This is a genomic window from Shewanella gaetbuli, from assembly GCF_023284065.1.
Lineage (GTDB): Bacteria > Pseudomonadota > Gammaproteobacteria > Enterobacterales > Shewanellaceae > Shewanella > Shewanella gaetbuli.
Map to the genome: position 1 here is coordinate 461,372 of NZ_JAKIKP010000001.1, position 57,671 is coordinate 519,042.

A 57,671-nucleotide genomic window follows, 5' to 3' on the forward strand; every position below is an offset into this window, starting at 1 on the left:
CGTTAACACTGCCTGCCACTATTCCATTATGGATGGTAGCCTTAGGGATTACATTCGGTGTTGTTGTTGCAAAAGAAATCTTTGGTGGTACGGGGCGTAACTTCTTAAACCCTGCACTTGCCGGTCGTGCTTTCTTGTTCTTTGCTTATCCTTTAAGCATGTCAGGCGACACAACATGGGTTGTTGCTGATGGCTTCTCGGGGGCAACAGCGCTAAGTCAAGCGGCTCAAGGTACTTTTGATTACGCCAACAACGCCACTTGGATTGATGCCTTTATGGGCTTTATCCCTGGTTCTGTGGGTGAAGTCTCTACCTTCGCTATTTTATTAGGTGGTTTGGTCATCATTTATACTCGCATCGCTTCATGGCGTATTGTCGGCGGTGTGATGATTGGTATGGCGGCTGTAGCAACATTACTTAATGTTATTGGCAGTGATACTAACCCAATGTTTGACATGCCTTGGCACTGGCACTTAGTTCTAGGTGGGTTTGCATTCGGTATGATGTTTATGGCAACAGACCCAGTGTCGGCGTCATTTACTAACTCAGCTAAATGGGCTTACGGTATCTTAATTGGTGCAATGGTGGTGTTTATTCGTGTGATTAACCCTGCATTCCCAGAAGGTATGATGCTAGCAATTTTATTTGCTAACTTGTTCGCACCATTATTTGACCACTTTGTTGTTCAGGCAAATATCAAGCGGAGGATCGCACGTGGCTAGTAATAAAGATTCGTTTGGCAAAACGCTATTTGTCGTGATTGCTCTTTGCTTTGTTTGCTCAATGTTTGTTTCTACCGCAGCAGTATTATTGAAGCCAACTCAACAACAAAATAAGTTGTTAGATAAGCAAAAGTATATTCTAGAAGCGGCGGGTTTAGTTGATACTAAATCGGCAAAAGTTGACAAGAAAACGATTCTAGATACTTACAATAAGTATGTAGAAGCGCGTTTAGTTGACTTAAAAACCGGTGATTTTGTTGAAGGCGATGCTGACACATTTGATGTCGAAAAAGCAGCGCGTACACCTGAAACTTCATTCAAACCTAAAAATGATATCGCCTCTGTTAAGCGTGTAGCAAATACTGGTGTTATCTATTTAGTTAAAGATGATAACGCTGAACTTCAGACGGTAATTATTCCCGTTAAAGGTTATGGCCTGTGGTCAACAATGTTTGCATTCTTGGCTGTTGAAGCTGATATGAACACCATTAAAAGTTTAGTTTACTATGACTTTACCGGTTCTGGTGAAACTCCAGGCCTAGGTGGTGAAGTACAAAACCCACAATGGATTGCAAAATGGCAAGGTAAAAAACTTTATGATGACAATGGTGAGTTAGCCATTCAAGTGACTAAAGTACCGGCAATTGCTGAATCTGTTCATGGTGTAGATGCTTTGTCTGGCGCAACATTAACAAGTAATGGTGTTCAACACTCATTAACTTTCTGGTTAGGTGAAGAAGGTTTTGCACGCTTTATTGAAAAAGCACGCAATGGAGGACTGAGCTAATGGCAAATGCTAAAGAACTGAAACAGGTTCTAACTGGGCCTATCATCAACAACAACCCAATTGCGTTACAAATTTTGGGTGTATGTAGTGCACTAGCTGTAACCGCTAAAATGGAAACAGCCATTGTAATGACATTAGCACTGACTGTTGTGACTGCGTTTTCTAACTTATTTATTTCGTTATTGCGTAATCACATTCCTAGTAGTGTGCGTATTATTGTTCAAATGACTATTATTGCGTCATTAGTAATTGTGGTTGACCAAGTATTACAAGCATACGCTTATGATATTGCAAAGCAGTTGTCTGTTTTCGTTGGTCTGATTATTACTAACTGTATTGTAATGGGTCGAGCAGAAGCTTATGCAATGAAAACGCCTCCAATGATGAGCTTTATGGACGGTATTGGTAACGGTTTAGGCTACGGTGCGATTTTATTATCCGTTGGTTTCTTCCGTGAGCTACTAGGTAATGGCTCATTATTTGGTATCGAAATCCTCAGCAAAGTCTCAGATGGCGGTTGGTATCAGCCAAACGGTTTATTACTTCTTCCACCAAGTGCGTTCTTCTTAATTGGTGGTTTAATCTGGGTGATCCGTACCTATAAGCCAGATCAAGTAGAAGCAAAAGGGTAAGCGCAATGGAACATTACATTAGTTTATTAATACGTTCGATATTCATTGAGAATATGGCGTTAGCCTTCTTCTTAGGCATGTGTACCTTTTTGGCTGTCTCTAAGAAAGTAACAACGTCAATGGGCTTAGGTGTTGCAGTTATTGTGGTTTTGGCCATTTCTGTGCCTGCAAACCAAATCATCTATCAAGGTTTATTAGCACCGGGCGCATTAGCTTGGGCAGGTATTCCTGAAGCTGACTTGAGCTTTTTGAAATTCATTACCTTCATTGGTGTGATTGCAGCATTAGTACAAATTTTGGAAATGACTTTAGATAAGTACTTCCCGCCTTTGTACAATGCACTTGGTATTTTCTTACCATTAATTACGGTTAACTGTGCAATTTTTGGTGCAGTGTCGTTTATGGTAGAGCGTGACTACACACTAAGCGAGAGCGTGGTGTTTGGTATTGGCTCTGGTATCGGTTGGGCGTTAGCAATTGTATTGTTAGCGGGTATCCGTGAGAAAATGAAGTATTCTGATGTGCCAAATGGCTTACGTGGCTTAGGTATTACCTTTGTTACAGCTGGTCTTATGGCTCTAGGTTTCATGTCGTTTTCAGGTGTTTCTTTGTAAGAAACACGAAAACGAAGCATTAATTTGAACCTTTAAGGAATAAGTGAATGGGTATTCTTGAATCTACTCCAATAGATGTTTATCTAGGTGTGAGTATGTTTACCGCGATTGTACTAGTGTTAGTTTTAGTGATTCTTTTCGCTAAATCTAAACTGGTTGCAAGTGGTGATATCACTATTGGTATTAATGGTGATGCAGAAAAAGCAATTAAAACAGGTGCCGGTGGTAAACTGCTGGGTGCTTTAGCTGATAATGGTATCTTCGTATCAAGTGCATGTGGTGGCGGTGGCTCATGTGGTCAGTGTCGCGTACATGTTAAATCAGGCGGCGGAGATATTTTACCGACTGAACTTGACCACATCAGCAAAGGTGAAGCTCGCCAAGGTTGTCGTTTATCTTGCCAAGTCAACGTAAAAAGTGACATGGAAATTGAGTTAGACGAAGAAATCTTTGGTATCAAAAAGTGGGAATGTGAAGTTATCTCAAATGATAACAAAGCGACCTTCATTAAAGAGCTTAAGCTACAAATTCCTGATGGTGAGTCTGTACCATTCCGTGCGGGTGGTTATATCCAGATTGAAGCACCTGCGCATCATGTAAAATATGCAGACTTTGATGTACCTGAACAGTACCGAGGCGATTGGGAACACTTTGGTTTCTTTAATTTAGAATCTAAAGTTGATGAAGAAACCATTCGTGCATACTCGATGGCTAACTACCCTGAAGAGTTTGGTATCATCATGCTAAACGTGCGTATTGCTACGCCTCCTCCTCGTAACTTGAGCTTACCGTGTGGTAAAATGTCATCTTACATCTGGAGCTTAAAAGCGGGCGATAAAGTGACTATTTCTGGTCCATTTGGTGAGTTCTTCGCTAAAGACACAGACGCTGAAATGGTATTCATTGGTGGTGGTGCAGGTATGGCGCCTATGCGTTCTCATATCTTTGACCAGCTTAAGCGTTTAAACTCTAAGCGTAAAATGAGCTTCTGGTATGGTGCACGTTCTAAGCGTGAAATGTTCTATGTAGAAGATTTTGACGGTTTAGCGGCAGCTAATGATAACTTCCAATGGCATGTAGCTTTATCAGACCCTCAACCAGAGGATAACTGGGACGGTTATACCGGCTTTATTCATAACGTATTATATGAAAACTATTTACGTGACCATGAAGCACCAGAAGATTGTGAGTTCTACATGTGTGGACCTCCAATGATGAACGCAGCGGTAATTGGTATGTTAAAAGATTTAGGCGTTGAAGATGAAAACATCTTATTAGATGACTTCGGTGGTTAATATCTGAATAACTAAGGTGCCAATTGGCACCTTAGTTTTTTATTGCAGTAAGCCTTTGCTACTGCAATTTTTGTTTTGTGAAATAGAGAAATATGTCTAAATTTGTAAATTCATTAGTATTCGTTGTTGCCGCCTTTGTCTTAGTCGCGTGTTCACAACCCGAACCTACGATTCAATTAGCGGGCAAAACGATGGGCACGACATATCATATTACTGTGGTCAATAGTCCTACATTGCCACAAGCGAATTTGTTACAAACAGAAATCGATATGGCATTGGAGATCGTTAATAATCAAATGTCGACTTATCGTGCTAACTCTGAATTATCACAGTTTAACCAATTACAAATTAGACAAGGTACAGAAGTTTCCGCCGATACGATTTATGTCGTAAAAGAGGGCATGCGCTTATTTGATATGACCGGTGGTGCATTAGACATAACCCTAGGGCCTCTTGTTAATTTATGGGGGTTTGGGCCGGATAAAAGGCCGACTAAGATCCCATCTGACGCTGACATATTAGTGGCAAAAGCCAAAACCGGAATCAACGAGTTAACTATTGAAGGTAATCGATTGATTAAACACAATGCTGAGCTCTATGTTGACCTTTCATCGATTGCCAAAGGGTTTGGTGTTGATAAAGTCGCTGCATTATTAGATAAGTATGATGTTGAGGGCTACTTGGTAGAAATTGGTGGTGAAATCAGTACTAAAGGTTTGAAACATGACGGCACTCCATGGAGAGTCGCAGTAGAAAAACCGACAGAGGACGGCCAGCAAGTGCAACAGGTCATCGAACTTGATACAATGGCCTTAGCAACCTCGGGCGATTACCGTATTTATTATGAAGAAAATGGCGAGCGATTTTCTCATTTAATTGACCCAAGAAGCGGTTATCCCATTAAGCATAATTTAGCTTCTGCGACAGTTTTACATAAAAGTTCGATGACAGCTGATGGTTTAGCGACAGCAATGATGGTGCTAGGCACGCAAGCCTCGCTTGAATTCGCCAACAAACATAACCTGGCTGTTATGTTAATTGAAAAACAACAACAGGGTTATCAGGTCTTTTATAGTGATACCTTTAAACAATATTTAAACTGATTGAGCCATTGATTGGGAGTCTAGAATGAGTACATTTTTTGCAGCTTTTGTGGTGTTGTTAGTCTTCTTTCTATTAATGTCTATTGGCTACATTGTGAAGAAAAAAGCCGTAGAAGGTAGCTGTGGTGGTTTAGGGGTTTTAGGAATTGAAAAAGCCTGTGACTGCGACGACCCGTGCGATAAAAGAAAACGTCGTATGGCAGAAGAAGAACGCCGTCAGAAGTTGGAACAAAACCGTATCATATAACCTTTAGCTATAACGCGTTTGTTCTCTAAACGCTCGTAGTTTTTAAATAGCCTGCAATATAGCAGGCTATTTTTATCTTAAACTAGATTTAGTGCTAAATTTTATCTAAGCCACTGGCAAGTCGTTTAAAGCTTAGGTAAGCTGTTGGCCATTACCTATATGCATTCCTATCGTATTACTGGTTTAAAAGTAAATTATTCTAAACGATCATTATCGTGTTGATTATTTTCAACATGGGATGCTTTTGTTTTTATGGAGAGAGCTGAATATGAATAAAGTTCCAATGACAGTTATTGGTGCTGATCAATTAAGAAAAGAGCTAGAAATCTTAAAGTTTGATCGTCGACCTAAAATTACTGAAGCAATTGCTTCAGCTCGTGAACTGGGCGATTTAAAAGAAAATGCTGAATATCATGCTGCACGTGAAGAACAGGGCATTTGTGAAGCTCGTATTCGTGATATTGAAGGTAAGCTGTCTAACGCACAAATTATTGATGTGACCAAGATGGAAAATACCGGAAGAGTTATTTTTGGTACAACAGTCACCATTTTAAACCTTGATACCGATGCTGAAGTAACATATCGAATTGTTGGTGACGATGAAGCTGATATCAAACAAAACCTGATTTCAGTTAATTCACCTATTGCACGTGGTTTAATTGGTAAAAATGAAGGTGATGAAGTTGGCATTGCAACTCCAGGTGGCATTACTGATTACGAAATTGTCTCTGTAGAGTATATTTAATCTGATCGAATAAATAATTCAGAGCGTAAAAAAACCACTGTATCAACAGTGGTTTTTTATTTTAATCAGAATAGATAATAATTATTTTGCTTTTGGAAGCGCAATTTTCATTTCTTCTGATTGACGGAAAAGCACTAGAATATGGCCGATAGTTTGCACTTTCGTAGACTGAGTTTCACGTACAATGGCGTCAACGATGGCATTTTTAAGTTCTCTATCAGAAGAGGCTACTTTCACTTTGATCAATTCGTGATGATTAAGAGCGCTATCAATTTCAGCCAGAACACCTTCAGTCAATCCATTGGCACCAAGCAGCACAACTGGCTTTAAATTGTGCGCTAAGCCTTTTAGATGCTGTTTTTGTTTGGTTGTTAAGTTCATTTATACCAACTTTTGCTGAGTTACTGTTGAAAAACAGCTATTCTACCCTTATATAGTCTGTATGTAACTCTCAATCGTTGCGGAATTTCAATGGTAGCTAAAAAACGCACAGCAAGTTCGACTCGCTGGATGCAAGAACACTTTGATGATCACTATGTTAAATTAGCTCAAAAACGTGGGTTACGTTCGCGTGCAGCTTTTAAATTAGAAGAGATTCAACAAAAAGATCAATTGATTAAACCTGGTATGACTGTAGTAGACTTAGGAGCAGCCCCCGGTGGTTGGTCACAAGTTGCGGTTAAACTTGCAGGAGATAAAGGTAAAGTCATTGCCTGTGACATTTTACCAATGGATCCCATTGTAGGAGTTGATTTCTTACAAGGGGATTTTAGAGAAGATAATGTCCTTGATGCCTTATTGACCCGTGTAGGAGAAGATAAAGTTGATGTGGTACTATCTGATATGGCACCGAATATGAGCGGAACGGGTGTTGTTGACCAACCTCGAGCAATGTATTTAGTCGAGCTAGCGTTAGACATGTGCCATCAAGTATTAGCGCCAAATGGTTGCTTTGCCGTTAAAGTCTTTCAGGGGGAGGGCTTTGACGAATACATGAAAGCAGTTAAAGAGGCGTTTAAAGTAGTAAAAACTCGCAAACCAGATTCTTCAAGAGCTCGTTCTCGTGAAGTCTATCTAGTGGCGACAGGCTACAAGTTGTAGTAATCTAATATTCATTATCGCAAGACTGTAATAGAGGTCTAATAATTTGAGTGACATGGCTAAAAATTTAATACTCTGGATCGTCATCGCTGTTGTGTTGATGTCAGTTTTTCAGGGTTATTCCCCTACTTCTTCGAACTCGCAGAAGATGGATTATTCCGCATTTCTTGATAATGTTCGTGACGGACAAATAAATACCGTTGAAATCAAAAGTGATCAACGCACGATTGAAGGTACAAAACGCAGTGGTGAAAAATTTACCACTATCATGCCAATGTATGATCAAGACTTAATCAATGATCTCGACCGCAAAGGGATTACCATGAAAGGCCAAGAAGCTGAAGAATCTAGCTTCTTAGCACAAATCTTTATTTCTTGGTTCCCAATGTTACTCCTCATTGGTGTATGGATTTTCTTCATGCGTCAAATGCAAGGCGGTGGTGGTAAAGGCGCGATGTCATTTGGTAAAAGTAAAGCCAAATTGATGAGTGAAGATCAAATTAAGACCACGTTTGTTGATGTTGCAGGGTGTGACGAAGCAAAAGAAGAAGTGAAAGAATTGGTTGATTACTTACGCGATCCTACCAAATTCCAGAAGCTAGGTGGTCGTATACCGACCGGTGTGTTAATGGTAGGCCCACCAGGTACAGGTAAAACATTACTTGCAAAAGCAATTGCCGGTGAATCTAAAGTGCCTTTCTTTACCATTTCGGGTTCGGATTTTGTTGAAATGTTTGTTGGTGTGGGTGCATCACGTGTTCGTGATATGTTCGAACAAGCTAAAAAATCAGCCCCATGTATCATCTTTATCGATGAGATTGATGCTGTAGGTCGTCAGCGCGGTGCCGGTTTAGGTGGCGGACATGATGAACGTGAACAAACACTTAACCAAATGCTGGTTGAAATGGACGGTTTTGAAGGCAATGAAGGAATTATCGTCATTGCTGCAACTAACCGCCCAGATGTACTCGATGCCGCTTTATTGCGTCCGGGGCGTTTTGACCGTCAAGTTGTTGTAGGTTTACCTGATGTTCGCGGTCGTGAGCAAATTCTGAAGGTGCATATGCGTAAAGTGCCTTTGTCTGACGATGTTAAAGCTAGTGTTATTGCCCGTGGTACGCCAGGTTTCTCTGGTGCTGATTTAGCTAACCTAGTTAACGAAGCGGCATTATTTGCAGCGCGTGGCAACCGAAGAATGGTTGGCATGGAAGAGTTTGAGCGTGCTAAAGATAAAATCATGATGGGTGCTGAGCGCCGTTCTATGGTGATGTCTGAAGATGAAAAGGAAATGACCGCTTATCATGAAGCAGGGCACGCTATCGTTGGCTGTTTAGTACCAGAACATGACCCTGTTCATAAAGTGACTATTATTCCACGTGGTCGTGCATTAGGGGTAACATTCTTCTTGCCAGAAGCGGATGCTATTAGCCAAAGCCGTCGTAAATTAGAATCGCAAATCTCGGTGGCCTATGGTGGCCGTATTGCAGAAGAATTAATTTATGGCAGTGACAAGGTCTCGACTGGTGCCTCTCAAGATATTAAATATGCAACGTCTATTGCTCGTAACATGGTTACTCAATGGGGTTTCTCAGATAAGCTAGGCCCATTACTTTATGCCGAAGAAGAGGGCGAAGTATTCTTAGGGCGTAGCATGGGTAAAACCAAAGCTATGTCAGGTGATACAGCGTCATTAATTGATTCAGAAATTAAGTTATTTATTGATAAGAATTATCAACGTGCAAATCAAATGCTGACCGATAACATGGATATCCTCCATGCGATGAAAGATGCATTGATGAAATACGAAACTATTGATTCTTTACAAATTGATGACTTAATGAATCGTCGAGAAGTTCGTGAGCCTGCAGACTGGCAAGCTGACGACTCTTCAAACGATAAAGGTGATGGCAAACCATCTGCTAAGCCTGAAGAGACATCTGAGCAAATTGACGATGTTGAAGAGTCAGCCAAAAAAGATGATTTAAATACCGACGAGTCAACAGCTAAATAAGCGAATTCTCGTTTAATAGAAAACCCCGCAAGGGGTTTTCTCGTTTATGACGTTTATTGTTTTTATTGTAAGGAAGTCCACTTATGTTCACGTTGACCCACGGCGATAAAGTACTGTCTTTGTCTTCCCCTGTGGTGATGGGAATTGTCAATGTTACCCCTGATTCATTTTCTGATGGCGGCGAATTCAATCAATTTGAAGCTGCTTGTAAACACATTGATTATATTATTCAACAAGGTGCAAGTATCATCGATATTGGTGGCGAGTCTACACGTCCTGGTGCTAAAGAAGTCTCTTTAGAACAGGAGTTACAACGGGTCATTCCAGTTATTGAATATATTGCCGCACATTATGATGTGTGGATTTCAATTGATACGAGTAAGCCAGAGGTCATGCAGCAAGCAGTAGCCGCTGGAGCGAATATTATTAATGATGTGCGGGCATTACAATTACCCGGTGCGATTGAAATGGCGGCCTCATTGAAGGTGCCAGTTTGTTTGATGCACATGCAAGGTCAACCGCAAAATATGCAAGACAACCCCAATTATGACGATGTTGTTGCTGATGTAGATTTGTTTTTTCAACAACGTATATTAGCCTGTGAAGCGGCGGGGATCACAAGAGAAAACATTATTTTAGATCCAGGCTTTGGCTTTGGGAAAACTTTAGCGCATAATTACCGCTTATTAGCCTCTATACCAGCTTTACATCAATTTCATTTGCCGATTTTAGTTGGTTTATCTAGAAAGAGTATGATTGGTGATTTACTCAATAGACCTGCTTCCGATAGGTTGGCTGGAAGTTTAGCTGGAGCATTAATAGCGGCTCAGCAAGGGGCACAAATTTTACGAGTACACGACGTACCCGAAACCGTCGATGTACTTAAAGTCATGTCTGCGACAATGGATTATTGCTAGTTATGACTGATGTTGTTAGATGTTTTAAACGAGTGAATTCACTATAAGTGGGGATATGTGAAACAAAGACAATTTTTTGGAACCGACGGCATACGAGGCAAAGTCGGTTCAGGTAAAATGACTCCTGAACTTGCACTTAAGTTAGGTTGGGCTGCAGGTAGAGTGTTATCACGCAGTGGCACCAAGAAGGTCATCATTGGTAAAGATACTCGTATATCAGGTTATTTATTTGAGTCCGCATTAGAAGCGGGTTTATCTGCTGCAGGGTTAAATGTATTACTGCTTGGGCCAATGCCAACACCAGCAGTAGCTTACTTAACTCGCACGTTCAGAGCCGAAGCCGGTGTGGTTATTAGTGCTTCTCATAATCCTTATTATGATAATGGTATTAAGTTCTTCTCAACTGATGGCAGTAAATTAGATGATGCCATTGAGTTAGAAATTGAAGCTGAGCTTGAAAAACCTCTAGAGTGTGTAGAGTCTCACCTTTTAGGAAAAGCAAAACGCATTGACGATGCTGCCGGTCGTTATATTGAATATTGTAAAGGTAATTTCCCTGCTGAACATACTCTTTCTGGTTTAAAAATAGTGGTCGATTGTGCCCATGGCGCAACTTACCACATTGCCCCGAGTGTTTTTAGAGAGTTGGGTGCAGAGGTTGTCGCAATTGGAGATAAGCCAGACGGTGTCAATATTAATGACAAAGTTGGGGCAACTTCAATGGCTAAGATTTGTGAAACGGTATTGGCAGAAAATGCTGATTTAGGTATCGCATTAGATGGCGATGGTGACCGGATTATGATGGTTAACCGTCATGGTGAAGTGCTAGATGGCGATCAAATCTTATATATCTTAGCGGTAGATGCTCAAAAACGTGGCGTATTAAAAGGTGGGGTTGTTGGTACATTAATGTCGAACCTTGGTTTAGATTTAGCCTTGCAAGAACTTAATATACCTTTCGTCCGTTCCAATGTGGGTGACCGTTATGTGATGGAGTTACTTAAAAAGCACGAGTGGCGCATTGGAGGGGAAAACTCTGGTCATATTCTTAATTTAGATCACGGTACAACAGGTGATGGAATCATTGCTGGTATTTTAGTGTTGGCTGCAATGCGTCGCCAAAATACTACCCTAGAAGCATTAACTGAAAATATTAAAATGCTTCCTCAAGTGCTTGTGAATGTTAGATTTGAAGGTGACTCTAACCCACTTGATTCAGATGCCGTTAAATCAGCACAAGCTTATGTTGAGCAACAATTAGGCAGTCGTGGTCGAGTACTATTAAGAAAGTCAGGTACAGAGCCATTGATTCGAGTTATGGTGGAAGGTGACGACCATCAGCAAGTATCTACATTAGCAAATACCATTGCTGATGCGGTTAAAACAGCGTTTTAATCATTTTAAATACATTTTATAAAAGCTGTCGCTGGGATAAAAATTAATCAGTCCGACAGCTTATTGTAAATATTCATCTATTACCTATTGTAACTTGATAAGTGGTTCGCTATTATTCACGCCGCTTTCAGAGGAGACAGTGATGGCACTCAGACGTCCTATGGTAGCTGGCAACTGGAAAATGAATGGCAATTCGGCATTAGCCCAAGAGTTGTTCAAAAAATTTGCTGCAAAGCTCCAAAATGATTCAGCTGAAGTGGTTTTATGCCCGCCTTCAATTTATCTTGAAAGTGTTAGGCAACTGCTTGAGACAAATAAGCAAACCTTAGACGGTGCGCTTGTTAGAATGGGCGCACAAAATCTTAGTCAACATGATTTTGGTGCGTATACCGGTGAAATATCCGGGCAGATGCTAAAAGATTCAGGATGCCGATATGTTATTATTGGGCACTCCGAACGTCGCCGTATGTACGGTGAAACGAGTAACATTGTGGCAGAGAAATTTGCCGCAGCACAAAAGCATGGTTTGACCCCTATTTTATGTGTAGGTGAGTCAGGTCCAGCACGTGAAGCAAGACGAACATTTGAAGTGATTGCTGAAGAGTTGGATATCGTCATTGAAAAAAATGGCACCATGGCTTTTGATAATGCCATTATCGCTTACGAGCCTTTATGGGCAGTAGGTACAGGTAAAAGTGCGACTCCAGAGCAGGCGCAAGAAGTTCATGCGTTTATTCGTAATCGCCTCTCTGAAGTATCTCCATTTATTGGAGAAAATATCAGGATATTATACGGTGGTAGTGTTACCCCAAGTAATGCGGCAGATATTTTTGCCCAACCTGATGTTGATGGTGGACTGATTGGCGGAGCTAGCTTAAATTCGTCAGAATTCCTAAGTTTATGTTCCATAGCAATGAGCGCATAATAATATGTACGAAGTTCTTATAGTTGTATACTTGGTGGTAGCAATCGGGCTGGTTGGCTTGATTCTTATTCAGCAAGGTAAAGGTGCCGATATGGGCGCATCATTTGGAGCAGGCGCGTCTGGTACGTTGTTTGGTTCAAGTGGTTCAGGTAACTTCCTGACACGCAGTACTGCAATTTTAGCAATTGCTTTTTTCGCTTTAAGTTTAACCATTGGCAACCTCAGTGCTAATCATAATAAAGCGGAAGACAATTGGAGTGATTTAAGTTCAGCTGCTGAACAAGTTGTTGAACAAGCGCCAGTTGTTGAGCAAGAGTCAGAAGATAAAATTCCTGACTAAGTAAAAATTAATGCGGAAGTGGTGAAATTGGTAGACACGCCATCTTGAGGGGGTGGTGAGCTTAGCTCGTGCGGGTTCAAGTCCCGCCTTCCGCACCAAATATTAAAGAGTCCATATGTGGACTCTTTTTTTATGTCCAGTGAAAATTGCAAGCTGAACTGTTATTGCTTTTTCACTGGAAAATTTGTTCCATAGACGTGTGCTTGTTGCACGATTATTTATTGAATTAAAATAAGCAACTTTTACGCATTATATGTTCTCGCTCAGCGAAGAACCTTAGATGGTGTAATTGCTAAAAAACTGTACAGTTGACGGGTTTTTACTGAATAGTTATTGCAAGCAAGGGCGTAAGTCAATATAATTGCAGCCAGTTGACGCGGGATGGAGCAGTTTGGTAGCTCGTCGGGCTCATAACCCGAAGGTCGTCGGTTCAAATCCGGCTCCCGCAACCAGCTCCCTGTTATTTGAGTATTATAAATAACAGATACAGGTTCTATAATAAAATAGCCTCGTAATTACGGGGTTTTTTGTTATATGGACTTTAATTCTCCGTGGTTTAAGGCGGATTAGATAGGGGCTTTTAGCCCTTTTTTTGTTTTTTGGGGGTCAATTTGGCAACTTTAGAATCGAAATTGGTACAGATGTTAACCGTACCAGTTGAAGCGCTTGGCTTTCAGTTGTGGGGCATTGAATATGTTCAAGCTGGAAAACATTCTGTCGTACGCGTTTTCATTGATCATGAAAACGGAATAAATATTGAAGATTGTGCCGAAGTTAGTCGACAGGTTAGCGCGGTTCTTGATGTTGAAGACCCTATTTCAACAGAATATACACTTGAGGTGTCATCGCCAGGGGTAGACAGACCCTTGTTTACTGCAGAGCAATATCAAGCTCATGTGGGTGAAGATGCAAAAGTACAATTGACGATGCCTGTTGCAGGTAGTCGCAATCTAAAAGGCGTTATTAGCAGTGTTGATGGGCAAATGCTCACAATCACGGTTAATGGCAAAGACTTGGTTGTTGCTTTGGATAATATCCGTAAGGGCAACATCATCGCAAAATTTTAATAGTTTCAGGTGAAGAACGAGGCTAGACCAAATGAATAAAGAGATCCTGCTAGTAGCAGAAGCGGTTTCAAATGAGAAAGCGGTTCCGCGTGAGAAAATTTTTGAAGCGTTAGAGATTGCGCTTGCTACAGCAACCAAGAAAAAATACGAAGGTGACATTGACGTTCGTGTTTCTATTGACCGTAAAACGGGACACTACGATACATTCCGTCGTTGGATGGTGGTTGATGATCAAGGCGAAGCACTAGAGAATCCATATAGTGAAATTACTCTAGAAGCAGCACGTTACGAAAACCCAGAGATTCAACCTGGTGAATTCATCGAAGATGAAATTGAATCGGTAGTGTTCGACCGCATTACGACTCAAACCGCGAAACAAGTTATTGTTCAAAAGGTACGTGAAGCAGAGCGTGCACAAGTTGTTGAGCAGTTTATTGAACGCGAAGGCGAAATTGTTACGGGTGTAGTTAAGAAAAGCACTCGTGAAAATGTCATTGTTGACTTAGGCAATAATGCTGATGGCGTATTGTTCAAAGAAGACCTCATAAGTCGTGAGTCTTTCCGTCCCGGTGATCGTGTTCGTGCATTATTATATGCCGTTCGCCCTGAAGCTCGTGGTGCGCAACTGTTTTTAACACGTAGCAAGCCAGAAATGTTGATTGAACTTTTCCGTGTAGAAGTACCGGAAATTTTCGATGAAATGATTGAAGTGATGTCTGCAGCTCGTGACCCAGGCGCGCGTGCAAAAATTGCGGTTAAGTCAAATGATAAGCGTATCGACCCGATTGGTGCGTGTGTTGGTATGCGTGGTGCTCGAGTTCAAGCGGTATCAAATGAATTAGGCGGTGAGCGTGTTGATATCGTACTTTGGGACGACAACCCAGCACAGTATGTGATTAATGCTATGGCGCCAGCTGATGTTGCTTCAATCATTGTTGATGAAGATAACCACTCGATGGACATTGCTGTTGAAGCTGACAGCTTAGCACAAGCAATTGGTCGCAATGGCCAAAACGTTCGTTTAGCGACGCAACTTACAGGTTGGGAACTAAACGTGATGACAGTTGAGGATATGAATAAGAAGCATCAGGCAGAAAGTGCCAAGATTATTGACTTATTCGTTAGCTCACTAGATGTAGATGAAGATTTTGCTTCAGTGTTAGCGGAAGAAGGATTTACTTCTTTAGAAGAAATCGCTTACGTACCAGAAGCTGAGTTACTCGATATTAATGGATTTGATGAAGATATTGTTGCTGCGTTACGTGAACGTGCCAAAGCTGCAATTTCAACACGTGCATTAGCTTCAGAAGAAGCATTAGATGGTGCACATCCAAGTGAAGACTTATTAGCCCTAGACGGTTTAGAGAAACACCTTGCATTTGTTTTAGCAAGTAAAGGTGTTGTGACATTAGAAGACCTTGCAGAGCAAGGTATCGATGATTTAATCGAAATTGAAGAATTGACAGAAGAAAAAGCAGGTGAGCTCATCATGGCAGCCCGCAATATCTGTTGGTTTGGCGAAGAAGCATAAGTCGATCAACAGGGGGATTTAATTGATGGCAGATACAAGTTTAGACAAATTAGCTCAAGAAGTAGGTAAAACGGTTGATCGTTTAGTTGAACAATTCAACGAAGCCGGTATTAAGAAAAGTAAAGGTGATAGTGTTTCTGAGCAAGAGAAACAGCAATTACTTGAGTTCTTGAAAAAGCAACATGGCGGAGATTCAGCGCCAACGAAGATGACTTTACAGCGTAAAACTGTTTCAACCTTGAGTGTTTCAGGTACTGGTGGTCAATCTAAAGATGTTAAAGTTGAAGTACGCAAAAAGCGTACTTTCGTAAAGCGTGATGAAGCTGATTTAGCCAAGCAAGCTGCTGAAGAGCAAGCTAAAGCAGAAGCGGAAGCTAAGGCAAAAGCAGAAGCAGAAGCCAAGGCTAAAGCTGAGGCAGAGGCTAAAGCTAAAGCTGACGCAGAAGCTAAAGCCAAAGCTAAAGCTGCTAAAGAGTCTGAGGCTGCAAAAAATGCTAAGCCGAAGGCGCCTAAAGCTGAGCCAAAAGCTGAAAAAGCACTTGATCCTGAAGCAAAAGCCGCTAAAGAAGAGGCTGACCGTCTGAAAGCTGAACAGGAAAAAGTGTTAACTCAAAAGCAAAAAGAAGAAGCTGATAAAGCGGCTGAAAAAGCACGTAAACTTGCTGAAGAAAACTCGAAGCGTTGGGCTGAAGAAGAACGTCAACGTCTTGAGGCTGAGAAAAACAGCGATCACCACGTCACAACCTCTAAAGTAGCACGTGCTGCCGAAGATACATCTGATATGGATGAAGAAAAACGTGGTCGTCGTTCTCGCAATAAGAACAACAAAAAACGTGGCGGTAAAGATGCACGTGACGGACGTGAAAAACACATGCGTCGTAACAACGCACCTCAGTCAATGGCTCATGGCTTCAACAAGCCTGTTGCAGCAGTGACTCGTGACGTTCGTATTGGTGAAACTGTCACGGTTTCTGAGTTAGCTCATTTAATGGCAGTTAAAGCCACTGAAATCATCAAGCAAATGATGAAAATGGGCTCAATGGTTACCATTAACCAAGTTCTTGACCAAGAAACAGCACAACTGGTTGCTGAAGAAATGGGTCACAAGGTTGTTCTTTTACGTGAGAACGAACTTGAGCATCAAGTGCTGCAAGACCGTGATGATAACGTTAAGTTAGAAACTCGTGCGCCAGTAGTAACTATTATGGGTCACGTTGACCATGGTAAAACGTCATTACTTGACTATATCCGTCGTGCGAAGGTAGCAGATGGTGAAGCCGGTGGTATTACCCAGCACATTGGTGCATACCACGTTGAAACTGATAATGGCATGATCACTTTCTTAGATACTCCAGGTCACGCCGCGTTTACCTCAATGCGTGCTCGTGGTGCTAAAGCAACCGATATTGTTATCTTGGTTGTTGCTGCAGACGATGGCGTTATGCCGCAAACCATTGAAGCAATTCAACATGCTAAAGCGGGTAACGTGCCACTTATTGTTGCTGTTAATAAAATGGATAAGCCAGAAGCTGATCCTGAGCGTGTTAAGAGTGAGCTTTCTCAACATGGCGTAATGTCAGAAGAGTGGGGCGGTGACAATATGTTTGTTCACCTTTCAGCTAAAACTGGTGAAGGTGTTGATGAACTATTAGAAGGTATCTTATTACAGTCTGAAGTTTTAGAGCTTAAAGCAGTACGTCAAGGTATGGCTGCTGGTGTTGTTATTGAGTCACAGCTTGATAAAGGCCGCGGACCTGTTGCAACAGTATTAGTTCAAGAAGGGACTTTATGCCAAGGTGATATCGTTTTATGTGGTCTTGAGTACGGTAAAATCCGTGCAATGAAAGATGAAAACGGTAAAGCGATTACTGAAGCAGGCCCTTCAATTCCGGTTGAAATTTTAGGTCTTTCAGGTGTTCCTTCAGCGGGCGATGAAGCGACTGTTGTGCGTGATGAACGTAAAGCACGTGAAGTAGCATTGTACCGTCAAGGCAAGTTCCGTGATGTTAAACTGGCTCGCCAGCAGAAGTCTAAGCTAGAGAACATGTTCGCCAATATGACTGAAGGCGAAGTTCAAGAGCTGAACATTATTCTGAAAGCTGACGTACAAGGTTCTTTAGAAGCAATTTGTGATTCATTAACTAAACTGTCTACAGATGAAGTTAAAGTGAACATTATTGCTCGCGGTGTAGGTGCATTAACTGAAACTGATGCAACCTTAGCGGCAGCATCAAATGCCATTATGGTTGGTTTCAACGTTCGTGCTGATGCACAGGCGCGTAAGACCATTGAGGCAGAAAGTGTTGACCTACGTTACTACAGCATCATCTATAACCTAATTGATGAAGTTAAAGCGGCAATGACTGGTATGTTAGCGCCAGAATTCAAGCAAGAGATTATTGGTCTTGCTGAAGTGCGTGACGTATTTAAGTCGCCAAAACTAGGTGCAATAGCAGGTTGTATGGTAATTGAAGGTCTAGTTAAACGTAGCGCTCCTATTCGTGTACTACGTGAAAACGTCGTTATCTACGAAGGTGAACTAGAATCACTTCGTCGCTTTAAAGACGATGCAACTGAAGTTCGTAATGGGATGGAATGTGGTATCGGGGTTAAGAACTACAACGATGTTCGCGTAGGCGACCAAATCGAAGTATTTGAAACCGTCGAAGTAGCAAGAACGCTATAATATAAGAAGGGCGGCTTTAGCCGCCCTTTTGCTTTATTAGCCTAGGTGAATTAATTATGGCAAAAGAATTTAGTCGTACTCGTCGCATTGGTCAGCAACTACAGCAAGAACTTGCTATGGTGCTGCAACGCGATATGAAAGATCCTCGCATCGGCTTTGTAACCGTCAATGATGTCGAAGTTTCACGAGATTTAAGCTATGCCAAAGTCTTTGTGACATTTTTCGAAGAAGACTCTGCATTAGTTGAAGAAAAGTTGGCTGCATTAACTGTTGCTGCACCATACGTTCGTACATTAGTGGCAGGACGTATGAAGCTTCGTGTTATGCCTGAGCTGCGCTTTGTTTATGACAGTTCTCTGGTTGAAGGTATGCGGATGTCAAATTTAGTAAGCCAAGTGATTACTAAAGATAAACAAAAGCAGAAAGACAGTGGTCGTGTTGATGAAGTAGACCAAGACGATACCCAGGAGAAAGATTAATGGCTCGTCGTCAAAAAGGTCGCTTTATTGATGGGATTGTATTGTTAGACAAAAGCACTGGCATGAGTTCAAACCATGCCTTGCAACGCGTAAAAAGGTTTTTTAATGCCAATAAAGCGGGTCACACTGGTGCGTTAGATCCATTAGCGACTGGGATGTTACCTATCTGTTTAGGCGAGGCCACTAAGTTTTCGCAGCACTTACTCGATTCAGATAAACGTTATACCGTTATCGCTAAGTTAGGACAACGAACCGATACCAGTGATTCCGACGGTGAAATTGTTCAAACACGCGAGATTAATTTTAGTGACGAACAATTACAAACGGCGTTAGCGCATTTTCGTGGCGACACCATGCAAGTCCCTTCAATGTATTCTGCGTTAAAGTATCAAGGTCAGCCTTTATATAAATATGCCCGCGAAGGCATTGAAGTTCCTAGAGAAGCTCGACCCATTACGGTTTATGAGCTGAACTTTTTAGGACTTGAAGATGATGAGTTAACCTTAGATATTCATTGCTCTAAAGGAACCTACATTCGTACTATCATTGACGATTTAGGTGAAATGCTTGGTTGTGGTGCACATGTCATTATGCTTAGGCGTACTCAAGTGGCGCATTATCCTTATGAGAAAATGGTCACTCTGGAGCAGCTAGAAGCATTAGTAGCCTCAGCCGCTGAACAAGAAGTTCCAGTAGGTGAATTGCTTGACCCATTACTTTTACCTATGGATACCGCGGTTGCTAACTTTGCAGAAATTAATCTACCTGAAGCCATGCAATACTATGTTATGCAAGGGCAGGCGATGCAGGCATCAGGGTTAAAACCTGATGAGTTAGTCAGAATCACTATTGGTGAGCAACGTAGGTTTGTCGGTATAGGTTCAATGAATGATGATGGTTTGCTTGCACCCAAACGCTTGATTGTATTACGGGATTAATAAACCAACGCAAACAATAGAAGATTTTGTGTTTATTGGGGCAATAAAGCGACTAAATATATTGCTCTAGCATGAATTAATCGTTAAAATGTCGCGCTTCCTTTAGCTGAGTTAGTGATCGGCTAAAGATTATTAATATTTATTTTGGAGAAACACATGTCACTAAGTGCTGAAGCTAAAGCAAAAATCGTAGCTGAATTTGGTCGTTGTGAAAATGACACTGGTTCAACTGAAGTACAAGTTGCTTTATTAACTGCTCAAATCAATCACCTTCAAGGTCACTTTAAACAGCATATCCACGATCACCATTCACGTCGTGGTTTATTACGTATGGTTAGTGCTCGTCGTAAGCTTACTGCTTACTTAAAGCGTACTGACTCTGAGCGTTATGCTGCATTGATCCAGAAGTTAGGTTTACGTCGTTAATTCGACTTTCACTGACTTTATGTTAGTGGAAACCGTAAAAAAGGAGGCTTAGCCTCCTTTTTTATTGCCTGTTAAAAGCGGTTATATATGTTCAATTTTAGCCGTTTGATTGGCAATGAACCTTTGCTCGAACTCTTCTAGTGTTAGAGGTTTGCTGTAAAAGAAACCTTGTCCAATAGGGCAATGGTTCTCTCTTAGCCAATCTAGTTGCTCTTCATTCTCAATACCCTCAGCCACAATCGATAAACCTAACTGTTTACCTAACATCAAAATAGTGGATGCAATCGCGCTATCTTCAGGTAGATCGTTTACAAATGCACGGTCAATTTTCATTGTGGTAATTGGCAGGTGACGCAAATAAGATAACGATGAATATCCAGTACCAAAATCATCTACAGCTATACCGAATCCAGCGGATTTAAGTTGTTCTAAAGTCATAATCGCTTGTTCAATATCATTCATTAACGACGTTTCAGTAATTTCTATCTCAAGCAATTCAGGGCTAATTTGGTAACGTAATGCAAACTGCTTAATATCAGGAACTAAGCTTGCATCAGCAAATTGCTGTGAGGCAACATTCACTGCAATAGGAATGGCGTAATTATATTTCTTACGCCAGTCGCGTAATACTTTACAAGATTGTTCAATGACCCAGCGACCTATCGGAATAATAATGCCAGTTTCTTCTGCTACTGGAATAAACGACATAGGGCTGATTAACCTACCATCTTTTTGCCAGCGAATAAGGGCTTCACAGCCAATTACTGTGTTGGTATTAATATCTAGTTTAGGTTGAAAGTAGAGGACAAACTCATTGTTTTTCAGCGCATCATGCAGTGAAGCTTCAGTACTTAAACGGATTGCTGCACGCTCGGTCATTTGTTCTTTAAAGAATGACCATTGATTCGACCCCGCTGCCTTAGCGCTATACATTGCGATATCAGCATGTCTGATCAAATCTTCGGCACAATTACCATCCTCAGGGTAAATGGATATACCTATTGAAGCGGCAGGATGAATGGTATGTTCGTTTAATTGAAGTGGAGCATTAAGTTGCATAAGCAATTTATCGACAAAGTCTGCTGCATGATCTGGACTTTGAATATCATCTGCTAGAATGACAAACTCATCTCCGCCTAGGCGTGCAACACTACCTGTGTCTCCCACAACACGTTCTAATATTCTCGCAATACGAGCAAGAAACTGATCTCCCAAAGCATGGCCTAGAGAATCGTTAACGTTTTTAAATCGATCTAAGTCGATGAACAATAATGTGAAGTTTCGTTTGTGAACTCGTGAGCGTTGAATAGTAACGTTCAAGGTTTCTAATAATAGTGTGCGGTTGGGTAAGCCGGTTAATGGATCTCTTGTGGCCATTTTACGCAGCTTATTTTGAGTCTGGCTAAATTGTAATAAAATTTGATTAAATTTACTTGTTACCAACCCTAATTCGTCGTCTTGGTGTGCTTTTGAAATGGGGAGTAAATTTTCATTAGGTGAATCTGGATCGATTTTATCAATCGCTTCACTGATCCTTGCGATAGGTTGAGTTAAGAATCGGTGGAAAACAACCGTTAACACTAATGTTAGTAATAATGCTCTAGCTAAAGTTGCAATCAAGCTTAGTTGCAGCTGACTAAACAGGTGGGTGGTCAGTTTTTTTGTATCGTAAAAAATGGTTAATTGACCAATTAATTGTTGTTTTTGGCTGCCTTCAAAGTAAAAAGGGCGATATAAAGGGCGAGTTATTTCTTTAAGCTCGCCGAATAAATGTGTGCTTAATAAAACGAAATTGTCAGAATATTGTTGGCTCTCGTTTTCTACACTTACAAATAAAGTGCCGTCATCTAACTTGAGAATGGCTGAGCCAACGTTATCAACTTTTATAATACCTGCAAGCGTCTGTTGTGCTAATTTGTCATCCAAAGCCCATACCGCATTGGTGGTTGTTTGTTCAACAGAGTCAAGTAGTTCTTGTTGAGAGCTAGCTAATTGCTGCTTGGTGGTCACCACAACTAAGGCTATTTCGACTAAAAAAATGGCAATAGCAAAGAATAACGCGCTGAAAACGACAAGATTAGTTTGTTTCCAAGTAAGGGATTTAAATCTTGGGGTCATTATTGTTTCCGTGTTTCATGACAAGTTTCTTGTTATTTTGTTTGTACAGTAACGATAGAACACATTTCTTAAGTATAAAAGTTTGTACTCATTGCATTATTAAACCATGAAATATTTGCAAAGTGACGAGATGACAACACAAAACACTTCAAAAGTCTAAATAATGTATACCTAGTATTAACTGTAGTAAATATCGCTATGGTTGTCATTGTTAATCCACAATTAACACTTTCTTTTATGCTCGGTAATCTCATGGAGGTATTGTTAATTTCGGCAGATGTGAAATTTTCTCAATCAACTGATGTTAATTTGTTCAGTGCATAGACATAGGGGCTAATGCCTTTTGAGGGATGCGGTTGCCATAGAGTGTATTGATAATTCAATACATAAATAAAGTCATTAATATTAATTTTTTATTTGCTTGCAGAGGATATTTAACTATTCAATGTAATTGAAGTATACTTATGCGCGTAATTTAAAGGTCATTAATTAAGGAATGGGTCACGTGAATCCAATTGTAAAGAGTTTTGAGTATGGTCAACATACTGTCACCTTAGAAACAGGTGTTATTGCACGTCAAGCTGACGCTGCAGTTTTAGCGAGCATGGGCGATACAACAGTGCTAGTTACTGTTGTTGGTAAAAAAGATGCGGATCCAAGCCGTGACTTTTTCCCGTTAACAGTTAACTACCAAGAGAAAACCTACGCAGCAGGTAAAATCCCTGGTGGTTTCTTCAAACGTGAAGGTCGTCCTTCTGAAGATGAAACACTCATTGCTCGTTTAATCGACCGTCCAATTCGTCCTTTATTTCCAAACGGTTTTAAAAACGAAGTTCAAGTTATCATCACAGTCGTTTCTGTTGATCCACAAATTGAACCAGATATGGTTGCAATGATTGGTACTTCAGCAGCACTGTCTATTTCAGGTATTCCTTTCAATGGCCCTATTGGCGCAGCGCGCGTGGGTTACATTAATGGTGAGTACTTATTAAACCCAACGGTTGATCAAGTTGCTGAAAGCGACCTCGATTTAGTGGTTGCAGGTACTGAGTCTGCAGTATTAATGGTTGAGTCTGAAGCGAAGTCATTAGCAGAAGAAATCATGCTTGGTGCGGTGACTTATGGTCACGATCAACAGCAAGTTGTTATTCAAGCTATTGCTGAATTCAAAGCTGAAGCAGGCAAACCAACTTGGGATTGGACAGCACCTGTTCAAGACCAAGACTTAGTTGCTCAAATTAAAGAGCTAGCTGAAGAAGGCATGACAGCTGCTTACCAAATCGAAGTTAAGCAAGATCGTTACGCTCAAGTTGGTGTTGTTAAAGCTGCAGCTAAAGAAGCGCTAATCGCTAACAATCCTGATGTTGATCCACGTGAAGTTGACAACCTATTAGGTAGCCTTGAGAAGAATATCGTTCGTGGACGTATTATTAGTGGTAAGCCACGTATTGATGGTCGTGAGCCAGATATGATTCGTGCGTTAAGTGTACTAGCAGGTGTATTACCGCGTACACATGGTAGCTCACTATTTACTCGTGGTGAGACGCAAGCATTAGTGACTTGTACTTTAGGCACAGAACGTGATGCACAAAAAATTGATAGCATCATGGGCGAGCGCACTAACCGCTTTATGCTGCATTATAACTTCCCTCCGTACTCTGTTGGTGAAACAGGTATGGTTGGCTCACCTAAGCGTCGTGAAATTGGTCACGGTAAATTAGCTTGGCGTGGTATTAATGCTGTTATGCCTTCTGCTGAAGAATTCCCATACAGTGTTCGCGTTGTTTCAGAAATTACTGAATCAAACGGTTCTAGCTCTATGGCGTCTGTTTGTGGTACTTCATTAGCATTAATGGATGCTGGTGTACCTATCAAAACTTCTGTTGCAGGTATCGCAATGGGTCTTGTTAAAGAAGGCGACGACTTTGTTGTTCTTTCTGACATCTTAGGTGATGAAGACCACTTAGGTGATATGGACTTTAAAGTAGCTGGTACTCGTGATGGTATTACAGCACTGCAAATGGATATCAAAATTGAAGGTATCACTAAAGAAATTATGGATATCGCATTACAACAAGCATATGGCGCACGTGTTCATATTCTGAATGTAATGGACCAAGCGATTTCTGGTGCACGTGATGATATCTCTGATCATGCTCCACGTATTACTACCATCAAGATTAATCCTGAAAAAATTCGTGATGTTATTGGTAAAGGTGGTGCAACTATTCGTGCACTTACTGAAGAAACCGGTACTACTATCGAATTAGATGATGACGGCACTGTGAAGATTGCTTCTTCAAATGGTGAAGCAACTAAAGAAGCGATTCGTCGTATCGAAGAGATTACTGCTGAAGTTGAAGTAGGCCGTATTTATAACGGTAAAGTTATCCGTATCGTTGACTTTGGTGCATTCGTTAACATTCTTCCAGGTAAAGATGGTTTAGTGCATATTTCACAAATTAGTGAAGAGCGTGTTGCTAACGTATCTGATCATTTAGAAATGAACCAAGAAGTGGCTGTTAAAGTGATGGAAGTGGATCGTCAAGGACGTGTTCGTCTTTCTATCAAAGAAGCACAAGCAAAAGAATCTGCTGAATAAGCAGTTAATTTGCCATTAAATTTTAAAAGGAGACCAAATGGTCTCCTTTTTTTTTATTTTATGGCAATATAGGTGTATCCCAAATGGCACATAACGTGAGCTGTTGTTATGATGTTGCTAATAATGAACCTGATTAAGGTAAAGTGAATGAATTTGAAATTACGCACCTCGGTAGTCGCTTTAATGGCAGGTGCAAGTATGTTGCTTACTGGCTGTGCATCAACTTCTGGTTCAAATGATGCTGGTGAACAAATTGTTGTCGCGCCAGTTATGCCTGATTATAAACTGGAAGTTACCTTGGCAAAGTTGAATGAAATTTTAGCCACCATGGAGCTGACCGATGAGCAACGTGCGAGGTTCCACTATGACAGGGGAGTTATCTACGATAGTGTTGGGTTGCGTTTACTTGGGCGAATTGATTTTCATCAAGCATTAAAGTTACAGCCTAATTTAGCTGATGCCTACAATTTCTTAGGAATTTATTATACCCAAGAGGGCGAATTTGAAAGTGCCTATGATTCATTTGACGGCGTATTAGAACTTGCGCCAGATTATGATTACGCTTATTTAAACCGTGGTATCGCATTATATTATGGTGAGCGTTATGAATTAGCGGTTGCTGATTTACAAGCATTTTATGATCGCGACCCAAGCGACGGCTACCGTGCATTGTGGCTTTATTTAATGTCTGCCCATCAAGACGTTGAAGTGGCAACACAAGCATTAGCGCAACACCGTACGGGCTTACCAGATAAAGCTTGGTCGAGTGTCTTAATTGACTTTTACTTAGGTAAGTTATCTAAAGATGAGGTTTTTCAAGCGGCGAAAGTCGGCCTGAATCAACCGAAAGAATATGCTGAACGTTTATGCGAAGCTTACTTTTATTTAGGTAAAAAAGCACAAGAGTTAGGTCAATATCAGGATGCGGCTAACTATTACCGTTTAACGTTGGCAACTAATATTTATGACTTTGTCGAGCATCGTTACGCTCGCATCGAACTCGCCAGAATTAAACAAATTCTTGAGCAACAGGACAATCCACAAAGCTAATCCAGTGTTTGCCTAGCCAAGTTAACAGTAAGGCGCTATAATTTGCGCCTTTTTTAACGGCAAGTGCAAAGGTTACCATGTCAGGCATAAATGTTGAGGTCGATAAACGTCGAACCTTCGCCATCATTTCTCACCCAGATGCGGGTAAGACAACAATTACTGAAAAAGTATTGTTATTCGGTCAAGCAATTCAAACCGCAGGTACAGTTAAAGGTCGCGGCTCAAAGCAGCATGCTAAATCTGACTGGATGGAAATGGAAAAAGATCGTGGTATTTCTATTACGACATCTGTGATGCAGTTCCCTTATGCAGATTGCCTAGTTAACTTACTTGATACCCCTGGTCACGAAGACTTCTCAGAAGATACTTACCGTACCTTAACTGCAGTTGATTCATGTTTAATGGTCATTGATGCGGCTAAAGGCGTTGAGGATCGAACTCGTAAACTAATGGAAGTCACTCGTTTACGTGACACACCGATTATTACTTTCATGAACAAATGTGACCGTGATATACGTGATCCAATGGAAGTGATGGATGAAGTTGAAAACGAGCTTAAAATTGCCTGTGCCCCAATCACTTGGCCTATTGGTTGTGGTAAGTCTTTTAAAGGTGTTTACCATATTCATCGCGACGAAACGATTTTATATCAAACGGGTCAAGGTCATACTATTCAAGACGTTAACATTGTAAAAGGGCTTGATAACCCTGATTTAGATGTAGCGATTGGAGAAGAGTTAGCTGAACAGTTACGAGAAGAGTTAGAGTTAGTTGTGGGGGCTTCCCATGAGTTTGAGCTTGATGCTTTCTTAAAAGGTGAATTGTCACCAGTATACTTTGGTACTGCACTGGGTAACTTTGGCGTAGACCATATGCTTGATGGGTTAACTGATTGGGCCCCTAAGCCTCAATCACGAAATACCGATGTGGGCGAAGTATCTGCTACAGATTCTAGTTTTAGTGGCTTTATTTTTAAAATTCAAGCCAATATGGACCCTAAGCATCGTGACCGAGTCGCCTTTATGCGTGTTGTATCAGGCAAATACGAAAAAGGCATGAAAATGCGTCATGTGCGCGTGGGCAAAGATGTACGTATTTCTGATGCATTAACATTTGTCGCTGGTGATCGTGAGCAAGTTGAAGAAGCGTTCCCTGGTGACATTATTGGTTTACATAACCACGGCACTATTCAAATTGGTGATACCTTTACCCAAGGTGATAAGTTTAAATTTACCGGTATTCCAAACTTTGCTCCAGAAATGTTCCGTCGTATTCGCCTAAAAGATCCGCTTAAACAAAAGCAATTGCTTAAAGGCTTAGTACAGTTAGCGGAAGAAGGGGCTGTTCAGGTCTTTAGACCAATAGACTCTAATGACCTTATTGTAGGTGCTGTTGGTGTTCTTCAGTTTGAAGTGGTTGTTGGTCGTTTAAAAAGTGAATACAACGTTGAAGCTATTTACGAAGGTATTAGTGTATCAACAGCGCGCTGGGTTTACTGTAAAGACGAACGCAAACTTGAAGAGTTTAGACGTAAATGTAGCCCGAACTTAGCCTTAGATGGTGGTGATAACTTAACCTATATTGCCCCAACAATGGTTAATCTAAACTTGGCTATGGAGCGTTATCCTGACGTTGAGTTTGCTAAGACGCGTGAAAATTAATTTTTTACTCGAACAAACAATTTAACTATATTGAAGGCAGTATTTTACTGCCTTTTTTTATGGTAAATTTTTGATGAACCTGACAAACAGCTTTTTTGACTCTCACAGCCATTTCGACGATTGTGCGTTTGATGAAGACCGAGATGCCGTTTTTGAGCAAATGAAAGCAGCGAACATCAAGCATATGTTGATTCCTGGAATTTGTCAGCAAAGATGGCAAAAGCAAATCAACATTGCACACCAATACCAATGTTTTTATGCCTTAGGTATTCATCCATGGTTTATTCCCGACAATATAGATGCGGCGATTACTGAACTTGCTAAGCTTATAGAGCTTCATCAGCACCAACGCTTATTTGTCGCTCTTGGGGAGTGTGGCTTAGATAAACTAAAGCCGAATTTTGAACAACAAAGGGTGTTATTTGAACGGCAACTCCAATTAGCCCAAACATTTCAGCTTCCTGTCATTATTCATTGTGTTAAGTGTCACTCTGAAGTCATTAACTTATTAAAACACTACTCATTATCAGCTGGAGGCGTTATTCATGGGTTTTATGGTAGTGTAGAAACTGCTAAACAATATCAAACTTTGGGCTTTAAGCTGGGTATAGGCGGGTTATTGCTAAATAAAAATGCAAAAAAATTACAAAAAGCGGTTGCTGAACTTCCCCTTGATTTATTTCTACTTGAAACTGATTCGCCTAGTATGACCCCTCAAAAATATCAGCCAAATCGAAATTCTTCACTTATTTTGCCAGAAATTGCCGCAGAAATAGCTAATTTGCATAAAAAAACCACTGTTTTTATTATGAAACAGCTGAGTGGTAATGCTATGCAACTATTTGACCCTTAATCTCTTTTTAAGAAACAAGGCTTGTTTTGTGAAGTTATCTTGTCTAAATAACTGAAACTAAACTCTAAAAATTTGATCAAAACGACGATTTTCGTCAAATGCTAGGCTATAATCTGTCACGGAAATAAGGTGAGTTAACAACATATATAAAAAATGTTAACAATTTAAAAGGGTGATGTTTAATGGATATAGTAATGAGTTTAGTAGGGGTGGTTACCTTACTTGCGATAGGTTTTTTACTATCAACTGATAAAAAAGCGATCAGTGTCCGTGCAGTTGGCGGCGCGTTAGCTATTCAGGCATTCTTTGCCGGTTTTGTATTATATGTTCCAGTGGGTCAACAAGTACTTGGTGGCGTTTCACAAGCCGTTGCTGATGTTATTGGTTATTCTCAAGCTGGTATCGACTTCCTATTCGGTGGTTTAGGTACTGATGCTATGTTTGGTAATGGTGTTGGTTTCGTATTTGCCGTACGTGTACTACCTGTCATTATCTTCTTCTCTTCATTAATCGCTGTTCTTTACTACCTAGGCATTATGCAAATGGTAATTAAGTTCATCGGTGGTGCTTTACAAAAAGCATTAGGAACAAGCCGCACAGAGTCTATGTCTGCTACAGCAAACATCTTTGTGGGTCAAACTGAAGCGCCGTTAGTTGTTCGTCCTTTCATTCCTACTATGACTAACTCTGAGCTGTTTGCCATTATGGTTGGTGGTTTAGCATCAATTGCTGGTGCCGTATTAGCGGGTTATGCTGGAATGGGCGTAAAAATTGAGTACTTAGTTGCTGCATCATTTATGGCTGCTCCAGGTGGCTTATTAATGGCTAAACTAATGCACCCAGAAACAGAAACAACCAACAATGAAATGGAAGATCTTCCTGAAGATACTGACAAGCCAGCAAACGTCATTGACGCGGCAGCAGCAGGCGCTTCTTCTGGTATGCATTTAGCGTTAAACGTTGGTGCAATGCTATTAGCTTTTGTTGGTTTGATTGCAATGATCAACGGAATGCTAGGTGGCATTGGTGGTTGGGTTGGTATGGAAAACCTATCACTTGAGCTAATCCTAGGTTATATCTTCATGCCATTAGCATTCTTAATTGGTGTGCCTTGGAACGAAGCAATGGTTGCAGGTTCTTTCATTGGTCAAAAAATTGTAGTTAATGAGTTTGTTGCTTACTTAAACTTTGCTCCATACCTCAACGATATGGCCACGACTTGTACTTCAGTTGCAGCCGATGTAACTAAAGGTTTACCGCTTTGTATTGAAGGTACGCAAGCGGCAATGAGCGCACGTACACAGGCGATAATTTCATTCGCATTATGTGGTTTTGCTAACTTATCTTCTATCGCCATTCTTCTTGGTGGTTTAGGTTCTATGGCTCCTTCTCGTCGTCATGACTTAGCTAAACTAGGTGTGCGTGCTGTTATTGCCGCATCTTTAGCTAACTTAATGAGTGCAACGTTAGCGGGCTTATTCTTAGCAATTTAAAAATACATAGCTTGATGGGCTTTAGTGCTTGATAACCTAAAGCCCTAACAAGCTAAGTTGTGATTACGTAGTCTAATCGATTAGCGTTAATCCACCATTTCCAATTTGCGAAGTTGTATATCTGGTTTAGCATTTAAACTAGATTCTAAGGATGGATATTTCCTTACAGTGATGTTTATTGATTAAATGTTGCAGTAAGTTTGCGGCATTGTTCACAAAATAGAATTTAGTATTTGTTTTTTTGCTGAAATAATATTGTGATTTACAACAATAACGGTAAAATGCAAACGCTTAAAAATAGTTGCCCAAAGGCAATAAAATATTTAAATGGGGTTGATGATGAAAAATGTTAAAACTTTAGCTTTAGCCGTAGCAGCAGCTGCGACTATGACAGCGACTACAGTACAAGCTGAACAGTATTATGGTTTTGCTAACGTATCTGTAAACTACTTAGACTGGTCAGGTGGAACTGAAGATCGTTCACGAGACATTCAAAACGGTTTTGCTGCTAAGTCTGACTTTGTATATATCGAATTTGAAGGCGGTGCAGGTTACGATTGGGGTGATGTTTATGGTTTCATCGATTTTGAAAACCCAAACAACTTAAATTGGGGCGAAGACCAAGATGACCCAAGCAAGCAGTTCCGTATTGCAGCTAAAGGTACTGTTGCTGTTAACATCGGTGAGTCTAACTGGAACTACTACGGTCAAATCTACAGCTTGACTGATTCTTCTGGTTTCTATGAGCAAAACATCGTTTTAGGTGTTAGCTATGACATCAATACTGACTTTGGTTTATGGGTTAAGCCTTTCGTAGGTGCTCATATTCTTAACAACCCAGGCAATGCTGGTTTTAACGGCGGTATGGCTGGTTGGGTATTAGGTTATAACTTCAAGTTAGGTGGCCAAGACTTCATGGTGACTAACTGGAATGAAATTGAATTTGCACGTGATGATCACGCACGTGGTTTCTGTACAAGCGATACATGTACAGGCCCTGGCGATATCGGATGGCAGAACACTAACGGTGACAGCACTGGTATCAACGGTGCGGTAGCACTATGGTGGAATGCAACTAAAGATTTCACTTTAGGTATTCAATACCGTTATGCTGACCAAAAGCTAGGAACTGCTGCATATCAAAATGCTGCTATTTTCTCAGCTAAGTACAACTTCTAATTGTACTTTGGAGCCACGCTCAAGCGTGGCTCCAATCTAATGAGGTTACATCGGTAAAATAATTAAAAATTAATTTTTAATTAAACACATTATTGCATAAGATGTTTTTAATTAAGCATTAAGTAAAACGCGCTAAAAAGGACTTTTCGCGGAAAGTGATAAAATAGTTTTTTATTTTTTCTTTCCGGTCTTCAAGGATTCAAGTCGTGGTACTCGTTATCAGATTGAATACTTAGGTTAGTAAAACTACTTTACTGGCAAAACAGAAGACCCGGCCATAACTATAATCATATGCCACTTCAGTTGTTGCTTGAACAAATTATCTATTGATTTTCTTTATGGAGAGCAAAACATGACCGATTTAAAAAAAGCTGCCCAATTAGGCATTTCTTTAATGGACCTTACAACATTAAATGATGACGATACTGATCAAAAAGTTATCGATTTATGCCATAAAGCTAAAACGGCTGCAGGCAACACTGCTGCAATTTGTATCTACCCTCGTTTTATTCCTATTGCACGCAAAACATTAAACGAAATGGATTGCGAAGATATTAAAATTGCCACCGTTACTAACTTCCCACACGGTAATGACGATATTGCTATTGCAGTATTAGAGACCCGTGCTGCAGTCGCTTATGGCGCTGATGAAGTGGATGTGGTTTTCCCATATCGCGCATTAATGGCGGGTGATGAAACGGTTGGCTACGAGCTAGTTAAAGCATGTAAAGAAGCGTGTGGAGACCAAGCTATTCTGAAAGTTATCATTGAGTCAGGTGAGCTTAAAGATGCAGCGTTAATTCGTAAAGCGTCTGAGCTTTCTATTGATGCTGGAGCTGATTTTATTAAAACATCTACGGGTAAAGTGCCAGTAAATGCGACGTTAGAAGCGGCAGAAATTATGTTAACTGTAATCAGCGAGAAGAACCCTAAAATTGGTTTTAAGCCTGCCGGTGGCGTTAAAGATGCGCAAGCAACTGCAGAATTTTTAGCCGTAGCAGCTAAGTTATTAGGTGAAGATTGGATTAGTCCAAATACCTTCCGCTTTGGTGCTTCAAGTTTATTAAATAGCTTATTACACACCTTGGAGCTTGCAGACGCTCCACAGCCTAATCAAGGTTACTAATCTTTATTAATGGCTATTGAGAGGGGCATTCTCTACCGTTAGAGTCCCCTCTCATACTGAAAATTTTTGGTGACCTATATCTAGCTCGCAATGGGTTGCCTAGATGGAGGCTTTACTATGTTCCTCGCTCAAGAAATTATTCGTAAAAAACGTGACGGCAAAGCGCTGTCTACTGCTGAAATCCAATTCTTTGTCAATGGCATTACCCATAACACTGTTTCTGAAGGTCAAATCGCTGCGCTAGGTATGGCGGTGTATTTTAATGACATGAACATGGATGAGCGTATTGCTTTAACCTCAGCAATGCGTGATTCAGGTACCGTTCTAGACTGGAGTGGTTTATCACTTAACGGCCCTATTATCGACAAGCACAGTACCGGTGGTGTAGGCGATGTGATTAGCTTAATGCTTGGCCCTATGGCTGCAGCTTGTGGTGGTTATGTGCCGATGATCTCTGGTCGAGGCCTAGGCCATACCGGAGGCACATTAGATAAATTTGATGCGATTCCAGGCTATCAAACTGAGCCATCTAGTGAACTTTTCCGTAAAGTAGTAAAAGAAGCCGGTGTTGCCATTATCGGTCAGACAGGCGATTTAGTGCCTGCTGACAAACGTTTTTATTCTATTCGTGATAATACCGCTACTGTTGAGTCAATTTCTCTTATTACCGCTTCAATTTTGTCTAAAAAATTAGCTGCAGGTTTAGATGCCTTAGCGATGGATGTCAAAGTAGGCAGCGGTGCATTTATGCCAACTTATGAAGCTTCAGCCGAACTTGCTAAAAGTATTACTGCGGTGGCTAATGGTGCAGGAACTAAAACAACAGCGTTGTTAACGGACATGAACCAAGTGCTTGCGTCTTGTGCTGGTAATGCCGTTGAAGTTCGCGAAGCGATTAACTTTTTAACGGGGACTTATCGCAACCCTAGACTTTATGAAGTCACCATGGGACTTTGTGCCGAAATGCTAGTTCTCGGCGGAATTGCACAAAATGATGCCGAAGCACGTACTAAGCTGAATACTGTATTAGATAATGGTAAAGCGGCAGAGATTTTTGGTCGAATGGTAGCAGGTCTTGGTGGTCCAACAGATTTTGTTGAGTCCTACGATAAGTATTTACCTCATTCACCTATTGTGCGTCCTGTATATGCAAGCAAACAAGGCTTTGCCCATAGTATGGATACACGTCAACTAGGTTTAGCCGTTGTTACTTTAGGTGGCGGTCGTCGTAAGCCTGGAGATGCATTAGATTATAGCGTTGGATTAACAGAGGTATGTGCCTTAGGTGATGAGATTTCAACAGACAAACCCTTAGCCGTTATTCATGCTCAAACTGAACAAGGCTTTGAGGAAGCGGCAGAGGCCGTTAGATCTGCAATTGAAATCGGTGAAAGCACACCTGAAAAAACACCTGAAATATACCAGTATATTCGCGCAGAAGATTTATAGGAGTTAGATATGAAACGTACCATCATATTAATGTTAGATTCTTTTGGCGTTGGTGCAGCTGCAGATGCTGATAAATTTGGTGATGTTGGCTCAGATACTTTTGGTCATATAGCTAAAGCATGTGCTGAAGGTAAGGCTGATGTGGGTCGTCAAGGCCCTTTAAAACTGCCTAATTTAGCTCGCCTTGGGTTGGGACATGCTGGCTATGAGTCAACGGGTAAATTTGCCGACGGTTTTGGTGATAATGTTGATGTTATTGGCGCTTATGGGCATGCAGAAGAGTTAAGCTCAGGTAAAGACACTCCCAGTGGTCACTGGGAAATGGCAGGGGTTCCAGTACTTTATGAGTGGGGTTACTTCAGCGATTTAACCGATTCATTTCCAAAAGAATTAACCGATAAGATTCTTGCTCGTGCTGGCTTAGACGGTTTTTTAGGTAATTGTCACGCATCAGGCACCACTATTTTGGAACAGTTAGGCGAAGAGCATATGAAAACAGGCAAGCCTATTTTCTACACTTCTGCTGACTCAGTATTCCAAATTGCTTGTCATGAAGAGTCATTCGGTTTAGAAAATTTATATAGACTGTGTGAAATTGCTCGTGAAGAACTTGAGCCTTATAACATCGGCCGTGTCATTGCGCGTCCATTTGTAGGGACTGGTCCTGCAGACTTTGCTCGTACAGGTAATCGACATGATTATGCCGTACAACCGCCAGCGCCAACGGTGCTTGATAAATTAAAAGAGGCCGGTGGTGAAGTTGTTAGTATCGGTAAAATTGCCGATATTTATGCTAACTGTGGCATTACACAAAAGTACAAAGCAACGGGCTTAGAAGAGTTATTCGATGCGACCTTAGAACAGGTTAAGAAAGCGGGCGACAATACCATCGTATTTACCAACTTTGTTGATTTTGACTCTCATTATGGACACCGTCGTGATATTGCTGGATATGCTAAAGCATTAGAGTATTTTGACAGCCGTCTTCCGGAGTTATTGGCTATTTTATCTGACGATGACTTTTTGCTATTAACCGCTGATCATGGTTGTGACCCAACTTGGAAAGGGACTGAGCATACTCGTGAACATGTACCCGTTTTAGCGTATGGGGCTGGTTTACCTGCGGGTTCTTTGGGCCGCCGTAAATCATTTGCAGATATGGGGCAATCTATTGCAAGCTATTTTAAGTTAGCGCCAATGGAATATGGCGAATCTTTTATTAATTAGGTTGAATTTTGGAACGGCGGTTCTGTTTTTTAAGGTAATAATTGTTTAAAATAGCGAAAACGTCGTTTCTACAATATTAAAAATAGATATAGGGGTTAAACATGGCTACACCACACATTAATGCACCAGAAGGCGCATTTGCTGAAACAGTATTATTTCCTGGTGATCCGTTACGTGCAAAATACATTGCTGAAACTTTTTTAGATGATGCAAAGTTAGTGACTGATGTACGTAATATGTTCGGTTATACCGGTACTTACAAAGGTCAGCGTATTTCTGTTATGGGCTCAGGAATGGGTATTCCATCTTGCTCTATCTATGCTCACGAGTTAATTAAAGAATACGGTGTTAAAAACCTTATTCGTGTTGGTAGCTGTGGCGCAATTAGCACTGACGTTAAAGTGCGTGATGTGATTATTGGTATGGGTGCATGTACTGACTCACAAGCTAACCGCTTACGTTTTAAAAACCAAGATTTTGCTGCTATTGCTGACTTTGGTTTATTAAGTGCTGTTGTTGATTCAGCTAAATCACACAATATCAACGTTCGTGTAGGTAACGTTTTCTCAGCCGATTTATTCTATACTCCTGATCCTGAAATGTTTGATGTAATGGAAAAAATGGGTGTGTTAGGTGTCGAAATGGAAGCTGCAGGTTTATACGGCGTTGCGCATGAATTAGGTGCAAAAGCTCTTTGTGTAGTAACAGTATCTGACCATATTCGTACCGGTGAACAAACCACTGCTGAAGAACGTCAAACTACTTTCAATGACATGATTATCATGACTTTAGATGCAGCGTTAACGCTGTAGTTTAAGTCATTGAATAAAAAAAGGGCGCTTTATGCGCCCTTTTTTCATTGTTCGTCTTCTGCTGACTGAGTTGGTTTACTCGCTAAGCGTTTTTTTAATTGTTTGGTACGAGTTTTTCGGCGGTCGAAATCAGCGCGTTTAAAAGAGAGTGACCGAGATAATAGAAACCCAATTAACGCTGCGACCATTAACATCCATTTCAGTAGCTCCATATTTTGTTGATGCAGGTATGTTATTTCGTTGAAGAATTCACTTAAATTTAAGCGAACCTCTACGTAACCTAAATTATTTTCATCTTGCATAACATTTTCAATGAGCGGAGGATATTGAGCTAGCAATTGCCTCATTTCTTCAGAATCAGGTGCCATCGACTTTTCGGTGACAGATTGGTCAAAAGCTAAACGGACACCCTGAGAGTTGTAAATATTGACCGAGATGACTTTGGGGTCTGTCACCAACGTTGACGTTAACCACTGTAGTTGCTCATCATTTTGTAAAAACATGGCCGGAGCAGCGCCATTAGCGGCTTGTTGAGCTAATGTTCGAGCCATTAGTTGGGTTTGTGAACTCAGCAGTTTTTGACCGTTCTTTAAGTTAGTTTGCCACAAATGCACTAGTCCCGTGACCAGCCCAATGGCAATCAATACCTGAACTATCCTACTAAATTTTTGTCTTTTCTTTAGACCTTTAACAAAAATCACTTTAATCCTTCGTCATTTTTCTATTTAATGAAACGCAGTTAAGGCGTTATAACGTCAAGTTTAGGCTGTAGATGTTAAAACTGTCAGCAAACTATATTAATCTAAAAACTCATTCCTAGATAGTTGTAACTAAAGAGGTCATTAAATGCCAACCCATAGCACTGCAGTAAACACCCCTGACGAAAGCATACTCAATTGGCTCTACTCTTCGTCGGAGGCGCAGTATATGCATCAAGGTATTTTATGCAAGCGCTATATTGAAGCTGAATACCGCAGTGTAATGAGCAATGAAAATTGTTCGCGGTTTAGGGTTATTTTTGAGCAGCAAGCTAAAGTCGATATAGCCTCATGGTTAAATACTTTAGCTCAAAAAGGGCATTTTTGTCGGTTAGAAAGACAAAATAGCTTGTTAGGCTTTGAAGTTATTGTACAGGAAGAACCCGCGCAATTAGTGGCTGATTTTAATGCAATAAAAACCACTAAAAACCTTGCTGTAGAACTATTAATGATTGACCAACCTTTGCCTAACCTAAATGAGCAAGGCTTACTGGTGATGGATATGGATTCAACCGCCATTCAAATTGAATGTATTGACGAGTTAGCTGCCATGGCCGGTGTGGGTGAAGAGGTGGCTGCGGTTACTGCTAGTGCCATGCGAGGTGAATTAGATTTTGAGCAAAGTTTGCGATTAAGAGTGAGTAAATTAGCGAACGCTGATGCTAAAATTATTGACGAGTTATGTCAAAAGCTCCCTTTAATGCCTGGATTAACTGACTCATTACAAGAATTACAATTAAACCAATGGAAGTTGGTAGTCGCGTCAGGTGGCTTTACCCCATTTGTTAATTATTTAATGCATCAATTAAAACTCAATGCCGCTTTTGCCAATGAGTTAGTCATCGAAGATGGCAAGCTTACGGGCGAGGTAACAGGTGATGTTGTTGATGCTCAATATAAAGCCAATGTTATTCAACGATGTGCTCAAAAGTGGCAAATCCCGCCGACACAAACGGTTGCGATTGGTGATGGTGCTAATGATATACCGATGATTGAAGCGGCTAAGCTCGGTATTGCTTTTCATGGCAAACCTAAATTAATTAATGCAGCAGATTTAGCCGTTAACCAATTAGATTTACGCGCCTTAGTTTTTTGTTTACAAGCTTAAGTGAGTGAGCGCTTTTTTACTAACGTGTTAGTCGCTTACGTGTAAACGTGTTTATTACCACGTTTAAACGAAGCGGCTATCAAGTTGGTGTTGTATTTGGTTGCAGTTGCGGATAACGCATTTTTGCTTCAACAGTAATATCCAGCAGTTCACCTATGCCAATTACGCGCCATAGCTGTTCTTCAAGTTGCTTAGCTCTGTGACTTGAATGAACTTGTATGTACTCTAACTCGCGACGAATATAACTCATATCCGGTTTATCTGCCGCCCCAAAAGACACCCTTAAAGCCATAAATTTACCCAGCCTTTCACTTTGCTCAATAAAAGCCTTCTGTTGTGTTGAGTTAAGCTCAGACACCAGCTTACTGCTTAAGTTGATGGTGCCTCTGGCGTGGTGGGTTATTTGAATAAACACTTCAAAAAATGTCATCCCTGCGTTGGGTTTGCGTTTTTTCAACGGGTCGACAATTTGAGTTTTATATAGTCCATTATCCATAATAGGGGCGAGATTATATTGTAAGATTTGATCAGTATCTTGGGAAAACAGCTGAGTAATTGTATCGACCTTTATCCCTATGCCAATGGCCGACAGGTCAATTGTTGATTTAGCGGTTTTCTCAATAAAAAATGGCACCCCGTTTAACTCTCTCATCATCAGATTTTTTAATCCATCTGCCAGCTCGATTTGCTCGCCATCTTGGTCTGATAATTGTGCAAGTTTTTCTTTGTTATGGGTAATAAGTTTGCTTAGAAACTCTACTCCAGCATGAGGTTCATGACCGATTAATGCACTAAGGTGCAATATTTGCCCTTTTGAGCGGGTTCTGATTAGCTGGTATGGCAAAGAAGTTAAATCAATTTTACCTGCTTTAGCTTGTAATCGTGGAAAGCTGATGCTAACAGCTGATGGCGAGGTGAAATTGACGTTTTCATCTAAAGTGATTTGCAACCCTCGATTAGATATATCGTGGGTAATACCGGTTGCGATGGTATTACCTTGCTTTATCTTTACTAAGGTTTTAAAAGCATACCGAGACTCATGCCGCCGTTCGGTAAATGGCATTGAAATACGTTTAATGGAATTTGAGATTAATTTGCGCTGAATAAAGCTTTTTAGCAGCTTAACATCTTGGTTTTTAAACCAAGATTGATATTGTTCAGTACAGTGTTCATTAGTTAAGTCACTTAATTGGATGACATGACTTAATGATGCTAATTGTTGCTCTGTTAGCGCAGAGTAGTGGGCATCATCTCCTGGTAAGGTGGATGTTTTGTAATTTTGCTTGTGGTCAATTTTGTAGCTATTCAGTTTGAATACTCGCCAGCTTGGTTTTCTTGAGGCAAAGCCTAAAAATAACCCTAAGTGTCCAGATTGCTGAAGTTCAGCTAAAGTTGCCGAGTAAAAATGCAGTTTGCCATTGGCATGATGAGTAAAACAAAATAGGAGTTGATGCTCAGTCGCACTAGGAGACTTTAATAAGTTAACTAAACGGTTATTCGTCAGCATTCCAGGGAGTTGGCTGATGTCCTTTTCATCTTGAAAATAATACATCACGCCTTGGTTTCCATGCCCTAATAAGCAATGCGTTAATTTGGGTTTATTTTCTTGGATGCTGACATATAAAGGTAGATGTTGTTGAAATGGTAAATAATGGCGTTCAAACCCTAAACCTGATGCGGTCACAATGACATCGTTGACATCGACTTTATAGCGGAATTTATACCCACGGATTAATTGGGTAATTAACTTATCAAGCTCTTCTCCACCACCGTCGCGTTTTAACCTGAAAACCGCATGTTCTTGCTTGTTTTGAATATCGACTATTTGGTAATTAACGCCTTGATGAAGGTCTTCGAAATAGAACTCTTCATTTAACTCTAATAATTTAACTTTTAGTGGTTTTTCTATTTGAAATTGATGCTTTAATGGCAGCTTTATTCTGGCTCCGCCGACGGATAAATCCAGCGTTGCCCCTATGACTTCTGGAACACCTGCCTGTGATGCAGATATTTTAATACTGTAGTTCATTCTTTCTTCACTACGATTAAAATAACTGCCCATAACAATACCTGAAACCATAAAGGGCTTACTTTGTTGATTTGCCTCACTAGTGCCATTTTCTTGTTTTATTTGTTTGCGTTTTTTATGCGTGTTTATGATGCTTTCATACACTCCTAAAGTGTATTGGTTTTTGTATAAAGGTAGCGTTTTTTCTAATGCATCTTTAGAGGGTTTATCTAAAAAGTGACGCTGCTTTCCGATTAGAACTTCTTCACAAGGCAATTCCGTTTTATCACGTAAATCAATGATTCGTGTACAAGGTGCAGAAATACGAGTGAGCTCCATTTTTAACAGAAAGCGAGTTGAGTTAGATTCATCAACAGTCAAACGCTCAAACAGTTCCTGAAAATCAGGTTCCATCATTAATGGTTTGAGTTGTTCTATTAGTGCGCTGTGGTTATCTAAGCTCATGTTATTTTATCGTATAGGGTGCTTATTTTTAGGACTGATTGCTATCTTATCGGCTTGAAAGGTCAATGCTTTATCTTAGTATTGATTTTATACATATTTGAAGCAATTAATCATCCAATGTTTGTATTAAAGCCTTATCTATATGCTAGTCACTATTATTATGTAAAGCCAATATGTTATAAGTGTTGTTCTTCAGAGGTTAGGCTGATTATCTGATTTGAGCTCAGTTTGTTCAAACTCTTACCCAGTCAGCTATCTTCTTTTAGTGTTGAGTTAAACCATTTTCAGGGTAAATAAATTAGGTTATATGGCAAAGAATAAAACAGCATATGTGTGCAATGAATGTGGTCAAGACTTTCCTCGTTGGCAAGGGCAATGCAGTGCATGTCAGGAATGGAATACCATTACTGAGGTGAGACTGGGTGCCAGCAGCTCGACTCGCAACCATCAATTTACCGGTTATGCCGGTAATACTAGCAAGCAAGTGCAAACCCTAGACCAGATTGATTTAAATGAACTGCCGCGCATTGCGAGTACTTTTACCGAGTTAGATCGGGTTTTAGGTGGCGGCATTGTACCGGGGAGTGCCATTCTTATTGGTGGTCATCCAGGCGCAGGTAAAAGTACATTACTACTGCAAACCTTATGTCAATTATCTTTAACCATGAGCGCACTTTATGTCACTGGCGAGGAGTCATTACAACAAGTCGCGATGCGTGCACATCGTTTAGGTTTACCGACTCAACATTTACGTATGCTATCCGAAACCAGTGTTGAAGCGATATGTGACGTTGCGTTACAAGAAAAACCTAAGGTGATAGTAGTTGACTCTATTCAAGTAATGCATATGAGCGATATTCAATCTTCACCTGGCAGTGTGTCGCAAGTTAGAGAGTCAGCCTCTTATTTAACGCGTTTTGCAAAACAACAGGGTATTGCAGTCATAATGGTGGGCCATGTCACTAAAGATGGCAGCTTAGCGGGGCCTAAAGTGTTAGAGCATTGTATTGATTGCTCAGTGATGTTTGAGGGCGATAGTGACAGTCGCTACCGTACTTTACGGTCGCACAAAAACCGCTTCGGAGCGATTAATGAATTAGGCGTGTTTGCTATGACTGAACGCGGCCTAAAAGAGGTGGCTAATCCGTCTGCAATATTTTTGTCTCGCGGTGATGAAGCTTCATCAGGCTCATTAGTGATGGTGGTATGGGAAGGAACTCGGCCATTATTGGTGGAGTTGCAAGTATTGGTCGATAACTCTGCAATGTCGAACCCAAGGCGTGTTGCCGTGGGAATGGATGCTAATCGCTTGGCGATGTTATTAGCGGTAATGCATCGACATGGCGGCTTGTTGATGTCAGACCAAGACGTATTTGTGAATGTGGTGGGTGGCGTTAAGGTGACCGAAACCAGCGCTGATTTAACCTTGTTGTTAGCAATGGTGTCGAGTTTTAGAGGCGACATTCTGCCGTGCGATTTAGTGGTTTTTGGTGAGGTAGGGCTATCGGGAGAAATTCGTCCTGTGCCTAATGGTCAAGAGCGCTTAGTTGAAGCGGCTAAGCATGGCTTTAAACGCGCGATTGTCCCTAAAGCTAATGCACCCAAAAAGCCGCCTCAGGGAATGGAGGTAATTGGAGTGAGCAAATTGTCAGATGCACTCGATGCGCTGTAAAATATAGGGCTAATCTTCAGTCACAATAAGCATTGCTAACTCTCTATTTAATAATTCTGCGTCACCTAAGTTGAGTTCAATAATTCTGCGAAGGTGACTGATGCTTTCTACATCAATATTGAGACATTTTAGCCCCAAATGTTCACTGGTTTTATGGACAACTTCGGCATGTATCACTAATTCAACTTCTGAATCGGGTAATATCAATTCTAAAACAACTTCGGAATGCAGTTTAGGGTCAAAACCATCACATAAGTTAATCAACACCCCATTTAGGCTTAAATCTAAAATCGTTGTGCGCCATGTTTTTCCATCTTGTGCAAGGTAAGCATTTGCATCAAATAAAATTCGAGAAAATTTGCGTCTATTATCCATCACACTTTCCTTTTTATAACGATTTTCAATAGAGTGTTTTTAATACTTAATTGGTAGTAAGAATTACAGGTCACTTAGCGATTATTTCTTCCGGTAACTCAATGATAAAGGTGGCACCTTTATTGATTTCTGACTCTAGGGTGACGGTTCCTTTAAGCACTTGAGTCACTAAGTTATACAAAATATTCATCCCAAGACCGCTGCCACCTTTTCCGCGTTTAGTGGTGAAAAACGGTAAGAATATATTCGCTTTAACTTCATCAGGCATACCACATCCATCATCTTGATAAATGATTTTAATTCCTTGCGCTTCTCGAGTTATGGTTAATACAAGTTGTCCAACACTGTCGTCTGGGTAGGCGTGAATAATCGAGTTGTTAAACAAGTTACTGACAATTTGATACAACACTCCAGGTTGGCTATGCAAGATAATGTCGTCTGGACATTGATATTGATATTGATGCTTGGTACGAGATAATAGTGGATGTAATGAGACAAATATTTCATCAAGATACTGCTTTAAATTGAAATCTCGTAAGTCTTCATGAGATTGATCAACAGAGACTTTTTTAAAACTTTGAATCAATTTAGCTGCTCTATGTAAGTTAGATAATACCAGTTTGGCACAATCTGCAACTTCTGATTGGTACTGTTCAAAGTCTTCGTGAGACACGTCTCCGGATTGATATTTTTCATTGAATTCGACGACTCTATCCGATAAATGAGAGGTGGCGGTGACACTGATCCCAATAGGGGTATTAATTTCATGGGTGATACTGGCGACTAAACCACCAAGTGTAGCCATTTTCTCTTTATCAATTAGCTCATTTTGGGTTAATTTGAGTTCTTCAGTTCGAGTTTTAACGCGATCAGCAAGTTCAAGGTTGAGTTGTTTTAGCGTTTGTTCCGTTTCTTTCAATGACTGAATATTTTTCACCGTTCCCACTATGCGGTTGGCTCTACCGTTTTGGTCTCGTTCAATCACTTGTCCTCTATTTAGTACCCACACCCAATTATCGTCTGGTAATCTGGCTCTGTAAGTGAGTTCAAATTTTTCTTGTCCGCCTTTTAAACACGTTTGCATATCTTCAGTTACTGAAGCTAGGTCGTCAGGGTGAATACAATATAGCAAGGTATCTGCTAATGAGGTTTCTTCATCAGGATATTTCAAAAATGTATTACTGCGAATGGCTGATTTTTGAGTGATATCCCAATCCCAAAACTCATCGCCGCTCCCCCGAAGTGATAATTGAAGTCTTTGTTCACTTTTAGATATTTGCTCCATCATTTTAACTTTTTGACGGTATTTTCGAGTTTGTAGCCAAATAAAAGAGCTTAAGATAGTGCAAATTAATATCGCATAAAGGGTATAAGCCCACCAAGTTTGCCATGGAGCAGGGGCTATATTGACGTCTAACGTTCTGATTGGACTATATTGATTGTTATGATTTCTAGCCCGAACTTGGAACTGATATTGCCCAGGGGAAAGCCCCGAAAAGTGGGCAATATGACCGTTTAAATCATCAAACCATTGTTGGTGTAATCCCAGCATTCTATATTCGTATTGAAGCTGTTCTGCTTGATGTAAATTGTTGCTATGAAATTGGAATGAAAAGATAGCATCGTCGTATTGTAATTGAATACTCGTTGCGTAACTGATGTCATTTGTTTGTTGAAACCTAGGGGTATCTTGTACTCGCTGCAATTTATTTAATAAGTAAAATTCGTCAATAATCGGCGTTTTAGGGGCTGGAATGACGGGTAAATTGACAGGGTAAATCATATTAAAGCCGTTGATTCCACCTATGTAGACTCGATTGTCATCATCAACAAACCCCGAGCCAAAATTAAATTCATTGTTTTGTAACCCATCAACATCAGTGTAATTTCTAATTGTAGCCGTATTGGTGTCGATAACACTTAAGCCTTTAGAGGTGCCAACCCATAACGTATCAGTTTGATCTTTAACCATCAGATACGCAATATTATCAATGAGCCCATTTTTATTATTATATAATTTGACCTGCTGGCTTTGAGGATCAAACTCAAAAACACCATCACTTGATGAAACCCATAACTTTCCATTGATGTCATAAGCATTAAATAAATGCTTGCTAGGAAAAGTATCTAAAGTCGATGGTGAGTATTGGGTTAGTAGTCCATGCTCAGACATGTGCACAAGACCTGCACCATAGGTTAACACCCAATAACCGTTATTCGAATCAGATAAAATATTGCTTATCTCATTACTCGGGAAACCGTTTTGAATATCGGGATCATAAGACCATGATTTAAAGCTTTGTTGGGATTCGATAAATAAACTCAACCCTGAGTCTTTCGTTGTAATCCAAGCTTGCTGTTTGTCATCAAAAAAGAGGCTGTATAAATAATTACTGGCAATGGCTCGGGGATTATCAGTTTCAGCTTGAAACTGCTTGATACTTTGGTCAACTAAATTTAGCAGATAAAGGCCGTTGCCTCGTGTGCCTATCCAAAGTCGATTTTGGTTATCTTGCTTGATGAAACTAATAAAGCTTTTACCGTCAAAACTTGGGTGGCTGTATAACGAAAAGCCGGTAATATTTCTATTGTTATCTTCATGAGCAATATAGAGCCCTGTTGCCGTGCCAATCCATAAAGTTTGTTGTTTATCACGATAAATACTGCGTATATCGGTATCAAACAAGTTTTTATCTTTGAATGAATATTGGTTAATGGTATTAAACGCTAAGCTAAATAAGTCGGCTCGACTAAGCCCTGAACCCCGTGTCCCTATCCATAGTTGTCGATCTTCATCTATCCATAAACTGGTGATGAGCTCGCTACTGACGCTGGTGACATTGCTAGGTGAGTATGAATAGTGTTCGATTTGATGAGTTTCTGGAGAGTAGGCCGCAACTCCCGATTGCTGAAACCCAAGCCATAATTTACCGTCTATATCTAAAAGTAAATCGCTAATATCACTGTTTTTAAGGTTTTCTGGAAAGTAAATATCATGTGGTTTTGCAGAAATTGCTTGATTATTATCAGAGAGTTTTAGGTGGACTAGTTTACCGTGTTCAGTGGTTAGCCAAAGGCTGTTTTCATTGCCGTTGGTGATATTATTAATGGCATTAACTTTGATTGTTGCCGGAAACTCGAATGGAATGAGGGTACTTTGCTCTGGCAGATAAAGTTGCATGCCTGCTTGGTGGCTAACCCATAATCGTGAACGATTATCTAAAAATAGCCCAGTTACATTTTCTTCAAGTAGTCCTTTATCACCTACATCAATATGCTCAATTAAGCTTAAATTGCGCGCTGAAAAAATGTAAATTCCATTGGTTGATGCTAACCAAATATTACCGTTATGGTCTTCACTAATAGCATTAATACCGCTTGTAGGTAAGCCAAATTCAGGGGTGTTAAAGTGCAAAAATTGCTTGGTTTTTTCATCGTAGCGATTTAAACCATCGTTAATAGTGCTAAACCAAAGCTCACCTTTACGACTGTAGTATAGGTGAGATATATGATTACCTGAGGGGCCATTATCATGCTCTTTTAGGTAAACTTTTATTTCTTTACCATTGTATCGATTTAATCCTGCTTGGGTTGCAACCCACAAATAACCACTTTGATCTGTTAGTACATCATTGACGGTATTCATCGATAAGCCGTGCTCGGCTTCTAGAGTGCTAAATTGCACTGTTGCATGTGTATTTAATGAGCTGAAAAATAGTAAACACGTTAACAATAATTGATGAATACTAAAGTGTTTGTTGGCCACTTAATCAATCCTTCGGGGTTATTTATTATTCATATATCGACAACTTAAAGTGTAGAGTGAATATATAAAAAAGCGAATTAATGGCCGTATGAATACAAAATAGAGTTGAAAAAGGGATTAAGTGAACTTTACTGGCAGAAATTAAAAAGGAACCCGTAGGTTCCTTTTTATTGATCAACAGATAATTATCGTTGGCTTGGGCTAGATAATTAAATGTCCCATTAAAGCAATAATAGGTAAGGTAACCAGTGTACGTAAAATGAAAACAACAAATAATTCCAAGAAGTTGACTGGAATTTTGCTACCAATAAGCAAGGCACCTACTTCACTCATATAAATCAGCTGAGTGACAGATAAGGCGGCAATTACAAAGCGAGTAAGATCTGATTCAATCGAACTGGCTAAAATTGATGGGATAAACATGTCAGCAAAACCAACCACAATGGTTTTAGACGCGGCAGTCGCGTCAGGAATTTGCAGTAATTCCAATAACGGGATGAATGGCATGCCTAAGTAGTCAAAAATAGGCGTGTATTCCGCTAAAATTAGCGCCATTGTACCGATGGCCATAACAACCGGAATAATCCCAAAAATCATATCAACGACATTTTTTACACCGTCAGACAGTACTTGTTTTGGGCCGGTAATTTGCGAGGCTCTTGTGAGTGCTTGATGGTATCCCCATGAGAAAACATTATGACTTTGAGGAATCATCTCGTCATCAGCATGACGTGGTGTATCATCAATATAGTTATCTTTTTTCCATGAAAGTGGAGGCAGTTTAGGAACAATAATTGCGGCAACAATACCAGCTAAACAAACCGTCAAATAAAACGGTACAAATAAATGTTCAAGCTTAACCTGCGAAATAACCACTAAACTAAAGGTAATAGAAACCGCTGAGAATGTGGTACCAATAACCGCAGCTTCACGTTGGGTGTAAAAGCGCGTTTCATACTGCTTGTTGGTCATTAATATGCCCACACTACCGTCACCTAACCATGAAGCCATACAGTCAATGGCGCTTCTACCTGGAAGGTTGAATATTGGGCGCATGATTTTTGTCAACAAAGTGCCAAAAAACTCAAGTAAACCAAAGTTTAGCAACAAAGGCAGTAACATACCGGCGAAAATAAATACTGAAAACAACACTGGTAAAAGGTCGTTATAAACTAATCCACCAGTATCTCCTGAAATAATCGCTTCAGGTCCAAATTCAAAACAGGTGAGGGTAATAAATACCGCCCCAATGACCCGCATAAGCAACCAAAACGGGGTGACGTTAAATAATGCGCTTAAAAAATGGCTGTTTGAAACGAATGCAGGTTTTATTATTTTGGCTAAGCTAGAGGCTATAGCCATAAAAATAACAATACCGGTAACAATATATTGAATTGTGCCACCTAACATTGCCTGTAAAGACTTAGACACGATAGCAATAGGAATGGTTAGACCGTCACCACTGGATATAGGGGTGATGAATAGCAGCAGACCGATTAAAGACGGGATGATAAAAGTCAATATAGTCTTGAGGTTGTGTATTGGTTTTTGTTTGTTCACGTTTTATACCTTAAAATCTACCCAATTTGGCAGTGAATAAATTATCAAGCACTTTTTGCTGTGTATCTGTTAAAAGGGCTGTCATGACTATTTGTGCGGCAAGGTTACCGCCAATTATCGTGTAAGTAAAATGATTCACTTAAACGAATAATTATTGCTTATTTTTGATTAACTATATTATATCGAAAATGCAGCTAAAGACACGAAAAAAATGATTAAAATCATTTGTTTAATTGTTGTATTGTTTTTGTTGTTAAGCTGTTTTGCTAGTGTTTATGGCTTGAGTTGGTGGCTATGTAATGGTTTGTAGAATAATTATGCAACATATCAGTGGTGAAATTGTGTTTATTAATATGAATTACTTTCAAAAAATGGGCTTTTAAAGTGAATATTTTATATTCAAGTCGCAAAACTGGAGTCTAAAACGCATTTTTAAATGTAAATATGTCGTAAAATCATCAGTGGGTGAATAACATTGAAAGGCCTTATGAGCAAAAAAAATAATATTAAGTTGCTGGCAATTCGATTTGGCTGGTTAGGGTGCTTTGGCATTGCTATTGGTTTTACTATTGTGAGCTTGTTGCAAATTTCTCAAGCTGATTTTAGTGGCTTCTTATGGCTACAAAAAAGCATGAGTGAGTTGGGATACTATGGGGATACTGATTACGCGATTATCGTCAACGGTGGGTTATTTTTTGGTGGCTTAAGTATTACCTTAGCCTGTTTATTTGCCCTGCAAGTTACAGACGGCTGGATGAAGTATCCTTTTTGGCTCAGCTTAGCGGGGAGTTTTGTTGCTATAGCAGCTAGTGGCTTATTTCCATTAAACGTTTACCACTTGCACATATACGGGCTGACTCTTTCATTGTGGTTAGTCAGTTTTGCATGCTTATCATTTATTATTTATGCGCTAACCTTAAACTGGCAACAGATGAAGTTTTCTATATTGCTTGCGCTAATTTGTTTAAGTCTCAACTTTTGTGTACTCATTTTGCCTTACTTTGGTGTTATCCCTTCACCGGCAATAACCATTTCTATGACCGATATTATTGCCGCTTCAGCGTCTATTTTTCCTAAACCTGATTTTTGGTGGCAAGCGCTAGCACACTGGTTAAGTATGTCGGTGTTAATTTTATGGGTTTTGACGCTATTAAGTTGGTTAAATAAGTCAATTGAGACAAAGTGAACCAGGGTTTATTTGATGTACCGTGATTACTTTGTCTCGATGGTTGAGACTGCCTTGATTTACTTTTGATTAAACGTTCTGAGGTTCTACTAACGCCATCCCAGCTTGACTAAACCAATAACCATTACAATCATCTTCGGCATCATGGCTTAATCGTTGTGACGAGTTAGATAATTGTTCTATCAAAGCAATATCACTTAGCCCTGTTGGTGACAGTCGCCAAAAATCAACGCCCATTTTCTGCATATCAGGCATTTCATTAATTAAATTGACCTTTGCAGCCGACTGAGTTTGTATCCCATTAATCCTGAGTAGAGCTTGTGATTCTTGGGTTTGAGTTAATAGTCCTTTGGGATGCTGTTTACAAATGATGTCGCACTCTAGTTTTGGCTTATTATGATGCTTAGCGGTGAAGCATCTTGCCGAATGTGCTAAAGGCATATAGCCGTGACCTAACACTTCAACCTCAAATGAAGCTGGAGCGTGCGATAACACTTGTGATAACCATTTTTTAGACAACTCATAAGGCATCACAAATCGCGTCATTCCCAGTTTTTGCATAATATCAATGCTGGCTCGGTTATATAGGTTTAACGACGGGCCACAAACAAAGGGAACATTTGCTTGATGCGCCATATGAACCGCTGACATATCATTGGCTTCAATCGCAAAGCGACCATTGTCTATAATGCGTTTTAATTCGGTCAGCTCAGAGGACGATTCAATTAATGTCATGGTGGAAAGCACAACATTTTTCCCTGAGTCAACAAGCTGATTTGCGATATCAAGATAATCAGCAAGTTTGAGTTCACGTCGACGATTACACACCACCTCTCCCAAATAAACTGTGTCTATATTGGTGTGAGCAATATTTTGATAATAGTCTTCAACGGTGGTTTTATCCCAACAATAGGTCAGTGGGCCTAGTGATAATTTCATGATGTAACCCTCTTATTGCCATTGACGTTCGTAAGCGCCTAAGGTGGTGACTTGCCCTTCAGAGACTTTGTCTAAAGCGCTATGCCAATGTGTTTGTGAGGCCAGCTGTTGTTCAAATAGTTCTGGTGATTGCATGTAACTATCAATAGCTTGGCGCCATACTTGAGTGACCTGAGTAACGTAAGCCGGACTGCGTTGACGGCCTTCAATTTTCAGCGACCTAATACCGGCTTTTGCCAGCTGGGGAATTAAACTCATGGTATTTAAGCTGGTGGGAGATTCCAACATATAGTCAGCTTTCATTTGTGAGTCAGTTTGGTAGCGGCCTTTGCACACCACTGGGTATCCCAGTTGCTCTTGTTGGCTGCTTCTGTCAATCAGTACCTCATTTAATCGAGTGAGCTTGTCTGAACCTTCGTCGTGCCAACGAACATGTTTGGCTGGTGAGCATGAACCGCCAGTGTTGGGCGACTCGCCCGTCACATAGCTTGATAGTTGGCAGCGACCTTCTGCCATAATGCATAAGCTACCAAATGCGAATACCTCTAGATCAACAGGGCTCACTTTGGCTAAGTCTCTGACTTGTTTGATTGACAGTACCCGTGGCAACACTGCACGTTCAATATTGAACTGGGTTTTATAAAAGTTAAGTGCTTGTAAGTTTGTCGCACTGGCTTGCACAGATAAATGTAGTGGCAGGCCTGGGTAGCGAGTATTGGCATAATCAAGTAATGATATATCGGCACAAATTACAGCATCTAAATTCAGGTCAGCAGCCAAATCAATGGCTTGTTGCCAACGTGACTCATGTCCTGGTTTGGCAAAAGTATTTAAGGTTAGGAATACTTTTCTATTTTGTTGTCTTGCTAATTCACTGGCTTTTTTTATTTGCGCCGGTGAAAAATTGAGGCCAGCAAAAGAACGTGCATTGGTATCATCTTTTAAGCCTAAATATACCGCATCGGCACCAGCATTAAATGCCGCCTTTAACGAGGCTAGATTGCCTGCAGGGCATAACAATTCCATTTCGTTATTCTCATTGTTGAAAGTTATTTAAAGTAGGCGAGTGTAAAAGTGATTCAGTTATCTAGAGTTGATTTAGAACAGGTTTGTGTGAATAAAAAGGCGTTAAAATGGCTAACCATCCCGTTTTAAATAGTAGGAATCATCAGGTGAGTGTAATCTCTCAGCAACTTGCATCAAAAGTACTTAAATTCGCCCCTAAAGTGTCACAAAAGTCACTGGCATTAGTGCCAGATAAGTTGAAGCTAGATTTGTTAGGAAAAATGCTTAACTTGCTGCTTAAAGAGCAAATTGAAGACGCTGAACTGGACTTTCTACAGGGCAAGTGGGTTGAAATTCAGGTCGCTGATATTGGATTAACTTTTCAGTTGAGCTTCGATAATCAGTTAATTTTAAGTTGTCAGCAGCAAGCCGATGTGACATTTACTGCAAATGTGCCTGAGCTTTTATTAGTTGCTGCGGCCAAAGAAGACCCTGATACGTTATTTTTTCAACGAAAGTTATTAATTGAGGGTGATACTGAGCTGGGCTTAGAAGTGAAAAACTTATTACTCAGCATTGAGTTGGACTCACTGCCAAAAGCTGCAAAGTTAGCCATTGAAAAACTGGCTATTACTCTGCAAACATTACAACAATATGCTTAAGTTGTTTGACCGTAGAAACAAAAAAATGGCGTTAATTCGCCATTTTTTATGTGATTAAATTTTGCCGGTGATCATGCCATATTTAACCAGAAGCTCGTCTTGCGACTCAACATTCTCAGGGTCTGGATCTATACAATCAATAGGGCAAACCGACACGCAAGTGGGTTTATCATAATGACCGACACATTCGGTGCAGAGTGCAGGGTCAATTTCATAAATTTCTTCTCCCATGGTAATCGCTGAATTAGGGCATTCAGGTTCACACATGTCGCAGTTGATACAACTGTCGTCGATTAATAATGCCATGGTATTGATGTTCCGATAAAACGATTTAAATGAAGTAAAGTACAAATGTTACTTGCTGTTATGCCACTGATATAAATACAAGGTCAACACGCGATAATTTACTTTAGCTCTCTATTTTAACGCTGTTGTCGTCAAATCCATAATTTAATTATATGACCTATGTCTGAAAAGCGCTTTTTAGCGCTATCACAGTGTTATGGTATATCAATCAGTAAGTCTGTGAGTTATACCAGCGATAAATATTCCGCAAAATACCGGCAAGGCTGTTCAATACGCGGGCTCAACCACAGGGCCTGGTTATAACCAAAAGGGTTCGCCATTTCAGGTGACATGGCGTGTTAGACCGAACATCGCTAAAGTGGATATTGCTTCGGTAGGGCAGTGGTGTAAAAGTAATGAGTTTGCTGAAGATCATGCTCATGGGGTGAGGAACTTAGTGATTAACCCAGAGTTACTGTCTTCGGCGAGTTATTAAGCCTAATAGAGACAAAAATACGGCAACACCTTAATGATGTTGCCGTATTTTTATCATTTGATTAGCCGATTTTCGCTAGTCAGCTTGGTGCGGATTACGTGTATCTTGGCCTTGAGGCAAGTTGCGCATTAAAATCGCTTTGTCAGTATTGACCTCAGCGGGTAAAGCTAAAAAGACAAAGTGGCCTGAGCCTAAACCGGCTTCAACTTGTTCGCCTTTGCGGTTGAGTAACTCATCAATGGTTAAGTTGAAGTTACCTTGAGGCGTCATCACTTCTACGCTATCACCGACTGAGAATTTATTTTTAACGTCAATTTCAGCCATGCCTTGTTCATTACGTTTGCCAGTGAATTCACCAACAAATTGCTGTGTGTCGCTGATTGAGTAGCCGTACTCATAGTTTTGATATTCATCATGAACATGGCGACGTAAGAATCCTTCGGTGTAACCTCTGTGTGCCAGCCCCTCAAGGTTGTACATTAAGTCACGGTTGAAATCTTTTCCTGCAACGGCATCTTCAATGGCTTGACGATAAAGCTGTGCAGTACGGGCAACGTAATAAAATGACTTAGTGCGTCCTTCAATTTTAAGTGAGTCGATACCCATTTTTGTTAATCTATCAACATGCTGAATGGCGCGTAAGTCTTTAGAGTTCATGATGTAAGTACCATGCTCGTCTTCAAACGCTGGCATGTATTCACCTGGGCGACCAGGTTCTTGCAGTAGCACCACTTCATCAGATGGCTTGCCTGCCCCTAATGTGGTTGGGTTTTCAATTTGAACCCCATGTTGGTCAACAATACCTTGTGGGTTGACTGCAACAATGTCACCTTCCATTGTTTCTTTAGCTTCATGAACATCGTATTTCCAACGGCAAGCGTTGGTACATGTGCCTTGGTTTGGGTCGCGCTTGTTGATATAACCCGATAGTAAACAACGCCCAGAATAAGCCATGCATAACGCACCGTGGACAAAAACTTCAAGCTCAATGTCTGGACAGCGTTGGCGAATTTCTTCAATTTCATCAAGAGATAATTCGCGAGAAAGAATAACTCGCTTGATGCCTTGCTGCTGCCAAAATTTAACTGAAGCCCAGTTAATGGCATTAGCTTGCACAGAAAGGTGTACTACTTGATCTGGAAAGGCTTCACGCACCATCATAATTAAACCCGGATCAGACATGATCAATGCATCTGGGTTCATTGCAACCACAGGCTCCATGTCTTTAATATAGGTTTTTAATTTAGCGTTATGTGGGGCGATATTGCTCACTACATAGAGTTTTTTGCCTAAATCATGGGCCTCTTTAATGCCGTTGGCTAGGTTCTCCATCTTAAAGTCGTTGTTTCTTACTCGAAGACTGTAGCGGGGTTGGCCTGCATATACCGCATCTGCACCATAGGCAAAGGCGTAGCGCATATTTTTTAAGGTTCCTGCTGGAGACAATAGCTCTGGTCTAAACATAATTTCTCTCAATATAGCTTGAAAAGCACACAAATCGTGGGGTCGCGATCCTACTCAACTTCATTATAACAAGCAAGTCGTGAATAGGTATTGATAACGCACATTCTCAACTCATTATAGGTTCATTCATTTTGATATGATTTGTTTGTGGCCTCTGGTTTGCCGTTTGATTGCGCATTTGTTGGTTTAAGGTTGCAAAATATTGAAGGTTTTAGCTTGCTTTACTCGCCAAAAGTTCATTATTCGGTATACAATCTTTACTTATTAAACAATTTATTTGATGGAGACAAAATGTCCACTGAGCATCAATTATTGGTCGGCTTATTAAAAAAATTAAAAGATGACGCCTTAGTGTTGCCGACATTGCCTGAAGTGGCTATGAGAGTTCAAGAGGTGGTGGCACGGCCTGATTCAAGCTTGAAAGAAGTGGGTGAAATCATTGGTCAAGATGCTGCTATTTCTGCTCGAATTATTAAAGTGGCCAATAGTGCCCTGTATTCTAGAGGAAATAAGGCTGAAAATATTAGCGCTGCTGTCAACCGAATTGGTTTAGTACAAATTAAATCCATCACCACTTCAGTTGCGATGGAACAGTTATTTATTTCTACTAATGAAATGGTATGGGAAGTCATGGATGAAGTTTGGAATACTTCCATTGAGGTGACAGCGACCGCTTGTGCATTATTAGAAATTTATAATAAGCGTAATCCTAGCCGAAAACTTGACCGAGAAACCCTTACTCTTTCGGGGTTGGTGCATAATATTGGTGCTTTACCTGTTTTATCTGAAGCTGAGGTTCAGCCGCACTTGTTTACCAGTATTGATCAACTTAGAAGCTTAGTTAGAAAAATGCAGGGGCCTATTGGTCGAGCGGTATTAAAAAGCTGGGATTTTGCGCCAGAGGTAATGGAGGTGGTTGAACGCTGGGCTGATTTACACTACATGCCAGAAACGGTAACCTACTTAGACTTTATTCGTTCCGCGGCATTTTATACCGGAGAGTTGCGCTCAGGTGAAGAGTTAGAACAACGTTTAGAGGTGTTTGCTGCAAGAGGTTTGCCGGTAACACCGGAAGATTTAGGCAGTGATACCTTCACTGAATTATATCATTCAATAAAACAAAGTTATCAGTAATCTAGAGTTATCAGTAAGCTAAAATATTTACGCCAGCATTAACTGCTGGCGTAAATATTTTCAATTAGCTCAACGTGAATTGAGATTAATTAAGCATCTTCTGAAGGTGGAACATAACCTTCAATTTCAACGTCTTTCCCTTCAAATAAAAAGTTAATCATTTGCTGTTCTAGAAAGGTTCGGTCATCAATGTTCATCATGTTTAGCTTGTTTTCATTAATCAGCATAGTTTGTTTTTTCTGCCAAATTCCCCAAGCTTCTTTGCTGATATTGTCAAAAATGCGTTTGCCTACTTCTCCAGGATATAGTTGAAAATCTAAGCCATCAGCTGACTTCTTTAAATAAGCACATTCTACAGTACGAGCCATGTTTACTCCTTAAGGTGAATTTGGGTAGCGGCAAAGTTCGGTTGGCTGGCTAATTCTGCTGTTAGGTTAGCAAGAATTTTTTCAGTAGCAGCGGCTAATCCGACTTTGGCTGGATGTTTGATGTTATACCAGAGTGGTGGTGTTTGTTCCATCACTTGGTTGTTGTTAGTTGTTAAGTTAGTCAAGTTGTCGCTTGATGCCGTCACAACTATAGGTTGAATATCTAAATGAAAATGACTGAAAGTATGCCTAAACCCAGCTAACTCAATAGCAACTCTGTTAAGTTGATTGTGTTGAACAAACTCCTCCAGTAAAGCCTGATTATCAAATTGAGGGAAACACCATAAACCACCCCAAATGCCTGCTGGTGGTCGTTGAATCAATTGGACTTCATGCTTTTTTAATATCACTAGCATCCAAGCTTGTTTTGTCGGAATCGATTTTTTAGGCTTTTTACCAGGATAAAGTGTTTGTTGGCCAGCCAACTGTGCTTTGCAGTCAATGGCAACAGGGCATAGTGCACACTGAGGTTTACTACGGCTACAAATACTGGCCCCTAAGTCCATCATGGCTTGATTGTATTTTTGTACATCCTGCTGGGGCGTTAATTCATCGGTAAGTTGCCACAATGCTTGTTCTACCGTTTTTTGACCTGGCCAGCCTGCAATGGCGCCATGTCTGGCTAATACTCTTTTTACATTACCATCAAGTATAGAGTGATGTTGGCCTAACGACAGCGACAAAATAGCACCGGCGGTCGATCGACCAATACCAGATAACGCTAATACATCGTCAAACTCTTCAGGAAAACAGCCATTGAAATGATCCCGTATATATTGTGCTGCTTTATGTAGGTTACGTGCTCTGGCGTAATAACCAAGTCCAGTCCAGTGGTGTAATACTTCATCTTGTTCAGCATTGGCTAGTTCGATAACAGTAGGGAACCTTGCCATAAATTTCTGGTAATAAGGGATCACCGTCGCAACTTGAGTTTGTTGCAACATAATTTCAGAAACCCATACACTGTAAGGGGTTTTATTTATTTGCCATGGTAGAGTTTTTCTACCATGTTTATCGTACCAAGCGATGATGCGCTCAGCGAAAGTATGCGATGTTTTCATCGGGGCAGTGTAGCGATACCGGCTGTTTCTCACAAGGCAAAAGCATATTGCTGACTAAAAACTAGCCTAGATATTATTGTTATTGGCTTTGGGGTGCTAGAAATTAAGATTGTTCATACAATTTCGTAAGGATTAGGTATAATAGTTAGCTGAACTAAAATACTATTTTTAAGATTAACTATCTCAATAATGAATTTGGTTGTTGAGATAAAGAGGCAATAATGAGCGACGTTACCACCGCTGAATTTAATGAAGAAGGTAAGTACCTTCGTAAAGTCAGAAGTTTTGTTTTACGTGAAGGCCGATTAACTAAAGGTCAAGCACAGGCAATTGAATCACATTGGCCTGCTATGGGTTTAGAATACAGCCCGCAGCCAATTGATTTGAATGCAGTATTTGGTCGCGAGGCTGAAACGGTACTAGAAATTGGTTTCGGTATGGGGGCTTCTTTAGTACAAATGGCCCAAGCCGCACCACAGCAAAACTTTATTGGCATTGAAGTACACAAACCAGGTGTTGGCGCGTGTTTAGCTGATGCGGGTGAAGCCGGCATTACTAATTTACGGGTGTATCACCATGATGCGATGGAAGTATTAGAAAATAGTATTGCCGATGGCTCTTTAGATCGTTTACAGCTGTTTTTCCCTGACCCTTGGCACAAGAAACGTCATCATAAGCGTCGTATTGTGCAGCCTGAATTTGCCCAATTAGTGCGTCGTAAACTTAAAATTGGCGGTGTGTTCCATATGGCAACAGACTGGGAAAACTACAGCGAACATATGCTAGAAGTTATGTCAGCTGCAGAGGGTTACAAAAACCAGTCTACAACAGGTACTGTGGTTGAAAGACCTGACCATCGTCCACTGACCAAGTTTGAAGCTCGTGGCCAACGCCTAGGTCATGGTGTTTGGGATATCATGTTCGAACGAATTGATTAATCAAGTCTATTAGGAGACAAATCATGGCAAAAAATCGCAGCCGTCGTTTGCGTAAAAAGTTACGTGTAGATGAGTTTCAGGAGTTTGGTTTTGACATCCAATGGACGTTTGAAGACTCTGTTTCAGAAGCGGATATTGATAATTTAGTTGATCAATTTATTGATGAAGTGATTGAACCACGTCAATTAGGTTTTCATGGTGGCGGACATAAAGAGTGGCAAGGTGTAATAGCAACGCAAAAAATTGGTCAATGTACTGATGAAGATATTGCAGCTGTTAAAGCATTTTGGCAAAGCAAGCCCGCAAAAGATATCGAAGTGACTGAATTATACGATTTATGGTGGGGTTAATTCTCATTGGTTACTGAGCAGTTGCTACAACAAGCGGTCGACAGTGTTCGGCCGCTTTTAGGTAAAGGGAAAGTTGCTGACTACATTCCAGCGTTGGCTGAAGTTAATGGCAACAAACTGGCTATAGCAGTAACAACAATAGATGGCACCACTATTGGTGCGGGTGATTATCTAGAGCCATTTTCAATCCAATCAATTTCTAAGGTATTCAGCCTTACATTGGCGTTAAATCTTTATCGTGAAGACGAGATTTGGAGTCGTGTGGGTAAAGAGCCTTCCGGTCATTCATTTAATTCATTAGTTCAAGTTGAATTAGAACGTGGTAAACCGCGTAATCCTTTTATTAATGCTGGTGCATTGGTGATTGCCGACCTTCTTCAGGCTAGATGCGGCGCGCCCAAACAACGCATGCTAGAAGTCGTTCGTAAGCTTAGCGTTAACCCTGTTATTGGCTATGACAAAGTTGTCGCTGATTCAGAG

Annotated in this window: 51 protein-coding genes, 2 tRNA genes and 1 pseudogene (2 of these 54 running past the window's edge); 41 read left to right on the top strand and 13 right to left on the bottom strand. The window is 40.5% G+C overall.

The genetic code is table 11. The features are described from left to right. From L2672_RS02020 to greA, 8 genes are all read left to right on the top strand, one after another. Positions 1-722, top strand: the 3' portion of a protein-coding gene (locus L2672_RS02020) for an NADH:ubiquinone reductase (Na(+)-transporting) subunit B (protein WP_248994154.1). 478 nt of this gene lie to the left of the window's left edge; the window shows 722 of its 1,200 coding nt (coding positions 479-1,200); its start codon lies beyond the left edge, outside the window; it ends in the stop codon at positions 720-722. Next, a complete protein-coding gene (locus L2672_RS02025) occupies positions 715-1,509 on the top strand; it encodes a Na(+)-translocating NADH-quinone reductase subunit C (protein WP_248994155.1) in 795 nt (264 codons plus the stop codon). The genes L2672_RS02020 and L2672_RS02025 overlap by 8 nt, the downstream gene beginning before the upstream one ends. Beyond that, entirely contained in the window at positions 1,509-2,141 is a 633-nt protein-coding gene (locus L2672_RS02030; protein ID WP_248994156.1) for an NADH:ubiquinone reductase (Na(+)-transporting) subunit D, read from the top strand. Before L2672_RS02025 ends, L2672_RS02030 begins: the two co-directional genes overlap by 1 nt. A 5-nt stretch (positions 2,142-2,146) precedes the next feature. Beyond that, entirely contained in the window at positions 2,147-2,755 is a 609-nt protein-coding gene (gene nqrE / locus L2672_RS02035) for an NADH:ubiquinone reductase (Na(+)-transporting) subunit E (RefSeq protein WP_248994157.1), read from the top strand. A gap of 47 nt (positions 2,756-2,802) precedes the next feature. Next, positions 2,803-4,050 (top strand): NADH:ubiquinone reductase (Na(+)-transporting) subunit F, encoded by a 1,248-nt coding sequence (gene nqrF, locus L2672_RS02040; protein ID WP_248994158.1) that lies wholly within the window; start codon positions 2,803-2,805, stop codon positions 4,048-4,050. 92 nt (positions 4,051-4,142) lie between these two features. Continuing rightward, positions 4,143-5,153, top strand: a complete 1,011-nt coding sequence (locus L2672_RS02045; protein WP_248994159.1) for an FAD:protein FMN transferase — start codon at positions 4,143-4,145, stop codon at positions 5,151-5,153. Positions 5,154-5,178: 25 nt separating this feature from the next. Further along, the gene (nqrM, locus tag L2672_RS02050; protein WP_248994160.1) at positions 5,179-5,400 is read left to right on the top strand and encodes a (Na+)-NQR maturation NqrM; all 222 of its coding nucleotides are present in this window, start codon (positions 5,179-5,181) and stop codon (positions 5,398-5,400) included. 268 nt (positions 5,401-5,668) lie between these two features. Beyond that, the gene (gene greA, locus L2672_RS02055; protein ID WP_248994161.1) at positions 5,669-6,145 is read left to right on the top strand and encodes a transcription elongation factor GreA; all 477 of its coding nucleotides are present in this window, start codon (positions 5,669-5,671) and stop codon (positions 6,143-6,145) included. 81 nt (positions 6,146-6,226) lie between these two features. Here greA and yhbY read toward each other — a convergent pair whose 3' ends face one another. Further along, positions 6,227-6,526: a ribosome assembly RNA-binding protein YhbY gene (gene yhbY, locus L2672_RS02060; RefSeq protein ID WP_248994162.1), complete on the bottom strand. Its 300-nt coding sequence runs from the start codon at positions 6,524-6,526 to the stop codon at positions 6,227-6,229. A gap of 90 nt (positions 6,527-6,616) precedes the next feature. Here yhbY and rlmE point away from each other — a divergent pair, with 90 nt between their 5' ends. The 14 genes from rlmE (at position 6,617) to rpsO (ending at position 19,961) form a co-directional block, all read left to right on the top strand. Then, entirely contained in the window at positions 6,617-7,246 is a 630-nt protein-coding gene (rlmE, locus tag L2672_RS02065) for a 23S rRNA (uridine(2552)-2'-O)-methyltransferase RlmE (protein WP_248994163.1), read from the top strand. A gap of 46 nt (positions 7,247-7,292) precedes the next feature. Next, positions 7,293-9,257, top strand: a complete 1,965-nt coding sequence (ftsH, locus tag L2672_RS02070; RefSeq protein WP_275974914.1) for an ATP-dependent zinc metalloprotease FtsH — start codon at positions 7,293-7,295, stop codon at positions 9,255-9,257. Between the two features lie 83 nt (positions 9,258-9,340). After that, positions 9,341-10,174 (top strand): dihydropteroate synthase, encoded by an 834-nt coding sequence (gene folP, locus L2672_RS02075; RefSeq protein WP_248994165.1) that lies wholly within the window; start codon positions 9,341-9,343, stop codon positions 10,172-10,174. A 57-nt stretch (positions 10,175-10,231) separates the two neighbouring features. Beyond that, a complete protein-coding gene (gene glmM, locus L2672_RS02080) occupies positions 10,232-11,569 on the top strand; it encodes a phosphoglucosamine mutase (RefSeq protein ID WP_248994166.1) in 1,338 nt (445 codons plus the stop codon). A 142-nt stretch (positions 11,570-11,711) separates the two neighbouring features. Then, positions 11,712-12,494 carry a triose-phosphate isomerase gene (gene tpiA / locus L2672_RS02085; RefSeq protein ID WP_248994167.1) on the top strand — a complete coding sequence of 261 codons (783 nt, stop codon included), beginning with the start codon at positions 11,712-11,714 and terminating at the stop codon, positions 12,492-12,494. A 4-nt stretch (positions 12,495-12,498) separates the two neighbouring features. After that, positions 12,499-12,834 carry a preprotein translocase subunit SecG gene (gene secG, locus L2672_RS02090; protein WP_248994168.1) on the top strand — a complete coding sequence of 112 codons (336 nt, stop codon included), beginning with the start codon at positions 12,499-12,501 and terminating at the stop codon, positions 12,832-12,834. 12 nt (positions 12,835-12,846) lie between these two features. Continuing rightward, a tRNA-Leu gene (locus L2672_RS02095) sits at positions 12,847-12,932 on the top strand. A gap of 277 nt (positions 12,933-13,209) precedes the next feature. Beyond that, a tRNA-Met gene (locus L2672_RS02100) sits at positions 13,210-13,286 on the top strand. Between the two features lie 159 nt (positions 13,287-13,445). After that, the gene (gene rimP, locus L2672_RS02105) at positions 13,446-13,901 is read left to right on the top strand and encodes a ribosome maturation factor RimP (protein WP_248994169.1); all 456 of its coding nucleotides are present in this window, start codon (positions 13,446-13,448) and stop codon (positions 13,899-13,901) included. 31 nt (positions 13,902-13,932) lie between these two features. After that, complete coding sequence (gene nusA, locus L2672_RS02110; protein WP_248994170.1) at positions 13,933-15,432, top strand: transcription termination factor NusA; 1,500 nt, start codon at positions 13,933-13,935, stop codon at positions 15,430-15,432. Positions 15,433-15,457: 25 nt separating this feature from the next. Further along, a complete protein-coding gene (infB, locus tag L2672_RS02115; protein ID WP_248994171.1) occupies positions 15,458-18,118 on the top strand; it encodes a translation initiation factor IF-2 in 2,661 nt (886 codons plus the stop codon). Positions 18,119-18,174: 56 nt separating this feature from the next. Continuing rightward, positions 18,175-18,597, top strand: a complete 423-nt coding sequence (gene rbfA / locus L2672_RS02120; RefSeq protein ID WP_248994172.1) for a 30S ribosome-binding factor RbfA — start codon at positions 18,175-18,177, stop codon at positions 18,595-18,597. Continuing rightward, a complete protein-coding gene (gene truB, locus L2672_RS02125; protein ID WP_248994173.1) occupies positions 18,597-19,535 on the top strand; it encodes a tRNA pseudouridine(55) synthase TruB in 939 nt (312 codons plus the stop codon). The genes rbfA and truB overlap by 1 nt, the downstream gene beginning before the upstream one ends. 156 nt (positions 19,536-19,691) lie before the next feature. Then, positions 19,692-19,961: a 30S ribosomal protein S15 gene (rpsO, locus tag L2672_RS02130; RefSeq protein ID WP_248994174.1), complete on the top strand. Its 270-nt coding sequence runs from the start codon at positions 19,692-19,694 to the stop codon at positions 19,959-19,961. 81 nt (positions 19,962-20,042) lie between these two features. Here rpsO and L2672_RS02135 read toward each other — a convergent pair whose 3' ends face one another. Further along, positions 20,043-22,079 (bottom strand): EAL domain-containing protein, encoded by a 2,037-nt coding sequence (locus tag L2672_RS02135; protein ID WP_248994175.1) that lies wholly within the window; start codon positions 22,077-22,079, stop codon positions 20,043-20,045. Between the two features lie 505 nt (positions 22,080-22,584). On the opposite strand from L2672_RS02135, the gene pnp reads away from it, so the two are divergent. The 10 genes from pnp (at position 22,585) to deoD (ending at position 35,531) form a co-directional block, all read left to right on the top strand. Then, entirely contained in the window at positions 22,585-24,681 is a 2,097-nt protein-coding gene (pnp, locus tag L2672_RS02140; protein ID WP_248994176.1) for a polyribonucleotide nucleotidyltransferase, read from the top strand. A 147-nt stretch (positions 24,682-24,828) separates the two neighbouring features. Next, on the top strand, positions 24,829-25,731 hold the full coding sequence (gene nlpI, locus L2672_RS02145) for a lipoprotein NlpI (protein WP_248994177.1): 903 nt from the start codon (positions 24,829-24,831) through the stop codon (positions 25,729-25,731). A gap of 77 nt (positions 25,732-25,808) precedes the next feature. Continuing rightward, on the top strand, positions 25,809-27,392 hold the full coding sequence (prfC, locus tag L2672_RS02150; protein WP_248994178.1) for a peptide chain release factor 3: 1,584 nt from the start codon (positions 25,809-25,811) through the stop codon (positions 27,390-27,392). A 73-nt stretch (positions 27,393-27,465) separates the two neighbouring features. Continuing rightward, positions 27,466-28,245, top strand: coding sequence for a TatD family hydrolase (locus L2672_RS02155; protein ID WP_248994179.1), 780 nt, complete (start codon positions 27,466-27,468; stop codon positions 28,243-28,245). A 182-nt stretch (positions 28,246-28,427) separates the two neighbouring features. Beyond that, complete coding sequence (locus tag L2672_RS02160; protein WP_248994180.1) at positions 28,428-29,738, top strand: NupC/NupG family nucleoside CNT transporter; 1,311 nt, start codon at positions 28,428-28,430, stop codon at positions 29,736-29,738. 339 nt (positions 29,739-30,077) lie between these two features. Next, complete coding sequence (locus L2672_RS02165) at positions 30,078-30,917, top strand: outer membrane protein OmpK (protein WP_248994181.1); 840 nt, start codon at positions 30,078-30,080, stop codon at positions 30,915-30,917. A gap of 352 nt (positions 30,918-31,269) precedes the next feature. After that, positions 31,270-32,043 (top strand): deoxyribose-phosphate aldolase, encoded by a 774-nt coding sequence (deoC, locus tag L2672_RS02170; RefSeq protein ID WP_248994182.1) that lies wholly within the window; start codon positions 31,270-31,272, stop codon positions 32,041-32,043. 117 nt (positions 32,044-32,160) lie between these two features. Then, positions 32,161-33,492 (top strand): thymidine phosphorylase, encoded by a 1,332-nt coding sequence (deoA, locus tag L2672_RS02175; protein WP_248994183.1) that lies wholly within the window; start codon positions 32,161-32,163, stop codon positions 33,490-33,492. A gap of 9 nt (positions 33,493-33,501) precedes the next feature. After that, on the top strand, positions 33,502-34,719 hold the full coding sequence (locus L2672_RS02180; protein ID WP_248994184.1) for a phosphopentomutase: 1,218 nt from the start codon (positions 33,502-33,504) through the stop codon (positions 34,717-34,719). A gap of 101 nt (positions 34,720-34,820) precedes the next feature. Continuing rightward, positions 34,821-35,531 carry a purine-nucleoside phosphorylase gene (deoD, locus tag L2672_RS02185; protein WP_248994185.1) on the top strand — a complete coding sequence of 237 codons (711 nt, stop codon included), beginning with the start codon at positions 34,821-34,823 and terminating at the stop codon, positions 35,529-35,531. 44 nt (positions 35,532-35,575) lie between these two features. Here deoD and L2672_RS02190 read toward each other — a convergent pair whose 3' ends face one another. Then, positions 35,576-36,232: an AhpA/YtjB family protein gene (locus L2672_RS02190; RefSeq protein ID WP_248994186.1), complete on the bottom strand. Its 657-nt coding sequence runs from the start codon at positions 36,230-36,232 to the stop codon at positions 35,576-35,578. A gap of 145 nt (positions 36,233-36,377) precedes the next feature. On the opposite strand from L2672_RS02190, the gene serB reads away from it, so the two are divergent. Then, positions 36,378-37,397, top strand: a complete 1,020-nt coding sequence (gene serB / locus L2672_RS02195) for a phosphoserine phosphatase SerB (RefSeq protein ID WP_420833116.1) — start codon at positions 36,378-36,380, stop codon at positions 37,395-37,397. Positions 37,398-37,476: 79 nt separating this feature from the next. Here serB and L2672_RS02200 read toward each other — a convergent pair whose 3' ends face one another. Then, positions 37,477-39,870: a PilZ domain-containing protein gene (locus L2672_RS02200; protein WP_248994187.1), complete on the bottom strand. Its 2,394-nt coding sequence runs from the start codon at positions 39,868-39,870 to the stop codon at positions 37,477-37,479. Between the two features lie 307 nt (positions 39,871-40,177). Between L2672_RS02200 and radA the strand changes: the two genes are divergently transcribed. Beyond that, complete coding sequence (gene radA / locus L2672_RS02205; protein WP_248994188.1) at positions 40,178-41,542, top strand: DNA repair protein RadA; 1,365 nt, start codon at positions 40,178-40,180, stop codon at positions 41,540-41,542. Positions 41,543-41,551: 9 nt separating this feature from the next. Here radA and L2672_RS02210 read toward each other — a convergent pair whose 3' ends face one another. The 3 genes from L2672_RS02210 to L2672_RS02220 form a co-directional block, all read right to left on the bottom strand. Further along, positions 41,552-41,917 (bottom strand): PilZ domain-containing protein, encoded by a 366-nt coding sequence (locus L2672_RS02210; protein ID WP_248994189.1) that lies wholly within the window; start codon positions 41,915-41,917, stop codon positions 41,552-41,554. Positions 41,918-41,987: 70 nt separating this feature from the next. After that, positions 41,988-45,683, bottom strand: a complete 3,696-nt coding sequence (locus tag L2672_RS02215; RefSeq protein ID WP_248994190.1) for a two-component regulator propeller domain-containing protein — start codon at positions 45,681-45,683, stop codon at positions 41,988-41,990. Positions 45,684-45,884: 201 nt separating this feature from the next. Next, positions 45,885-47,243 (bottom strand): YjiH family protein, encoded by a 1,359-nt coding sequence (locus L2672_RS02220; protein WP_248994191.1) that lies wholly within the window; start codon positions 47,241-47,243, stop codon positions 45,885-45,887. Between the two features lie 487 nt (positions 47,244-47,730). On the opposite strand from L2672_RS02220, the gene L2672_RS02225 reads away from it, so the two are divergent. Continuing rightward, entirely contained in the window at positions 47,731-48,429 is a 699-nt protein-coding gene (locus L2672_RS02225) for a hypothetical protein (RefSeq protein WP_248994192.1), read from the top strand. Between the two features lie 69 nt (positions 48,430-48,498). Here the strand turns inward: L2672_RS02225 and L2672_RS02230 are convergent, their stop codons facing one another. After that, entirely contained in the window at positions 48,499-49,368 is an 870-nt protein-coding gene (locus tag L2672_RS02230; RefSeq protein ID WP_248994193.1) for a U32 family peptidase, read from the bottom strand. Between the two features lie 12 nt (positions 49,369-49,380). After that, positions 49,381-50,394 carry a ubiquinone anaerobic biosynthesis protein UbiU gene (gene ubiU, locus L2672_RS02235; protein ID WP_248994194.1) on the bottom strand — a complete coding sequence of 338 codons (1,014 nt, stop codon included), beginning with the start codon at positions 50,392-50,394 and terminating at the stop codon, positions 49,381-49,383. Positions 50,395-50,501: 107 nt separating this feature from the next. On the opposite strand from ubiU, the gene ubiT reads away from it, so the two are divergent. After that, positions 50,502-51,035 carry a ubiquinone anaerobic biosynthesis accessory factor UbiT gene (ubiT, locus tag L2672_RS02240; RefSeq protein ID WP_248994195.1) on the top strand — a complete coding sequence of 178 codons (534 nt, stop codon included), beginning with the start codon at positions 50,502-50,504 and terminating at the stop codon, positions 51,033-51,035. Positions 51,036-51,089: 54 nt separating this feature from the next. On the opposite strand, the gene L2672_RS02245 is transcribed toward ubiT, so the two are convergent. Continuing rightward, on the bottom strand, positions 51,090-51,341 hold the full coding sequence (locus L2672_RS02245; protein WP_248994196.1) for a YfhL family 4Fe-4S dicluster ferredoxin: 252 nt from the start codon (positions 51,339-51,341) through the stop codon (positions 51,090-51,092). Positions 51,342-51,573: 232 nt separating this feature from the next. On the opposite strand from L2672_RS02245, the pseudogene L2672_RS02250 reads away from it, so the two are divergent. Beyond that, positions 51,574-51,816: pseudogene (locus L2672_RS02250) on the top strand (delta-class carbonic anhydrase); the annotation flags it as partial. A 75-nt stretch (positions 51,817-51,891) separates the two neighbouring features. On the opposite strand, the gene trhP reads toward L2672_RS02250, so the two are convergent. After that, positions 51,892-53,280, bottom strand: a complete 1,389-nt coding sequence (gene trhP, locus L2672_RS02255) for a prephenate-dependent tRNA uridine(34) hydroxylase TrhP (RefSeq protein ID WP_248994197.1) — start codon at positions 53,278-53,280, stop codon at positions 51,892-51,894. A 291-nt stretch (positions 53,281-53,571) separates the two neighbouring features. On the opposite strand from trhP, the gene L2672_RS02260 reads away from it, so the two are divergent. Continuing rightward, positions 53,572-54,414, top strand: a complete 843-nt coding sequence (locus tag L2672_RS02260; protein ID WP_248994198.1) for an HDOD domain-containing protein — start codon at positions 53,572-53,574, stop codon at positions 54,412-54,414. A gap of 89 nt (positions 54,415-54,503) precedes the next feature. Here L2672_RS02260 and L2672_RS02265 read toward each other — a convergent pair whose 3' ends face one another. Together L2672_RS02265 and mutY are read right to left on the bottom strand one after the other, a co-directional pair. After that, positions 54,504-54,782 (bottom strand): oxidative damage protection protein, encoded by a 279-nt coding sequence (locus L2672_RS02265; RefSeq protein ID WP_248994199.1) that lies wholly within the window; start codon positions 54,780-54,782, stop codon positions 54,504-54,506. A 2-nt stretch (positions 54,783-54,784) separates the two neighbouring features. Continuing rightward, positions 54,785-55,903, bottom strand: coding sequence for an A/G-specific adenine glycosylase (gene mutY, locus L2672_RS02270; RefSeq protein WP_248994200.1), 1,119 nt, complete (start codon positions 55,901-55,903; stop codon positions 54,785-54,787). Between the two features lie 221 nt (positions 55,904-56,124). On the opposite strand from mutY, the gene trmB reads away from it, so the two are divergent. The 3 genes in view from trmB to glsB are tightly spaced (at most 23 nt apart) and all read left to right on the top strand, a layout consistent with a single transcriptional unit that may run on beyond the window. Beyond that, positions 56,125-56,841, top strand: a complete 717-nt coding sequence (trmB, locus tag L2672_RS02275; RefSeq protein ID WP_248994201.1) for a tRNA (guanosine(46)-N7)-methyltransferase TrmB — start codon at positions 56,125-56,127, stop codon at positions 56,839-56,841. Between the two features lie 23 nt (positions 56,842-56,864). Beyond that, the gene (locus L2672_RS02280) at positions 56,865-57,191 is read left to right on the top strand and encodes a 50S ribosome-binding protein YggL (protein WP_248994202.1); all 327 of its coding nucleotides are present in this window, start codon (positions 56,865-56,867) and stop codon (positions 57,189-57,191) included. A 6-nt stretch (positions 57,192-57,197) separates the two neighbouring features. After that, positions 57,198-57,671 carry the 5' portion of a glutaminase B gene (glsB, locus tag L2672_RS02285; protein ID WP_248994203.1) on the top strand. It continues 441 nt past the right edge of the window, so the window shows 474 of its 915 coding nt (coding positions 1-474); the start codon lies at positions 57,198-57,200; its stop codon lies beyond the right edge, outside the window.

Excerpts from the sequence above, each read along its gene's own strand:
- L2672_RS02030 (WP_248994156.1), top strand. The coding sequence starts at position 1,509 with ATGGCAAATGCTAAAGAACTGAAACAGGTTCTAACTGGGCCTATCATC.
- nqrE (WP_248994157.1), top strand. The coding sequence starts at position 2,147 with ATGGAACATTACATTAGTTTATTAATACGTTCGATATTCATTGAGAAT.
- nqrF (WP_248994158.1), top strand. The coding sequence starts at position 2,803 with ATGGGTATTCTTGAATCTACTCCAATAGATGTTTATCTAGGTGTGAGT.
- L2672_RS02045 (WP_248994159.1), top strand. The coding sequence starts at position 4,143 with ATGTCTAAATTTGTAAATTCATTAGTATTCGTTGTTGCCGCCTTTGTC.
- nqrM (WP_248994160.1), top strand. The coding sequence starts at position 5,179 with ATGAGTACATTTTTTGCAGCTTTTGTGGTGTTGTTAGTCTTCTTTCTA.
- greA (WP_248994161.1), top strand. The coding sequence starts at position 5,669 with ATGAATAAAGTTCCAATGACAGTTATTGGTGCTGATCAATTAAGAAAA.
- yhbY (WP_248994162.1), bottom strand. The coding sequence starts at position 6,526 with ATGAACTTAACAACCAAACAAAAACAGCATCTAAAAGGCTTAGCGCAC.
- rlmE (WP_248994163.1), top strand. The coding sequence starts at position 6,617 with ATGGTAGCTAAAAAACGCACAGCAAGTTCGACTCGCTGGATGCAAGAA.
- folP (WP_248994165.1), top strand. The coding sequence starts at position 9,341 with ATGTTCACGTTGACCCACGGCGATAAAGTACTGTCTTTGTCTTCCCCT.
- tpiA (WP_248994167.1), top strand. The coding sequence starts at position 11,712 with ATGGCACTCAGACGTCCTATGGTAGCTGGCAACTGGAAAATGAATGGC.
- secG (WP_248994168.1), top strand. The coding sequence starts at position 12,499 with ATGTACGAAGTTCTTATAGTTGTATACTTGGTGGTAGCAATCGGGCTG.
- nusA (WP_248994170.1), top strand. The coding sequence starts at position 13,933 with ATGAATAAAGAGATCCTGCTAGTAGCAGAAGCGGTTTCAAATGAGAAA.
- infB (WP_248994171.1), top strand. The coding sequence starts at position 15,458 with ATGGCAGATACAAGTTTAGACAAATTAGCTCAAGAAGTAGGTAAAACG.
- rbfA (WP_248994172.1), top strand. The coding sequence starts at position 18,175 with ATGGCAAAAGAATTTAGTCGTACTCGTCGCATTGGTCAGCAACTACAG.
- truB (WP_248994173.1), top strand. The coding sequence starts at position 18,597 with ATGGCTCGTCGTCAAAAAGGTCGCTTTATTGATGGGATTGTATTGTTA.
- rpsO (WP_248994174.1), top strand. The coding sequence starts at position 19,692 with ATGTCACTAAGTGCTGAAGCTAAAGCAAAAATCGTAGCTGAATTTGGT.
- L2672_RS02135 (WP_248994175.1), bottom strand. The coding sequence starts at position 22,079 with ATGACCCCAAGATTTAAATCCCTTACTTGGAAACAAACTAATCTTGTC.
- nlpI (WP_248994177.1), top strand. The coding sequence starts at position 24,829 with ATGAATTTGAAATTACGCACCTCGGTAGTCGCTTTAATGGCAGGTGCA.
- prfC (WP_248994178.1), top strand. The coding sequence starts at position 25,809 with ATGTCAGGCATAAATGTTGAGGTCGATAAACGTCGAACCTTCGCCATC.
- L2672_RS02155 (WP_248994179.1), top strand. The coding sequence starts at position 27,466 with ATGAACCTGACAAACAGCTTTTTTGACTCTCACAGCCATTTCGACGAT.
- L2672_RS02160 (WP_248994180.1), top strand. The coding sequence starts at position 28,428 with ATGGATATAGTAATGAGTTTAGTAGGGGTGGTTACCTTACTTGCGATA.
- L2672_RS02165 (WP_248994181.1), top strand. The coding sequence starts at position 30,078 with ATGAAAAATGTTAAAACTTTAGCTTTAGCCGTAGCAGCAGCTGCGACT.
- deoC (WP_248994182.1), top strand. The coding sequence starts at position 31,270 with ATGACCGATTTAAAAAAAGCTGCCCAATTAGGCATTTCTTTAATGGAC.
- deoA (WP_248994183.1), top strand. The coding sequence starts at position 32,161 with ATGTTCCTCGCTCAAGAAATTATTCGTAAAAAACGTGACGGCAAAGCG.
- L2672_RS02180 (WP_248994184.1), top strand. The coding sequence starts at position 33,502 with ATGAAACGTACCATCATATTAATGTTAGATTCTTTTGGCGTTGGTGCA.
- deoD (WP_248994185.1), top strand. The coding sequence starts at position 34,821 with ATGGCTACACCACACATTAATGCACCAGAAGGCGCATTTGCTGAAACA.
- serB (WP_420833116.1), top strand. The coding sequence starts at position 36,378 with ATGCCAACCCATAGCACTGCAGTAAACACCCCTGACGAAAGCATACTC.
- L2672_RS02200 (WP_248994187.1), bottom strand. The coding sequence starts at position 39,870 with ATGAGCTTAGATAACCACAGCGCACTAATAGAACAACTCAAACCATTA.
- radA (WP_248994188.1), top strand. The coding sequence starts at position 40,178 with ATGGCAAAGAATAAAACAGCATATGTGTGCAATGAATGTGGTCAAGAC.
- L2672_RS02210 (WP_248994189.1), bottom strand. The coding sequence starts at position 41,917 with ATGGATAATAGACGCAAATTTTCTCGAATTTTATTTGATGCAAATGCT.
- L2672_RS02225 (WP_248994192.1), top strand. The coding sequence starts at position 47,731 with ATGAGCAAAAAAAATAATATTAAGTTGCTGGCAATTCGATTTGGCTGG.
- L2672_RS02230 (WP_248994193.1), bottom strand. The coding sequence starts at position 49,368 with ATGAAATTATCACTAGGCCCACTGACCTATTGTTGGGATAAAACCACC.
- ubiU (WP_248994194.1), bottom strand. The coding sequence starts at position 50,394 with ATGGAATTGTTATGCCCTGCAGGCAATCTAGCCTCGTTAAAGGCGGCA.
- ubiT (WP_248994195.1), top strand. The coding sequence starts at position 50,502 with ATGGCTAACCATCCCGTTTTAAATAGTAGGAATCATCAGGTGAGTGTA.
- L2672_RS02245 (WP_248994196.1), bottom strand. The coding sequence starts at position 51,341 with ATGGCATTATTAATCGACGACAGTTGTATCAACTGCGACATGTGTGAA.
- trhP (WP_248994197.1), bottom strand. The coding sequence starts at position 53,280 with ATGTTTAGACCAGAGCTATTGTCTCCAGCAGGAACCTTAAAAAATATG.
- L2672_RS02260 (WP_248994198.1), top strand. The coding sequence starts at position 53,572 with ATGTCCACTGAGCATCAATTATTGGTCGGCTTATTAAAAAAATTAAAA.
- L2672_RS02265 (WP_248994199.1), bottom strand. The coding sequence starts at position 54,782 with ATGGCTCGTACTGTAGAATGTGCTTATTTAAAGAAGTCAGCTGATGGC.
- mutY (WP_248994200.1), bottom strand. The coding sequence starts at position 55,903 with ATGAAAACATCGCATACTTTCGCTGAGCGCATCATCGCTTGGTACGAT.
- trmB (WP_248994201.1), top strand. The coding sequence starts at position 56,125 with ATGAGCGACGTTACCACCGCTGAATTTAATGAAGAAGGTAAGTACCTT.
- L2672_RS02280 (WP_248994202.1), top strand. The coding sequence starts at position 56,865 with ATGGCAAAAAATCGCAGCCGTCGTTTGCGTAAAAAGTTACGTGTAGAT.